The sequence below is a fragment of the Rhabdothermincola salaria genome, from assembly GCF_021246445.1.
GTDB lineage: Bacteria > Actinomycetota > Acidimicrobiia > Acidimicrobiales > Acidimicrobilacustridaceae > Rhabdothermincola_A > Rhabdothermincola_A salaria.
In genome coordinates this window covers 341009-398679 of record NZ_JAJQXW010000003.1, presented here as the reverse complement: position 1 = coordinate 398679, position 57671 = coordinate 341009, and the positions used below count along the sequence as shown (strand labels likewise).

Annotated in this window: 49 protein-coding genes (2 of these 49 running past the window's edge); 30 read left to right on the top strand and 19 right to left on the bottom strand. The window is 72.5% G+C overall.

Annotation, left to right across the window (positions count from 1 at the left end; genetic code table 11):
• Both LUW87_RS15135 and LUW87_RS15130 read left to right on the top strand, forming a co-directional pair.
• On the top strand, positions 1-127 hold the end of the coding sequence (locus tag LUW87_RS15135) for an SCO6745 family protein (RefSeq protein ID WP_232672029.1). The gene continues 626 nt to the left of window position 1, outside the view; the window shows 127 of its 753 coding nt (coding positions 627-753); its start codon lies beyond the left edge, outside the window; it ends in the stop codon at positions 125-127.
• Position 128: 1 nt separating this feature from the next.
• Entirely contained in the window at positions 129-785 is a 657-nt protein-coding gene (locus tag LUW87_RS15130; protein WP_232672028.1) for a nitroreductase family protein, read from the top strand.
• A 233-nt stretch (positions 786-1018) separates the two neighbouring features.
• Here LUW87_RS15130 and LUW87_RS15125 read toward each other — a convergent pair whose 3' ends face one another.
• The gene (locus LUW87_RS15125; protein WP_232672027.1) at positions 1019-1408 is read right to left on the bottom strand and encodes a PIN domain-containing protein; all 390 of its coding nucleotides are present in this window, start codon (positions 1406-1408) and stop codon (positions 1019-1021) included.
• Positions 1405-1635 carry an AbrB/MazE/SpoVT family DNA-binding domain-containing protein gene (locus LUW87_RS15120; RefSeq protein ID WP_232672026.1) on the bottom strand — a complete coding sequence of 77 codons (231 nt, stop codon included), beginning with the start codon at positions 1633-1635 and terminating at the stop codon, positions 1405-1407. The genes LUW87_RS15125 and LUW87_RS15120 overlap by 4 nt, the downstream gene beginning before the upstream one ends.
• Before the next feature lie 472 nt (positions 1636-2107).
• On the opposite strand from LUW87_RS15120, the gene LUW87_RS15115 reads away from it, so the two are divergent.
• Both LUW87_RS15115 and LUW87_RS15110 read left to right on the top strand, forming a co-directional pair.
• On the top strand, positions 2108-2245 hold the full coding sequence (locus LUW87_RS15115; RefSeq protein WP_232672025.1) for a hypothetical protein: 138 nt from the start codon (positions 2108-2110) through the stop codon (positions 2243-2245).
• 113 nt (positions 2246-2358) lie between these two features.
• Positions 2359-2976 carry a TetR/AcrR family transcriptional regulator gene (locus LUW87_RS15110; RefSeq protein WP_232672024.1) on the top strand — a complete coding sequence of 206 codons (618 nt, stop codon included), beginning with the start codon at positions 2359-2361 and terminating at the stop codon, positions 2974-2976.
• Between the two features lie 47 nt (positions 2977-3023).
• Here the strand turns inward: LUW87_RS15110 and LUW87_RS15105 are convergent, their stop codons facing one another.
• The 3 genes from LUW87_RS15105 to LUW87_RS15095 form a co-directional block, all read right to left on the bottom strand.
• Entirely contained in the window at positions 3024-3623 is a 600-nt protein-coding gene (locus LUW87_RS15105; RefSeq protein WP_232672023.1) for a hypothetical protein, read from the bottom strand.
• A gap of 316 nt (positions 3624-3939) precedes the next feature.
• A complete protein-coding gene (locus tag LUW87_RS15100) occupies positions 3940-4467 on the bottom strand; it encodes a hypothetical protein (RefSeq protein ID WP_232672022.1) in 528 nt (175 codons plus the stop codon).
• A gap of 2 nt (positions 4468-4469) precedes the next feature.
• Positions 4470-5657: a cytochrome P450 gene (locus tag LUW87_RS15095; protein WP_232672021.1), complete on the bottom strand. Its 1188-nt coding sequence runs from the start codon at positions 5655-5657 to the stop codon at positions 4470-4472.
• A gap of 163 nt (positions 5658-5820) precedes the next feature.
• Here LUW87_RS15095 and LUW87_RS15090 point away from each other — a divergent pair, with 163 nt between their 5' ends.
• The 3 genes from LUW87_RS15090 (at position 5821) to LUW87_RS15080 (ending at position 9397) form a co-directional block, all read left to right on the top strand.
• Positions 5821-7539 carry an MFS transporter gene (locus LUW87_RS15090; RefSeq protein WP_232672020.1) on the top strand — a complete coding sequence of 573 codons (1719 nt, stop codon included), beginning with the start codon at positions 5821-5823 and terminating at the stop codon, positions 7537-7539.
• Positions 7536-8132 (top strand): TetR/AcrR family transcriptional regulator, encoded by a 597-nt coding sequence (locus LUW87_RS15085; protein ID WP_232672019.1) that lies wholly within the window; start codon positions 7536-7538, stop codon positions 8130-8132. The genes LUW87_RS15090 and LUW87_RS15085 overlap by 4 nt, the downstream gene beginning before the upstream one ends.
• Before the next feature lie 506 nt (positions 8133-8638).
• Entirely contained in the window at positions 8639-9397 is a 759-nt protein-coding gene (locus tag LUW87_RS15080) for an enoyl-CoA hydratase-related protein (RefSeq protein WP_232672018.1), read from the top strand.
• Positions 9398-9544: 147 nt separating this feature from the next.
• Here the strand turns inward: LUW87_RS15080 and LUW87_RS15075 are convergent, their stop codons facing one another.
• The 5 genes from LUW87_RS15075 to LUW87_RS15055 form a co-directional block, all read right to left on the bottom strand.
• Positions 9545-11515, bottom strand: coding sequence for an acetoacetate--CoA ligase (locus LUW87_RS15075; RefSeq protein WP_232672017.1), 1971 nt, complete (start codon positions 11513-11515; stop codon positions 9545-9547).
• Between the two features lie 87 nt (positions 11516-11602).
• A complete protein-coding gene (locus tag LUW87_RS15070; protein WP_232672016.1) occupies positions 11603-13252 on the bottom strand; it encodes an AMP-binding protein in 1650 nt (549 codons plus the stop codon).
• Positions 13252-15300 (bottom strand): acetyl/propionyl/methylcrotonyl-CoA carboxylase subunit alpha, encoded by a 2049-nt coding sequence (locus LUW87_RS15065; RefSeq protein WP_232672015.1) that lies wholly within the window; start codon positions 15298-15300, stop codon positions 13252-13254. The genes LUW87_RS15070 and LUW87_RS15065 overlap by 1 nt, the downstream gene beginning before the upstream one ends.
• Positions 15301-15305: 5 nt before the next feature.
• Positions 15306-16931, bottom strand: coding sequence for a carboxyl transferase domain-containing protein (locus LUW87_RS15060; protein WP_430300540.1), 1626 nt, complete (start codon positions 16929-16931; stop codon positions 15306-15308).
• Positions 16932-16935: 4 nt separating this feature from the next.
• On the bottom strand, positions 16936-17703 hold the full coding sequence (locus LUW87_RS15055) for an SDR family NAD(P)-dependent oxidoreductase (protein ID WP_232672014.1): 768 nt from the start codon (positions 17701-17703) through the stop codon (positions 16936-16938).
• A 182-nt stretch (positions 17704-17885) separates the two neighbouring features.
• Between LUW87_RS15055 and LUW87_RS15050 the strand changes: the two genes are divergently transcribed.
• The 5 genes from LUW87_RS15050 to LUW87_RS15030 are packed head-to-tail and all read left to right on the top strand — an operon-like array spanning position 17886 to position 23368.
• Entirely contained in the window at positions 17886-18191 is a 306-nt protein-coding gene (locus LUW87_RS15050; protein WP_232672013.1) for a hypothetical protein, read from the top strand.
• Between the two features lie 13 nt (positions 18192-18204).
• Positions 18205-19692, top strand: a complete 1488-nt coding sequence (locus LUW87_RS15045) for a class I adenylate-forming enzyme family protein (protein WP_232672012.1) — start codon at positions 18205-18207, stop codon at positions 19690-19692.
• The gene (locus LUW87_RS19350) at positions 19664-20821 is read left to right on the top strand and encodes a CoA transferase (RefSeq protein WP_232672011.1); all 1158 of its coding nucleotides are present in this window, start codon (positions 19664-19666) and stop codon (positions 20819-20821) included. The genes LUW87_RS15045 and LUW87_RS19350 overlap by 29 nt, the downstream gene beginning before the upstream one ends.
• Positions 20818-22269: an amidohydrolase family protein gene (locus tag LUW87_RS15035; protein WP_232672010.1), complete on the top strand. Its 1452-nt coding sequence runs from the start codon at positions 20818-20820 to the stop codon at positions 22267-22269. Before LUW87_RS19350 ends, LUW87_RS15035 begins: the two co-directional genes overlap by 4 nt.
• Positions 22262-23368: an enoyl-CoA hydratase/isomerase family protein gene (locus LUW87_RS15030; protein ID WP_232672009.1), complete on the top strand. Its 1107-nt coding sequence runs from the start codon at positions 22262-22264 to the stop codon at positions 23366-23368. The genes LUW87_RS15035 and LUW87_RS15030 overlap by 8 nt, the downstream gene beginning before the upstream one ends.
• Here the strand turns inward: LUW87_RS15030 and LUW87_RS15025 are convergent.
• Entirely contained in the window at positions 23332-23844 is a 513-nt protein-coding gene (locus LUW87_RS15025; RefSeq protein WP_346742576.1) for a class I SAM-dependent methyltransferase, read from the bottom strand. The two genes, LUW87_RS15030 and LUW87_RS15025, sit on opposite strands and share 37 nt — an antisense overlap.
• Before the next feature lie 179 nt (positions 23845-24023).
• Between LUW87_RS15025 and LUW87_RS15020 the strand changes: the two genes are divergently transcribed.
• Entirely contained in the window at positions 24024-24890 is an 867-nt protein-coding gene (locus LUW87_RS15020; RefSeq protein ID WP_232672007.1) for a PaaX family transcriptional regulator, read from the top strand.
• Here the strand turns inward: LUW87_RS15020 and LUW87_RS15015 are convergent.
• Both LUW87_RS15015 and LUW87_RS15010 read right to left on the bottom strand, forming a co-directional pair.
• Entirely contained in the window at positions 24854-25546 is a 693-nt protein-coding gene (locus LUW87_RS15015; protein WP_232672006.1) for an alpha-ketoglutarate-dependent dioxygenase AlkB, read from the bottom strand. The genes LUW87_RS15020 and LUW87_RS15015 overlap by 37 nt on opposite strands.
• 112 nt (positions 25547-25658) lie before the next feature.
• Positions 25659-25961, bottom strand: a complete 303-nt coding sequence (locus LUW87_RS15010; RefSeq protein WP_232672005.1) for a hypothetical protein — start codon at positions 25959-25961, stop codon at positions 25659-25661.
• A gap of 121 nt (positions 25962-26082) precedes the next feature.
• On the opposite strand from LUW87_RS15010, the gene LUW87_RS15005 reads away from it, so the two are divergent.
• Positions 26083-27726, top strand: a complete 1644-nt coding sequence (locus LUW87_RS15005) for an AMP-binding protein (RefSeq protein WP_232672004.1) — start codon at positions 26083-26085, stop codon at positions 27724-27726.
• Between the two features lie 13 nt (positions 27727-27739).
• On the opposite strand, the gene LUW87_RS15000 is transcribed toward LUW87_RS15005, so the two are convergent.
• From LUW87_RS15000 to LUW87_RS14990, 3 genes are all read right to left on the bottom strand, one after another.
• Positions 27740-29407 carry a class I adenylate-forming enzyme family protein gene (locus LUW87_RS15000; protein ID WP_232672072.1) on the bottom strand — a complete coding sequence of 556 codons (1668 nt, stop codon included), beginning with the start codon at positions 29405-29407 and terminating at the stop codon, positions 27740-27742.
• A 65-nt stretch (positions 29408-29472) separates the two neighbouring features.
• Entirely contained in the window at positions 29473-30369 is an 897-nt protein-coding gene (locus LUW87_RS14995; RefSeq protein WP_232672003.1) for a hotdog domain-containing protein, read from the bottom strand.
• Positions 30366-31196, bottom strand: a complete 831-nt coding sequence (locus LUW87_RS14990; RefSeq protein ID WP_232672002.1) for a PaaI family thioesterase — start codon at positions 31194-31196, stop codon at positions 30366-30368. The genes LUW87_RS14995 and LUW87_RS14990 overlap by 4 nt, the downstream gene beginning before the upstream one ends.
• A 99-nt stretch (positions 31197-31295) precedes the next feature.
• Between LUW87_RS14990 and LUW87_RS14985 the strand changes: the two genes are divergently transcribed.
• The 7 genes from LUW87_RS14985 (at position 31296) to LUW87_RS14955 (ending at position 40127) form a co-directional block, all read left to right on the top strand.
• Positions 31296-33014 (top strand): N-acyl-D-amino-acid deacylase family protein, encoded by a 1719-nt coding sequence (locus tag LUW87_RS14985; RefSeq protein ID WP_232672001.1) that lies wholly within the window; start codon positions 31296-31298, stop codon positions 33012-33014.
• 228 nt (positions 33015-33242) lie between these two features.
• Positions 33243-34229, top strand: a complete 987-nt coding sequence (locus LUW87_RS14980; RefSeq protein ID WP_232672000.1) for an ABC transporter ATP-binding protein — start codon at positions 33243-33245, stop codon at positions 34227-34229.
• Positions 34226-34921: an ABC transporter permease gene (locus tag LUW87_RS14975; RefSeq protein WP_232671999.1), complete on the top strand. Its 696-nt coding sequence runs from the start codon at positions 34226-34228 to the stop codon at positions 34919-34921. The genes LUW87_RS14980 and LUW87_RS14975 overlap by 4 nt, the downstream gene beginning before the upstream one ends.
• A 5-nt stretch (positions 34922-34926) precedes the next feature.
• Positions 34927-35673 carry an ABC transporter permease gene (locus LUW87_RS14970; RefSeq protein ID WP_232671998.1) on the top strand — a complete coding sequence of 249 codons (747 nt, stop codon included), beginning with the start codon at positions 34927-34929 and terminating at the stop codon, positions 35671-35673.
• Positions 35674-35723: 50 nt separating this feature from the next.
• Positions 35724-36671, top strand: coding sequence for a glycine betaine ABC transporter substrate-binding protein (locus LUW87_RS14965; protein WP_232671997.1), 948 nt, complete (start codon positions 35724-35726; stop codon positions 36669-36671).
• A gap of 304 nt (positions 36672-36975) precedes the next feature.
• Complete coding sequence (locus LUW87_RS14960; RefSeq protein WP_232671996.1) at positions 36976-38457, top strand: ABC transporter substrate-binding protein; 1482 nt, start codon at positions 36976-36978, stop codon at positions 38455-38457.
• A gap of 275 nt (positions 38458-38732) precedes the next feature.
• Entirely contained in the window at positions 38733-40127 is a 1395-nt protein-coding gene (locus tag LUW87_RS14955) for an ABC transporter substrate-binding protein (protein ID WP_232671995.1), read from the top strand.
• A 160-nt stretch (positions 40128-40287) separates the two neighbouring features.
• On the opposite strand, the gene menC is transcribed toward LUW87_RS14955, so the two are convergent.
• Positions 40288-41460 carry an o-succinylbenzoate synthase gene (menC, locus tag LUW87_RS14950; RefSeq protein ID WP_232671994.1) on the bottom strand — a complete coding sequence of 391 codons (1173 nt, stop codon included), beginning with the start codon at positions 41458-41460 and terminating at the stop codon, positions 40288-40290.
• An 88-nt stretch (positions 41461-41548) separates the two neighbouring features.
• On the opposite strand from menC, the gene msrA reads away from it, so the two are divergent.
• From msrA to LUW87_RS14920, 6 genes are all read left to right on the top strand, one after another.
• Positions 41549-42202, top strand: coding sequence for a peptide-methionine (S)-S-oxide reductase MsrA (gene msrA, locus LUW87_RS14945; protein WP_232671993.1), 654 nt, complete (start codon positions 41549-41551; stop codon positions 42200-42202).
• Entirely contained in the window at positions 42199-43227 is a 1029-nt protein-coding gene (locus LUW87_RS14940; RefSeq protein WP_232671992.1) for an NAD(P)/FAD-dependent oxidoreductase, read from the top strand. The genes msrA and LUW87_RS14940 overlap by 4 nt, the downstream gene beginning before the upstream one ends.
• A gap of 290 nt (positions 43228-43517) precedes the next feature.
• Positions 43518-44252 (top strand): transglycosylase family protein, encoded by a 735-nt coding sequence (locus tag LUW87_RS18905; RefSeq protein ID WP_283251148.1) that lies wholly within the window; start codon positions 43518-43520, stop codon positions 44250-44252.
• 170 nt (positions 44253-44422) lie between these two features.
• A complete protein-coding gene (locus LUW87_RS14930; RefSeq protein ID WP_232671991.1) occupies positions 44423-45004 on the top strand; it encodes a superoxide dismutase in 582 nt (193 codons plus the stop codon).
• An 85-nt stretch (positions 45005-45089) separates the two neighbouring features.
• Positions 45090-46409: a mechanosensitive ion channel domain-containing protein gene (locus LUW87_RS14925; protein WP_232671990.1), complete on the top strand. Its 1320-nt coding sequence runs from the start codon at positions 45090-45092 to the stop codon at positions 46407-46409.
• Positions 46410-46500: 91 nt separating this feature from the next.
• Positions 46501-47982 (top strand): fused MFS/spermidine synthase, encoded by a 1482-nt coding sequence (locus tag LUW87_RS14920; RefSeq protein WP_232671989.1) that lies wholly within the window; start codon positions 46501-46503, stop codon positions 47980-47982.
• 10 nt (positions 47983-47992) lie between these two features.
• On the opposite strand, the gene LUW87_RS14915 is transcribed toward LUW87_RS14920, so the two are convergent.
• Positions 47993-49588 (bottom strand): APC family permease, encoded by a 1596-nt coding sequence (locus tag LUW87_RS14915; RefSeq protein ID WP_232671988.1) that lies wholly within the window; start codon positions 49586-49588, stop codon positions 47993-47995.
• Positions 49589-49854: 266 nt separating this feature from the next.
• A complete protein-coding gene (gene valS / locus LUW87_RS14910) occupies positions 49855-52482 on the bottom strand; it encodes a valine--tRNA ligase (RefSeq protein ID WP_232671987.1) in 2628 nt (875 codons plus the stop codon).
• Positions 52483-52565: 83 nt separating this feature from the next.
• On the opposite strand from valS, the gene cysS reads away from it, so the two are divergent.
• The 3 genes from cysS to LUW87_RS14895 form a co-directional block, all read left to right on the top strand.
• The gene (cysS, locus tag LUW87_RS14905; RefSeq protein ID WP_232671986.1) at positions 52566-53936 is read left to right on the top strand and encodes a cysteine--tRNA ligase; all 1371 of its coding nucleotides are present in this window, start codon (positions 52566-52568) and stop codon (positions 53934-53936) included.
• 132 nt (positions 53937-54068) lie between these two features.
• Complete coding sequence (locus tag LUW87_RS14900; protein WP_232671985.1) at positions 54069-55286, top strand: acyl-CoA dehydrogenase family protein; 1218 nt, start codon at positions 54069-54071, stop codon at positions 55284-55286.
• Positions 55287-55507: 221 nt separating this feature from the next.
• Positions 55508-57671 carry the 5' portion of an EAL domain-containing protein gene (locus LUW87_RS14895; protein WP_232671984.1) on the top strand. 560 nt of this gene lie beyond the right edge of the window, so 2164 of the gene's 2724 nt are visible here — the first part of the coding sequence; its start codon is at positions 55508-55510; its stop codon lies beyond the right edge, outside the window.

The following is a 57671-nucleotide window of genomic DNA, read 5'->3' as shown; positions in this document are numbered from 1 at the left end:
GGCCGAGACGGGCACCGACGTGGCCATGGGCCGCGTGCTGTCGGTCCTCGACGACACCGAGCGGGCCGAGCTGGTCGAGCTGGTCACCGGCCTGCACAGCGCCTGGCTGAAGAGCAAGGAGGGCTGAGGTGGACGTCTACGAGGCCCTGTACACCACCCGGGCCATGCGCCGGGTGCGTCCCGACCCCATCCCGACGGAGGTGCAGGAGAAGATCCTCGACGCCGCCATCCGGGCCCCCAGCGGCGGCAACACCCAGAACTGGCGGTTCCTCCTCGTCGACGACGCCGACGTGAAGGCGAAGCTGGGGCCCATCTACCGCCAGGCCATGAGCTGGCTGTGGTCCAACTTCTACGCCGATCGCGTCGCCGCCGCCCACGCCGACCCCGACCTCGACGAGTCCAAGTCGTTCCTGGCCGTGCAGCGCTCGGCGCAGTGGCTGGCCGACCACTTCGAGGACGTGCCGCTCTACCTGTTCGCCTTCGCCCAGGGCGACCCGAGCGGCAGCTCGCTGTACCCCGCGGTGTGGAGCGCCCAGCTGGCGGCCCGCGCCGAGGGGGTGGGCACGTCGCTCACCCAGGCGTTGGCGTTCCACGATGCCGAGACCAAGGAGATCCTCGGCGTGCCGGCCGAGGAGGGCTGGCACATGGGCTGTTGTGTGTCCTTCGGCTACCCCACCGGGAGGTGGGGCGTGGCCGCCCGCCAACCGGCCCACGAGGTGTCGTTCCGCAACCAGTGGGGCCAACCGGTCGGCTTCGAGGTCCCCGAACCCCTCTGGGAGGGGTGAGCTCCTACTCTGCGCCCGTCCAGACGTGGTGTCGGCGGTCGCCAGCGCTGATCAGCGACCAAGAGTCGTGGCGCGCCGGCGGTCGAGAGACGCGCTCTGCCGACCCGTGGGCAGGGGCGGCTGCGAGGTCGTGGCCTCAGACCGACGGGGCGGAGTCTGCGGTGAGGCGCAGCTCCGATCCGGCTTCGCTCCGCCGAGTGAGGCGTCTCCGATCGCCGGCTCGGCGGCGACACCTACGTCGTTCGCAGGTCTCGCCACCGCCATGCGCAGTCCTTCACGAGAAGCTCTGGATCGCCGGTCCAGAGCTCGGCGTCGAGAGCCACGGCCTGGGCTGCCGCGAAGGCATCGGCGTAGGACATCGCAACCTCAGACTTGATGCGAGCGGCGTCGAGTACGAGGCGCTCGTCGGGTAGGCGCGCCTCCACTGCGTCACGCACGTCACGGACCGTGCTTCGAGCGGCATCGTCGCCGTGGAGCCGACGAAGCACGTAGAACACCTCGCCGAGGTTGATCCACGAGATCACGGGCCGGTCACGTTCCAGGAGCTCCTCGACCGTTCGAGCAGCTGGTCCGTCGTCCTCGAGCAGCCTCAGCACCGCCCACGAGTCCAGGACGACGCTCACCGGACGGCCTCACGATCCCGATCGGCACGACGTTCTCGTTCCAACTCGTTGGTCAGTTCCGAGGCGAGGAAGCGACCCCGCAGGTTCGCCGGACGACCCGCGCGGCGGAGGGCGACGTGGTCATCGTGGCGCCAGAAGCTCACCTCGTCGCCAGGTTCGATCCCCATCTCGTCACGCAGCTCCTTGGGAATCACGACTTGGCCTTTGGGGCCCACCCGGTGAGTCATACCAATTAGTATAACCACCGACCGGGACTGTCGAGGGTGCCCCGCAACGCCGGGAGTGCGGCGGTCTGAGGACTACCGCACTTGTTCGCCAGCCGCGCGCTGGCCGGCATCGTCGACCGTGTGGACGTCAGCACCGAGGGCGACGAGCTCTTCGCTGGACAGCTCGCAGCTCTGAAGTTCGGGCGTTCCGTCGCCGAGGGGCATCGCGACCATCACTGGACGAGGCCCCTCCTCGGCGGTGGTGGCGGTCAGGCCCGCTCCGATGGCCCACCCCTGCGATGGGAGTGGGGCGCCCCGTGCCTAGTTCGGTCCCGATGGCGCCTATGACCCAGGAGCCCCCGGTCCATGGCGAGCCGCGACGGCCGTCGAGGAAGGTGTCACGCCGCATTCCGATGAGTTCGTCGATGCGCTCACCGACGTCGCCCAGTACGTCTACGACACGTACGGCAGGTTCCCGAACACGTTCACGACGATGGTGCTGTCGGGCTTCGTGCAGGCGGTTCACCTCGACACAGGCTTCTACGACACCCACTACCAGCCAGGGGCCTACCTCGAGACCCACGCAGACCACATGGCACGCTGGCACGCCGACGACCCGGCAGCGAGCTGACCTCTCTCGCTCGATCGAGACGACGGCGCGGCGCGGTTCGGCCCGGCGCTATCGTCCGATCATCGCAATAATTACACTTGATGTGTAGTTGGTAGGCAGGGACTGATTCGGCAATGGGTCACATCGAGGAACCGCTCAACGTGCGCAGCCGTCGGACACGAGCCGCAGCACTCGATGCGACGTGGCGCCTGCTCGAGGAAGAAGGCCCCCGACGGGTGACCATGGCGGCGGTCGCTGAGCGGGCCGGCATCACCCGCCGCGCCCTGTACCTCCACTTCCCCACGCGGGGCGAGCTGCTCCTGGCCCTCCACCGCCACGTCGACGAGCAGCTGGATCTGGAGGGGTCCCTCGCCCCCGTCCTGGAGGCCCCGGACAGCGAGACGACGATCGCGGAGTTCAGCGCTCACCTGGCGCGGTACCACTTCAAGATCAGTCGTATCGACAGTGCCCTCCTCGGCGCGGCGGACTCAGATCCCGAGGTGGCGGCGCTCCTGGAGCACGCATCCCGGGTCTGGCACGAGGGATGCCGTGAGCTCGTGGGGCGTCTGGCGCGTGAAGACCGGTTGGCAGAGCCCTGGACGATCGAGACGGGGGCCGACCTGGTCTGGTCGTTCATGTTCCCCGAGACGCTCCAGCGCTTGACCGCTCAGCGAAACTGGAGCGTCGAGCAGTACCGCGAACTTCTCACCGTGCTCCTCAGCCGGACACTGCTCAACGGCGCTGGTGGATGAGCGGTCGGCCATCTGCGCGTCGCGCCGACCCGCAGATGGCCCGGGGCTCAGGTGACTCGTAGCTCGGCGTACATGCCTTGGGTGACGTGAGGCGGCCCCCCGTCGACCTGCGGCGGTCCGCCCTGGCTCTCGGCGGCAGCTGCCATGAACTCCGCAGGATCGGCTCCGACGGGGATGAAGCAGGTGATGAGGTAGCGGCCGGGCTCGATCAGTGTCCCGTCGCCGACGGCTGGGATCATCGGCGCACCGCCGGGCTCGGCCAGCAACACCGTCGCTGGTGCTCGGCCCGCGAGGAGCGCCGTCTGCTCGTCCTCTGGGAGCGCGAGCAACTCCTGTGCCGACCGCTCCTCGCCGTCGGGAAGGAGGATCGCCACCAGTTCGTGGACCTCGATGTCCGATGCGTTCACCACGGTCAGCTTGGTTCCGGCAGGGACCTCGTCGGGGAGGCCCTCGAAGCCGTAGTCGACCAGGGTGACTTCGACCGTGGTCGGACCGACGTCGGCGTTCGTCTCGTCGGCAGCGACTGGCTGAGCGGGCTCCGCCTCGTCGCTGCTGTCGCTGCTGCACCCGATCGGCACTGCCAGGGCCAGCGCGAAGGCTGCCGTCGCAGCTGTCCGTCCTTGCCACTTGTTCAGCGTGAGCTTCATCGATGTCTCCTTGCTCGTCGTGGACGGACTATAAACTACACATAATGTGTAGTTCATGGTGGGACGAGCGCGGAGATCCGACGGACCGCCTGGTCCGCCTCAGTGAACGAGGGTGGCGTGCCTCGTCGTCTCGATGCTGGCCACCGCGCCTGGTGCCGCGATCTCGGCTGCGGCAATGTCGCTTCGCGCAACTCGTCCGAGCCGCCTGACCGTCCCGCTCGGCCCCGTGGCCCCTGGGATGCGGGCCGAGCCGGAGCTCCGACAGGTGGGGCCCCGTTCTCGACGGCGACTCGTCAGATCGACGTCACGCCGAGCGTCACGCGTTCCAGTGGGTGCGCAGGTCGGCCAGCCAGTCGGGGAAGTCGATGGGGGGGTCGGGCAGGGGCGTGACGCCCTGCTCGGCCAGGGCGGCCTCGTAGACCTCGGGCTGGTCGCCCCAGGAGCGGGGGTCGCCCATCATCACCTCGAAGAGCTTGGCGCCGTCGTCGCCGGCGCGCACCGGGCCGAACGCGGCGCCGAACGGCAGCTCCACGTGGGTGCCGGCCGGGCACCACCGGTCGTCGAACCAGAGGCCTCCGTCGATGACGAAGACGATGTGGGGGCTGTAGTGGCCGTGGCGGCGCACCATCATCCCCGGGTCGTACTCGGCGTAGAGCGACAGGTACTGGGGATCGGGGCTGAACGAGAACCACTTCTCGCGGACGTAGGCCTCGGTGCCGTCGGCGTTGCGCTGGGCTCGCACCAGCTGCCACGGCACCTCGGGGTCGTCCATGTGGCGAAAGATCGGCTCCTTGCCCTCGATGGGCAGCTCGACGGTGGTGGGGTCCTGGACGGGCTCGGTCACGTTCAGCTCCTGAACTCGAACTCGACCTGGGCCGACTCGAGGCCGTGCACGAAGGCGTTGGGCATGTCGACGGGCGCCGTGCCCGGGGCCAGCTGCCAACCCGAGGTGCGGCGCAACAGCTCCTCGAAGAAGACCTTGATCTCGAGGCGGGCCAGCGAGGCCCCCATGCAGAAGTGGGTGCCGAACCCGAAGGCGATGTGGTTGTTCGGGTGCCGGGTGACGTCGAGGCGCTCCGGGTCGTCGAAGTGGTCCTCGTCGCGGTTGCCGGAGCTGTACATGAGCACGACCTGGTTGCCCTTGGGGATGGTGACCCCGTTGACCACGGTGTCCTCGGTGGCCACCCGGCACATGTTGTGCACCGGGGTGACGTAGCGGATGAACTCCTCGACGGCGATGGTGAGGTCGGCGCCGTCGCGGAGCTTGGCCAGCTCCTCGGGGTGCTCGATGAGGTTGAGGATGGTGCGGGCGATGACGGTGCGGGTGGTCTCGGCGCCGCCGTCGAGCAGCAGCAGCGAGTCGGCGATGGCGTCCTCGAGCGACATGGGGCAGCCGTCGATCTCGGCGGTGGTGTAGTGGCTGAGGACGTCGTCGGCCGGGCAGCTCTTCTTGGCCTCGTAGAGCTCGGCGGTGGCGCCGGCGAACTCCATGGCCGAGGTCATGCCGACCTCGGAGAAGTAGCGGGGTCCGCCGCCCATGGCGATGGTGGTCTCGGACCAGTGCTTGAGCTCGGGCCACTGCTCCTCGTCGAAGCCGAGGAGCTTGCCGATCATCATGGCCGGCAGCGGGGCGGCGAGCTCGTTGACGATCTCGGCGCTGCCCCCCTTGGCCTCGACGGCATCGAGGAGTCGGGTGACCTTGCCGCGGATGTCGTCCTCCCAGTTGGCGGCCGCCCGCGGGGTGAAGCGTCGCGAGACCAGGTTGCGGCGCTTGAGGTGCATCGGGTCGTCGAGGCCGATGATGGCGCCGTCGGCGGGGAGGTTCGGGCGGTAGCCGCCCTTCTCCTGGTCGGAGTTGATGAAGACGGCCTTGTTCCGCTCGATGGCCACGATGTCGTCGTAGCGGGCGATGCCCCACAGCTCGTTGACGTCGTCCCAGTAGACGGGTTCGTTGGCCCGCATCCACGCATAGGTCGGGTACGGGTCGCCGGCGTAGAGCTCCGGTGCCAGCAGGTCGATCTTCAGGCGTTCCACCACGTGTCTCCCCCAGGAGGCCGGCGCCGGCCGGGGGACCGGCGCGTGTGCGAGCCGATGGTAGTGGTCGTCGTCGGGTGTCGTCGGTCACAATTGGAAACAGAGGTGTTTCGGAACGATCGTCTTTCGCTAGGGTGCTGCGGTCAGCGAGACGGGAGTGGATGTGGACGTCGCAGAGATGCACGATCGGCGGTGGTGGGCCCTGGCCGTGCTCGCCGGCAGCCTGCTGGTGATCACGTTGGACAACACGATCCTCAACGTCGCCATCCCCAGCCTGGTGAGGGACCTCGATGCCTCGACCAGCGAGCTGCAGTGGATCATCGACGGCTACGTCATCGTGTTCGCCGGCCTGCTGCTCACCGCCGGCGCACTCGGCGACCGCTTCGGCCGCAAGGGCATGCTCCAGATCGGCCTGGCCATCTTCGGCGTCACGTCGCTGTGGGCGTCGATGGCCGATTCGCCCACCCAGCTGATCCTCGCCCGGGCGTTCATGGGCGTCGGCGGGGCGATGATCATGCCCTCCACGCTCTCGCTGCTCACCAACATCTTCCGCGACGCCAAGGAGCGGGGGCGAGCCATCGGGGTGTGGGCCGCGGTCGCCGGCGCCAGCGGCGCCCTCGGGCCCGTCCTGGGCGGCCTCCTGCTGCGATGGTTCGGGTGGGGTTCGGTGTTCCTCGTCAACGTCCCCATCATCATCACCATGCTCATCGCCGGGAAGTTCCTGCTGCCCACCTCCAAGGCGCCGAACAAGACCCGGCTCGACCCTGTGGGCGCGGTGCTCTCGATCGCCGCCCTGGTGGCCCTGCTCTTCGGCGTCATCGAGACGCCGGTCAAGGGCTGGGCCGACCCGTTGGTGGTGGCTGCGTTCGGCATCGGTCTGACCATGCTCGCCGCCTTCATCGCCTGGGAGCTCCACGTCGACGAGCCCATGCTCGACATGCGCTTCTTCGCCAACCCCCGCTTCACCGCCGCCAACATGGCCATCACCCTCGTGTTCTTCGCCATGTTCGGGCAGATGTTCGTGATGACGCAGTACCTCCAGATCGTGCTCGGGTACGAGGCGTTGGAGGCCGGTCTGCGCATGCTGCCCATGTCGGTCGTGATGCTGTGCACGGCGCCCCTCGCCCCTCGGCTCGTCGAGAAGATCGGCACCAAGCTCGTCGTCGGCGGCGGACTCTGCCTCGTGGCCGTGGGCGTGTTCACGCTGTCCACCATCCCCGTCACCGACGGCTACCCCCGGGTCATCACCGGCATGATCATCCTCGCCTTCGGCATGGCGCTCACCATGGCCCCGGCCACGGAGTCGATCATGGGCTCGCTGCCTCCGGCCAAGGCCGGGATCGGCTCGGCCATGAACGACACCACCCGCCAGATGGGCGGGGCCCTGGGCGTCGCCGTGCTGGGCTCGATCCTGGCCGGCGTGTACCGCCCAGCCGTCGAGAGCGGTCTCACCGACATCGGTGTCGGCGAACCGGCCCTCGGCACCGCCGTCGACTCGGTCGGCGGTGCGCTCACCCAGGTCGCCCCCCAGCTCCCCGCCGACGTCGGTGCCCAGGTCGTGGACGTCGCCGCGGCCGCCTACGTCGACGGCGCCCACCTCGCCATGCGGGTCGGCGGTGTGGTCATCCTGGTGGCGGCCGCCGTGGTCTTCGCCTTCCTGCCGGCCCGGGCCCGGGACGCACGCGAGGACGAGGAGGGCCCGCTCGACGGGCTGGCCTCGCTCACCTGGGCCGAGGCGGAAGGGGTCCTCGAACACGACGCCGCCGTCGACCACGGCCTCATCGGGGCCGACGCCGACCCCCACTTCGACGACGGCGACCCCCCGCCGCCGTCGCCGCCGTCGCGAGGCCGAGCCGATTCCGGGGCAGACTCGGGACGATGAGCTCCAGCGTCGAGGTCAAGGCCCGCCCTGGGCGCCAGCGCAGCGTCGAGGCCGACCGGGCCATCCTGTCGGCGGCGATCGACGAGCTGGCCGAGTCGGGGTACGGGAGCTTCACGGTCGCCGCGGTCATCGCCCGGGCGGGCGTCTCGTCGGCCACGCTCTATCGGCGGTGGGCCACCAAGGAAGAGCTCGTCGCCGCCGCGCTGGCCTCGTTGCACCCCGAACCGGTCGACATCGACACCGGGTCGCTCGAGGGCGACGTCACCGCCCTGGTCGCCCGCATGGCCAAGTCCATGTCGGTGCGACGCGACGATCTCGCCGGGGCCCTGTCCACCGAGCTGCGCCACGACGACGACCTGCGGGCCGCCATCGAGGCCAAGTTCGCCACGCCCCGCCTGGCACTCATCGGCGACATCCTCGCCCGGGCACGCGACCGGGGCGAGCTGAGCGAGCCGCCCTCGGCCGAGGTGGCCTGGAGCCTCCTCGCCGGCCCCCTGCACCACCGGGCCTACCTACGCGACAAGCCGCTCACCCCCACCTTCGTGCGCACCACCACGGCGTTCGTCCTCGCCGGCCTGCGCGCGGTCTCATGACGTCTTGCTCCGGTCGGCAAGCCGTGATGCTTCGCTCAGCTCGGCAAGCCTCGCCGAGCCGGCTTCGCCGAAACGCGTGGCCTGGCTGAGCCTCCTTGCTGCGCGGCGTCGGCTGTTGCGTGCCGCGACATCTTGCTCCGGTCGGCAAGCCTCCCTCCGCCGCCTTCGGCGAAGCGCGTACGCGTGCTGAGCCTTCGTCGCTGGCGCTCCTTCGGCTCTTGCGAGTCGGCTGAGAAGCTCAGTCCGGTGGGCGATGGGAGCGCCAGCGACCCGCCCACACCGCGTCCCGACGAGCTCGCGAGGAGGGCGCCATGACGTCTTGCTCCGGTCGGCAAGCCTCCCTCCGCCGCCTTCGGCGAAGCGCGTGGCCGGTCTGAGCCTCCTTGCTGCGCGGTGTCGGCTGTCGGGAGTTGGCTGATCCTTTCCGTCAGGTGGGCGACGGGAGCGCAGCGACCCGCCCACACCGCGTCCCGACGAGCTCGCGAGGAGGGCGCCATACTCGCGGCATGGCTCTGCTCAGGCTGGAGGTGGCCGACCGGGTCGCGCTCCTCACGCTCAACGACCCCGACCGGCGCAACGTGGTCTCCCACGCCCTCAACGCGGAGCTGGCCGCGGCCATGGACGACCTGGAGGCGCGTGACGACGTGGGGGCGCTGGTGGTCACGGGGGCCGGCAAGGCGTTCTGCGCGGGGGCGGACCTCGACGACCTGTCCGGCGCGTCGAGCCCGGAGGAGCTCGAGGCCATCTACGCGGGGTTCCTCCGCGTGGCCGACTCGCCGCTGCCCACGGTGGCCGCCGTCAACGGCCCGGCGGTGGGGGCGGGCATGAACATGGCGCTGGCCTGCGACGTCATCGTGGCCGGCGCCTCGGCCCGCTTCGACACCCGCTTCATGCAGATCGGCATCCACCCCGGCGGGGGGCACACCTGGCGCCTCCGTCGCATCACCGACCACCAGACGGCCATGGCCCTGGTGGTGTTCGGTCAGGTCGTCGACGGCGCTCGGGCCGCCGAGATCGGTCTGGCCTGGTCGTGCGTCGCCGACGGCGAGCTGCTCGACGCCGCCCGAGCCGTGGCGGCCGGAGCCGCCGCCGCGCCACCCGACCTGGTGCGGCGCACCAAGGCCACCATCGCCTCGTTGGGGGCCGTCGACTCGGGTGCCGAAGCGGTGGCGGTCGAGCTCGAGCCCCAGTTCGAGTCGATGGGCCAGCCCGCCTTCACCGAGCTCCTGGCCCGGCTCAAGGCCAAGATCTCCTCGAAGGGCTGAGCGGAGAGGCCCGGAGCCCGGAGCCCGGAGCCCGGAGCCCGGAGCTCTGAGCCCCGGCCCTGAGCGACGGAACGAGGGAACGAGGGAACGAGGTGACCGAACGCGGCGACACGTTGCGCGACGGGCACCAGTCGCCAGGGCCCGGGGTCAGCGGCGCAGCTCGGGGAGGGCGACGATGGCGTCGATGGCCTCGGGGTTGGCCAGCGCCTCGGTGTTGCGCACCGGGCGGCCGTTGACGGCGTCGGCGACGGCCAGCTCCACCAGCTTGTCGGAGCGGGTGCGGGGCAGGTCGTCGACCTGGGCCACGACCGCCGGCACGTGGCGCGGGGTGCAGGCCCGGCGGATGCGAGCCCGCAGATCCGTCCGCAGGTCGTCGTCGAGGACCAGGCCCGGGTGCAGCCGCACCAGCAGCACGATGCGCATGTCGTCGCCGACCTGCTGGCCGAACACCAAGGCCTCCACCACCCCCTCGGCCCCCTCGACCGCCCGGTAGATCTCGGCGGTGCCGATGCGCACCCCGCCGGGGTTCAAGGTGGCATCGCTGCGCCCGTGGATCACCATGCCGCCGTGCTCGGTCCACGAGGCGAAGTCCCCGTGGGTCCACACCCCGTCGAACCCCTCGAAGTAGGCGGCCCGGAAGCGGGGGCCCGGGGTGGCGGGGTCGGGTGCCGCGTCGGTGCCGTCGGCCCAGAAGCCGAGCGGGACCGACGGGAAGGGCGCGGTGCACACCAGCTCGCCGGGCACCCCGGGCCGGTCGGCGAGCGATCTGCCGTGCTCGTCGTAGGCGTCGACCGCCATCCCGAGCGCGGGGCGTTGCAGCTCGCCGGCGTACACCGGGGAGGTGGGGTCGCCGGCCAGGAAGCAGCCCAGCAGGTCGGTGCCTCCGGCGATGGACGCCAGGTGCACGTCGGCCTTCACCGCGCCGTACACGTGGGCGAACCCCTCGGGCGAGAGCGGAGACCCGGTGGAGCACACCGTGCGCAGGCTCGACAGCCCGTGGGTGTCGGCCGGTCGCACGCCCTGCGTGCGCAGGGCATCGATGTACTTGGCCGACACGCCGAGCAGGGTCACGCCTTCCGCATCGACGAGGTCGAACAGCGCCGTGGGCGACGGATGGAACGGCGAGCCGTCGAAGCACACTGGCGTGACGCCGGAGGCCAGGCTGCCGACCTGCCAGTTCCACATCATCCAGCCGGTCGTCGTGAAGTAGAGCAGGCGGTCGCCGGCGCGCAGGTCGCAGTGCAGCTGATGCTCCTTGACGTGCTGGAGCAGCACCCCGCCGGTGCGGTGCACGATGCACTTGGGCACCCCGGTCGTGCCCGAAGAGAACATGACGTACCAGGGGTGGTCGAAGGCGAAGCGCTCCGGTGCCACCGGCGCGTCGCCGGCACCCAGGTCACGCCAGCGGATCACGCCGGCCGGGAGGTCGTCGGCGTCGTCGCTCACCACCACGGTGGCCCGCAGGGTGGGGAGCCCGGCCCGGATGGCCTCCAGGCGTTCGAGGCAGTCGAAGGGCCTGCCCCCGTAGTGGTAGTGGTCGGCAGCCACCAGCACGACGGGCTCGATCTGGGCGAAGCGGTCGAGGACGCCGCCGACCCCGAAGTCCGGCGACGCCGACGCGAAGACCGCCCCGATCGACGCCGCTCCGAGCATGGTCTCGATGGCCTCGAGGCCGTTGGGCAACCACGCCACCACACGGTCGCCGGCCTCGACGCCGAGGGCGCGCAGACCGCCTGCCACCACGGCCGCGCGCGTCGCCAGCTCGTCCCAGCTCCTCTCGACCCGTCGGCCGGTCTCGTCGACCGCGACCACCGCGGCGTCCGCGCCTCGCCGGGCGAGCAGGTTCTCGACCACGCTCAGCCGGGCGTCGGGGAAGAAGCGGGTGGCCGGGAACGACGCTCCGGGCGCCACGACCCGTTCACCGCGCTCGCCCACCACCCCGCATCGATCCCACACCAGCGGCCAGAACTCCTCGGGGGCGGTGACCGACCAGCGGTGCAGCGACGGCTGGTCGGGCAGGGCCCGACCGGTGGCGGTCTCGGCGTCGACCCGGAAGGCCTCCATCCGGCTCCGGGCGATCCGATCGGGTGAGGGGGTCCACAGGGCGGCGTCGGACACGGTGCCTCCTGGTCGGGGTGCGCCCCATGGTGCCCCATGGCCCCGCAGTCGTCCGACAGCCCGCCCGGGGGCTCCGGCCAGCAGGCGTCAGCTCGTCGGGTGCTCGTCTCCGGCCTGGGCGCGGGCCCATGCGTAGTCGGCCTTGCCGGCCGGGCTCCGCTCGATGCGGTCGCGGAACACGATGTCCTTGGGCAGCTTGTAGCGGGCCAGGTGGGCGCCGGCGGCCTCGCGCAGCTCCTCGACGGTGGCGGCGGCGCCGGGACGGAGGGCGACGACGGCCACGACCTCGCTGCCCCAGCGGGTGGACGGGCGCCCGCAGACCACGGCGTCGTGGACCGCCGGGTGGCCGAGCAGGGCCTGCTCGACCTCTTCGGCGAAGATCTTCTCGCCGCCGGAGTTGATGGTGACCGAGTCGCGCCCGAGCAGCTCCACCAGCCCGTCGGGGCGGAACCGGGCCCGGTCGCCGGCCACCGCATACCGGGTGCCGTCGGCCACGGGGAAGGTGCGGGCCGTGCGCTCGGGGTCGTCGAGGTAGCCGAGCGGGATCCGGCCGCTGCTGGCCAGCCACCCCACGGTGGGATCGGGGGCGCCGATCTCGCCGTCGAGGTCGGGCGCCAGGATGTGGCCGTTGGGTCCGAGGTCGAACACCGTCGTGGCTGCGGCGTCGCCCTCGGCCACGTTGCTGGCGATGGGGCCGGCTTCCGACGACCCCAGGCCGTCGGCGATCAACAACCCCGGACGGTGGGCGAGGAACCGGGCCTTGCTGTCGCGGCTGAGGATGGCCCCGCCGTTGGTGAGCACCCGCAGCGACGAGACGTCGTGCCGGGCCCGGTCGAGCTCGTCGAGCAGGGGGCGGGCGAAGGCGTCGCCGACGATCTGCAGCAGCGTGACGCCCTCGCGTTCCACAGTGCTCCACACGTCGACCGGGTCCAGCGACACCACGTTGGTGGGCACCACCAGGGTGCTGCCCTGGGCGAGCGTGGTGAGAGCCGTCCACTGGGCGGCCCCGTGCATGAACGGTGCCGTGGGCATGTTGCGCCGCCCACCGCGGGCCACGGCCTCCTCGGCGATCTCGTCGAGCGAGGTGAACTCGCGGCGGGTCCGGACGCTCGTGCCGCCGAGGGCAGCGGCGTAGATGTCGGCCTGGCGCCACAGGACGCCCTTGGGGGTGCCGGTGGTGCCGCCGGTGCAGAGCACGTAGAGGTCGTCGGGGCTGGTCTCGACCGGGGGCGGGACGGTGGGCTGGTCGGCGACGGCCTCGTGGTACCAGAGGGCCCCCTCGACGAGCCCGTGGCCGGAGCCGTCCGCCACCTGCAGCAGCAGGTCGAGGTCGGGGAGGCGGTGGCGGATGCGGTCGATCACCGGCGCGTAGGTCTCGTGGTAGGCGACCGCCCGGGCCCGCTGGTCGGCGAGCAACGGCACCAGCTCGTCGTCGACGTAGCGGTAGTTGACGTTGAACGGCGCCACCCGGGCGGCGTAGGCCCCCACGTTGACCTCGAGGAACTCGATGCTGTTGTGCAGGTAGAGGGCCAGGTGGTCCTGGCCCGACTCGTGGTTGGCCAGCCCGGCCCGGTCGTGGTGGCAGCCCAGGCCGTGGGCGTGGAGGAGGTTGGCGACCTGGTCGACCCGGGTCCGGAAGTGGCGGTAGGACGCGCGGCGGTCGCCGTGGACGATGCCGTCGCGGTCGGGGACGGCGTCGGCCACCGCCCGGATCACATCGGCCAGGTTGAACTCCACTAGCGCGGCCTCGGCTCGTCGCCGTCGGTGGCGTCGTCGTCCGCCTGGTCGTCGACGGTGACCACCGCGTCGCCGAGGGCGACGCGGTGGCCGGCCGAGGCGTGTACCGCACTGACGACCCCGTCGAACGGGGCGCGCAGGGTGAACTCCATCTTCATGGCCTCGACCACGGCCAGCGCCTCGCCGTGGTGCACCTGGTCACCCGCCGCTACCAGCACCTCGGTCACGGTGCCGGGCATGGGGGCGAGCACAGGTCCCTGGTGGCCGAGGTGGCGGTCGCCCGGGTGGGCCTCCCACGGCTCCTCGACCCGTGCCGCCCAGGTGCGACCGCCGTGGGCCAGCCACCAGGTGCCGTCGGGGGCCACGGCGCGACGCACGGTGCGGCGTCGACCGTCGACCACCACCGAGGCACCCTCGGGATCGTCGGCCGAGCGTGCGAGGGGTGAGAGGGAGACGGCCATGGACGGCCCGTCCCCGACGGCGACCGAACGGTCGGCGCCGGCCCCCGGCCCGACCGCCACCTCGTGGGTGGTGCCCCCGGTCTCGACGGTGATGGTGGTGGTGCGTCCGCCGGCCACGGTCCAGCCGTCGCGACGGTCCCAGGGGTGGTGGGGGTCGGTGCCGCCGGTGAGCCACCACAGGGCGACCAGCGCCACCACCCAGCTCGGTGCCTGGGTCGAGGAGTCCCCGTCGCCCTGCCCGGTGGCGAGACGGTCGACCAGCCCGGTGTCGAGGCGGCCGGCGACCACGTCGGGGTGGGCCAGCAGGTCTCGCAGGAACCCCACGTTGGTGGTGAGCCCCAGCACCGCGGTGTCGGCCAGGGCGGCGTCGAGGCGACGCCGGGCGTCGTCGCGGTCGGTGCCGTGGGCGACGACCTTGGCCACCATGGGGTCGTAGTCGGACCCCACGACGGTGCCCACGGCGAGCCCGGAGTCGACCCGGACGCCCGGGTGGTCGGTCGGTTCGTGCAGCGCCAGCACCGTGCCCCCGGTGGGCAGGAACCCGGCGGAGGGGTCCTCGGCGTAGACGCGTGCCTCGATGGCGTGGCCGCGTGGCACCAGCTCGCCCAGGCCCGGCGCGAGGGGCTCACCGGCGGCCACCCGCAGCTGCCACTCGACGAGGTCGAGGCCGAGCACGGCCTCGGTGACCGGGTGCTCGACCTGGAGGCGGGTGTTCATCTCCATGAAGAAGAACTCGTCGGGTCGGTCGGCCGACACGATGAACTCGACCGTCCCGGCGCCGGTGTAGCCGCAGGCCCTCGCTGCGGCCACCGCGGCCGCGCCCATGGCGGCCCGGGCACGGTCGTCGACGAGGGGGGAGGGGGCCTCCTCCACGATCTTCTGGTGGCGGCGTTGCAGGCTGCACTCGCGCTCGCCGAGGTGCACCACCTGGCCGTGGGTGTCGGCCAGCACCTGGATCTCGAGGTGGCGCGGGGTGGCGAGGAAGCGCTCGACCAGCAGCGTGTCGTCGCCGAACGCGGCCCGGGCCTCCCGACGGGCGGCGGCGATCTGGTCGGCCACCTCGTCGGCCCCGGCCACCACCCGCATCCCCTTGCCCCCGCCCCCGGCCGACGGCTTCACCAGCACCGGGAAGCCGATGCGGTGGGCCTCGGCGGCCAGGGCGTCGTCGTCGAGGTCGCGCTCGACGCTGCCGGGCACCACCGCCACCCCGGCCGCGGCCACCAGCGCCTTGGCCCGGACCTTGTCGCCCATGGCGGCGATGGCGGCGGCCGGCGGGCCCACGATGACCAACCCGGCGGCCACGCAGGCCTCGGCCAGGGCGGGGTTCTCCGACAAGAAGCCGTAGCCCGGGTGCACGGCCTCGGCGCCGCTGGCGAGGGCGGCGTCGATGATGCGGTCGACGGCGAGGTAGCTGTCGCGGGCCGGTGCCGGTCCGATGGGCACGGCCCGGTCGGCGACGCGCACGTGGAGGGCGCCGGCGTCGGCCTCGCTGTGCACGGCCACCGCCTCGATGCCCAGGCGGTGCAGCGTGCGGGTGATGCGCACCGCGATCTCGCCCCGGTTGGCGACGAGGACCCGCTCGAACACCGCCGTCACATCCGGAAGACGCCGTAGCCGACGTCGTCGAGGGGAGCGGCCCCGCAGGCGGCCAGAGCCAGCCCGACCGCCGTGCGGGTGTCGCCGGGCTCGAGGATCCCGTCGTCCCACAACCGGGCGGTGGAGTAGTAGGCGTCGCCCTGGGTCTCGTACTGGGACCGGATGGGCGCCTTGAACGCCTCCTCGTCGTCGGCCGACCAGGTCTCGCCGCGCCCCTCCATCTGGTCGCGCCGCACGGTGGCCAGCACGGCGGCGGCCTGTTCGCCGCCCATGACCGAGATGCGGGCGTTGGGCCACATCCAGAGGAACCGGGGCGAGTAGGCCCGACCGCACATGGAGTAGTTGCCGGCCCCGAACGATCCGCCCACGACCACGGTGAGCTTGGGCACCCGGGCGCACGCCACCGCGTTGACCATCTTGGCGCCGTGCTTGGCGATCCCCGAGGCCTCGTAGTCGCGACCCACCATGAACCCGGTGATGTTCTGCAGGAAGAGCAGCGGGATGCGGCGCTGGTCGCACAGCTCGATGAAGTGGGCTCCCTTCAGGGCCGACTCGCCGAAGAGCACGCCGTTGTTGGCCACGATGCCGATCGGGTGGCCCCAGACGTGGGCGAACCCGGTGACCAGCGTGGTGCCGTAGGCCGCCTTGAACTCGGCGAAGCGGGACCCGTCGACGAGGCGGGCGACGATCTCACGGGCGTCGTAGGGCTGGCGGGGGTCGGTGGGCACGAGGGCGTGGAGGTCGCCGGGGTCGACGGCGGGCTCCTCGGGGGGCTGCAACGCCCACGGCGGCGTCGAGGTGGGTGGGAGCGTGGCCACGATCTGGCGCACGAGGCGCAGCGCGTCGCGGTCGTTCTCGGCCAGGTGGTCGGCCACGCCGGACGTGGCCGCGTGCAGCTCCCCGCCCCCCAGCTCCTCGGCGCTCACCACCTCGCCGGTGGCCGCCTTCACGAGGGGTGGGCCACCGAGGAAGATCGTGCCCTGCTCGCGCACGATCACCGTCTCGTCGGCCATGGCCGGCACGTAGGCGCCACCGGCGGTGCACGAACCCATGACGGCGGCGATCTGGGCGATGCCCGCGGCCGACATGGTGGCCTGGTTGTAGAAGATCCGCCCGAAGTGGTCGCGGTCGGGGAAGACCTCGTCCTGGGCGGGCAGGAAGGCGCCCCCGGAGTCGACCAGGTAGAGGCACGGCAACCGGTTCTGGGCCGCCACCTCCTGGGCCCGGAGGTGCTTCTTCACCGTCATGGGGTAGTACGTGCCTCCCTTGACGGTGGCGTCGTTGGCCACCACCACGCAGAGGCGCCCCTCGACGCGCCCGACGCCGGTGATGATGCCCGCACCGGGTGCGTCGCCGTCGTAGAGGTCGTGGGCGGCCAGCGGCGACAGCTCGAGGAACGGCGTGCCGGGGTCGAGCAGCCCTTCGACCCGGTCGCGGGGGAGGAGCTTGCCCCGGTCGACGTGGCGGGCCCGGGCCGCGTCGGAACCACCGCGGCGGGCCGCGGCCGTGCGCTCGCGCAGCTGCTGCACGGCGGCGTCGAGCGCGGCCCGGTTGCGCGCCGCGCCCTCGGCGCCGGCGTCCACCGAGGTGGTGAGCCGTGGGGCCGCGGGCCGGGTGGTCACCGTGTCAGCCGGTGGTGATGCCGAGGTCGCTCGACAAGATGGCGCCGTGGATGTTGCGGCCCTCGTCGGAGGCCACCAGGGCGAAGAGCACGGCGATGTCGTCGGGGCTGCCCATGCCCCGAAAGCCCATGTAGCGCTGCACGAGGTCGAAGTCGACGTCGGGAGGCATCTCGTAGCCCTTGGTGAGGCTGGACTCGATGCCGCCCGGTGCGATGGCGTTGACCCGGACCTTGGTCTTGGCCAGCTCCATGGCCAGCGCCCGGGTGAGCTGCACCACCGCGCCCTTGGTCATGCAGTACACGACCGTGTAGGCGCCACCCATGAGCCCGGCGTTGGAGGCGATGTTGACGATGTTGCCGTCGGATTCGATCAGGTGGGGGATGGCGGCCTGGCTCATGAAGAACGGGCCGTCGGTGTTCACCCCGAACATCTTGCGGTAGCCCTCGACCGTCGTGTCGGTGACGTGCTCGCCCCGGGCGATGCCGGCCACGTTGCCGAGCACGTCGAGGCGGCCGAAGGTGTCGACTGCGGTCTGCACCGCGGAGCGGCAGGCGTCGGGGTCGCTCACGTCGGTGACGAGGGTCTCGATGGTGCCGCCCCCCTCGGCGCTCACCAGCTCGGCCGTGCCCACCAGGCCGGCCTCGCTGATGTCGAGGGCCAGCACCTTGGCCCCCTCGGCGGCGAGGCGGGCGGCGGTGGCTCGCCCGATGCCGGAGCCGGCGCCGGTGATCAGTGCCACCTTGTCCTCGAACCGCCGCAGACCGTCACCCATGTGGAAGAGCCCCCTCGTGCCTCTGGTCCCGGTGCTCACCGGGCTGCTGGATCGTAGGTCGGCCGGGCCCGGGCGCGTGCCCGACGACGATCGCCCGGACCGCGGTGCCGGCGGCGAGGGCAGAGAGGGGGGCGGGCCGACGGTACTGTGCACAGGGCCTCACGACGAAGGATCAGGAGAGCATGGAGATCAAGGCAGGACAGCGGTTGGCGTGCCCGACATGTGCGACCGAGCTCGTGGTGGTGCGTCCGCCGTCGGCTCCGGTCGAGGTGACCTGTGGTGGCGTGGCCGTGGGGGACCCGGGCGACGAGCGTCCCGGCGGCGGCCATGCCGATCCGGGCGGCGACCCCACGTTGGTCGGCAAGCGCTACAGCGACGAGGAGTCGGGGCTCGAGGTGCTGTGCTCCAAGGCCGGCGAAGGAGCCCTGGCGTGCGCCGGCCGCCCGATGCCGGTGAAGGGCGCCAAGCCGCTGCCGTCGTCGGACTGATCGGGGCCTCGCCGTGAACCTGGGGTTGTTGTTGGAGATGGCCGGTTCGACGTTGGTCGGCCGCGACGCGGTCGCCGACGGTGACGTGTCCCTGACCTTCGACGCGCTGGCCGACACCGCGACCCGCTTCGCCCGGCGGGTCGCCGCCGAGGGGGCCGACTCGGTGGTGTACTGCGGCACCAACGACGCATCGTTCCCGGTCGCCTTGTTCGGGGCGTCCCTGGCCGGCGTGCCGTTCATCCCGCTCAACTACCGGTTGGGGGCCGAACAGCTCGAGCCGCTGGTGCGGGCCCACCCGGGCGCGTTGCTGGTGGCCGAGGTGCTGCCCGTGGTCGGCGCCGACCCGGCGCGCACCATCGACCGGCGAGAGCTGGTGGCGGGCGCCGGTGGCGACGACCCCGATGCGCAGGTCGAGCTGCCCGGGTTCGTCGACCCCGAGGACGTGGCCGTCGTGCTCTACACCTCGGGCACGTCGGGTGCGCCCAAGGCCGCCCTGCTGCGGCACCGCCACCTCACCGCGTACGTCCTGGGCACGGTCGAGTTCGCCGCCGCCGAGGAGCACCAGGCCGCGCTGGTGTCGGTGCCGCCCTACCACATCGCCGGCTTGGCGAACCTGCTGTCGAACCTCTACGCCGGACGACGCATCGTCTACCTGGGGGCGTTCGACCCCCAGGTGTGGCTCGACACCGTGCGCGACCAGGGCATCACCCAGGCCATGGTCGTGCCCACCATGTTGGCCCGGGTGGTGCACCACCTCGAGGGCGCCCCGGCCGACGTGCCCTCGCTGGCCACGTTGTCCTACGGCGGCAGCCGCATGCCGCTGCCGGTGCTCGAACAGGCCCTCGAGGCGTTCGAGGGCACCGGGTTCGTCAACGCCTACGGGCTCACCGAGACCTCCTCCACCATCGCCCTGCTGGGCCCCGACGACCACGCCGCGGCGCGTGCCGGTGACCCCGTCGCCCGCACCCGGCTGGGCTCGGTCGGCAAGCTGCTGCCCGGCATCGAGGTCGAGGTCCGCGACGAGCTCGGCCAGGTGCTGCCCGCCGGCGAAGCCGGCCTGGTGTTCCTGCGCGGCGAGCAGGTCTCGGGCGAGTACGCCGGGGGCAGCGTGCTCGACGACGAAGGGTGGTTCCCCACCAAGGACCGCGGGTGGGTCGACCCGGACGGCTTCCTGTTCATCGAGGGACGGGCGGACGACACGATCATCCGGGGAGGCGAGAACATCGCCCCGGCCGAGATCGAGGACGTGCTCGCCGGCCACGACGCCATCGACGACGTCGTCGTGGTGGGCGTGCCCGACGACGAGTGGGGTCAGCGCATCGCCGCGGTCGTCGTGGTCCGCTCCGGTGCCAGCCTCGACGTCGACGCCGTGCAGGCCTACGCCCGGGTGCACCTGCGGGGCTCCAAGACCCCCGAGCTCGTCGTCTTCCGCGACGAGCTCCCGCGCACCCCCACCGGGAAGCTGCTGCGCCGTGAGGTTCTCGCCGACCTCACCTCCTGACGGCTGGCCCGGCCTTGCCCCGGCCGAGGCCGTCGCCCGCCGGGCGCTGGCCGAGCTGGCCGCCACCGCTCGCCGGCTCGGTCGGGCGGCGCCGTTCGACCCGGACCAGGCGGGGGCCGTGCTGCTCGAACGGGCCACCCTGCTCGGGCACCGGCCGGCCGGTCCGGTGTCGCCCGGCGGATCGTGCCGGATCATGGCCACGGCCGACGGTTGGGTGGCGGCCAACCTGGCGCGCCACGACGACGTCCACCTGCTGCCGGCCTGGCTGGGGATCGACCCCGACGGACCGGTCCGCTCACCGGCGCTCTGGCGAGCCGTGGGGGAGGCCGTACGCCGGCGACCGACCCTCGACGTCGTCGAGCAGGGCCAGCTGGTCGGCCTGGCCGTGGCCGCCGTCCCCGACGACGACGCCGGTCGGCACGTGGGCGATGCCCAGCTGGTCGACCGGGGGATGCTCGACCCCAGCCGCACCCACGTGGCCACCCGTGTCGGTCCGGGGGCGGACCGCAGCCGGGGGGAGGCGACCCCGGCGCGGGTGGTCGACCTGTCGTCGCTGTGGGCCGGACCGTTGTGCGGGCGGCTGCTGGCCGCGCTCGGGATGGAGGTGGTGAAGGTGGAGTCCACCACCCGTCCGGACGGCGCCCGCCGCGGCTCGCCCGCGTTCTTCGATCACCTCAACGGGGACAAGCGCCACCTCGCCCTGCCGCTGGCGAGCACCGAGGGGCGCCGGGCGCTGGCCGACCTGCTGACCGCCGCCGACGTGGTCATCGAGGGCTCGCGTCCCCGAGCCCTCGAGCAGATGGGCATCGAGCCCGCGGCGGTCGTGGCGGGCGGGCCGGGGCGGGTGTGGGTGTCGATCACGGCCTACGGCCGCACCGGACCCTGGCGCAACCGGGTGGGCTTCGGCGACGACGCGGCGGCGGCCGGTGGGCTGGTGCGGCGCGACGCCGATGGGGTGCCGACCTTCGTCGGCGACGCGGTGGCCGACCCCCTCGCCGGGCTGGTGGCCGCCGCCGCCGCGGCGTCGTCGTGGGCCGCGGGCGGGGGAGCGGTCGTCGACGTGGCCCTGCGCGAGGTCGCCCGCGCCGCGGCATCGACGCCCGGACGCGATCGCGAGGACGCCGGATGACCACACCGCTGGTGGTCGTCGGCGCCGAGGTCGAGGGGAGGCCGGGCTGGTCGCTGCGCACGGAAGCCGGTCGGATCGTGGCCATCGGACCCGACGCCGACATCGACCGGGCCGGTGCCGAGGTGCTCGACGCCGCCGGCGGTGCGGTGCTCCCCGGGCTGCACGACCACCACCTCCACCTGCTGGCCCTCGCCGCCCGCATGGCCTCGGTCGACCTCGACCACGCCGCCACCCCCGACGAGGCCGACGCCGCCCTGGCCGCAGCCGCAGCCGCAGCCGCAGCCGCCGCGGCCGCCGGCGCCGGTGCTTCCTCCTCGCCGGGGTGGGTGCGCGCCGGCGGGTACGACGAGCACCGCCACGGACCGCTCGACCGGGCGCGACTCGATGCGGTGGCGCCCGGCGCCAGAGTGCGGGTGCAGCACCGCAGCGGGCTGTCGTGGGTGCTGTCGACGCCCGGGCTGCGGGCCGTGGGCCTCGATCCCGAGGGACTGGCCGGCACCGACCCGACACCGGGGGTGGAGCGGGCCGCGGACCGGGCGGCCACGGGGTGGCTGCACCGCCTCGACGACTGGCTGGGTCGGCGGGTGGGGCGAATCCCGCCGGACCTGGGCCCGGTCGGGTCCCGGCTGGCCGCCCTCGGCGTCACCGGGGTCACCGACACCACCCCGGTGCTCGACGACGCGGCCGTCGGCGTGCTCCGCGAGGCCGTCGCGACCGGCTGCCTCCCCCAACGGGTGGTGCTGCTGGGCCGCGCGGACGGGCGCGGGCTCGACCCCTGGGCTCGCCTCGGGCCGGTCAAGCTGGTCGCCGACGAGCACGCCGGCCTCGACCCCGACGCCATGGTCGAGGCGATCGCCGCCGCCCACCGCCAGCACCGCCGGGTGGCCGTCCACTGCGTCACCCGGGCCGAGTGCGTGGTGACCGTGTCGGCCCTGCTCGCCGCCGGCGCCCTCCCCGGCGATCGCCTCGAGCACGCCTCGGTGCTCCCGCCGGAGCTCGACCCCGCGCTGTCCGCCCACCGCGTGGTGGTGGTCACCCAACCGGCGTTCGTCCACGAGCGAGGCGACCACTATCTCGCCGAGGTGGACCCCGCCGACCGCTCGGCGCTGTACCGCCACGCCTCGTTGCGGGCGGCCGGGGTCGTCGTCGCCCTCGGCAGCGACGCCCCGGTGGCGTCGGTCGACCCCTGGGCCGCCCTGCGGGCGGCTCGTGACCGGCGTACCCGGACCGGGGCCCCGCTCGGATCGGCCGAGGCGGTCGCCCCCGTCGTCGCCCTCGACGGCTTCCTGCGCGACCCCCTCGCGCCCGACGGCCCCATCCGTCGGCTGGAGGTCGGCGCCCCCGCCGACCTCTGCGTGCTCGGCGTCCCCCGACGGGAGGTGGACGGCGGCCCGACCGAGGGGTTGGTGAGAGCCACCGTCATCGATGGGAACATCGTGCATGGCTGATCGCACCGCACTGCTCGACGCGACCGAGGCCGCCGCCCTGCTGGCCCCCGGCCTGGGCGAGACGCTGGGCGTGCCGTTCGGACGGCCGATGGTGGCGGTGGCGGCCACGGACGACGACGCCACCCACGCCGCCGCCATGGCGGTGATCGGCGCCCCGGCCGTGGTGGTCGGGGTGGTCGAAGGGGCCTCCCCGCCGGCGCACATCCTCGACCGCTTCGACGTGGTCGTGGCCCGGGCGGACTTCGACCCCCCGGGGGGCGTCCCTCGCTCGGCGGTGCTGGCCGACGACCCGAGGGCCGAGGTCGACGCTCTCGCCGCCGGCGTGGCCGCCTCGCCGGCGGCCGCGGTGGCGCTGGTGCAGCTGCTGCGAGCGGGCATCCACCTGTCCGTGGCCGAGGCCGTGGTGGCCGAGTCGTGGGTCTACTCGATGCTGCAGGCCGGGCCCGACCACCAGGGCTGGCTCCGGTCGCGTCCTGCTCCCGGTGGCGGCGCCGCCGCCGAGGCGTCGGTGCAGGTGGCTCGGTCCGGCCGCCGTCTCGACGTGCACCTCGACCGGGCCGCACGTCGCAACGCAGTGAGCGCCGGGCTCCGCGACGGTGTGCACGAGGCCCTGGCCGTCGCCCTGACCGACCCCACCGTCGCCGAGGTGCACCTGTGGGGTCGAGGCCCCTCGTTCTGCGCCGGCGGCGACCTCGACGAGTTCGGATCGGCGCCCGACCCGGTCACCGCCCACCTCGTTCGCACCACCCGATCCCCGGCGCTCGACCTGACCCGGTGCGGCGAACGGCTGGTGGTCCACGTGCACGGCGCAGCCGTGGGGGCGGGCTGCGAGTGGGCGGCGTTCGCCCGTCGGGTGGTGGCCCGCGACGACGCCACCTTCCGCCTCCCCGAGGTGTCCATGGGCCTGGTCCCGGGCGCCGGCGGCACGGCCAGCATCCCCCGCCGCATCGGCCGCCAGCGCACCGCTCACCTGGCCCTCACCGGGCAGACGATCGGCGCCGAGGTGGCCCGGGCGTGGGAGTTGGTCGACGCCGTGGTGGACCGCGAGGAGTTCGCCGCCGCTCAGTCCGATGCCCTGCGGTGGACCGACACGGCGTAGTCGGGTGCCGGGCCGAGCGGCTGTCGATCCCACGTGGCGTAACGGGCCTCGAGGGCGAGGCCCGCCGCGGCACACCAGCGGTCGTACTCGTCGAGGGTCGGCCAGCCCGCCCGCAGCTGGAACCCGGCGACGAGGCGGCCGCCTGGTTCGAGGTGGGCGGCGCAGGCGGCCACCGCGGCAGGGCGGTGCTCGGCGACGACGAAGCCCACCACGTTGCCGGCGGCCACCACCACGTCGAAGCGGCGGCCGAGGTCGAGCTCGGCCAGGTCGGCGTGGGCCCAGAGCAGGTCCGGGGCCTTGGCCCGAGCCCGCGCCAGCAGGTCGGGGTCGAGGTCCACCCCGGCGGCGTCGACGCCTCGCCGGGCCAGCTCCACGGCCACCCGCCCGGTGCCGCAGCCGGCGTCGAGGGCGCTCGACGGTTCGAAGCCCATGACGAGATCGGCTTCGCCGTGGGGGTTCTGGCCCGCCGCGGCCATGCGCTGCCAGCGGGCGTCGTAGTCGTCGAGGTCGACCCGGCGACGCCACTGGGACCACTCCGCCGAGCGAGGGCGACCACCGTCGCCGGCGGTGCGGTCGGGGGTGTCGTCGTCGGCCATGGCCCCAGTCTCGCCGACCGGGATCGCTCCCCGGGCGGCGGGCTCTACGATCACGAGCCATGAGTGGGTCCGGGTCCGGCGTCGTGGTCACCGCCACCCGCCGTCGTTCCGACGGCGGGCCCAGCGCCCGCGCGCTGTTGGTGGGCATCCTGGGCCAGTACATGGTGCCCCGCGACGAGCCGGTGTGGACGTCCACCCTCGTGCGTGGCCTGGAGGCGCTGGGGGTGGAGGAGCGAGCCGCCCGCCAGGCCGTGAACCGCACTGCCAGCGACGGGTGGCTGGTGGGCGAGTCCGTCGGCCGCTACACGCGCTGGTCGCTGTCGCCGGCCGGCCGCCGCCTCCTCGAGTCGGCCTGGTCCCGCCTCAGCCGCTCCCTGGTGGCCGACCGGTCCTGGGATGGCCACTTCCTCCTGGCCAGCCTCACCGGCGCCCCACCCGATCGGCGTTCCCGTGAGCGTCTGGCCGCCGGCCTCGACTTCGAGGGCTTCGGGTCGCTCGGCCCGGGCCTGTGGGTGGCGGCCGACCAGCGGGCCGAGGCGGGTGCCCGCGTCGTGCTCGGGGAGCTCGACCTCGAGGACCAGGCCGTGTTCTTCACCGCGGTGCCCACCGAGACCTCCGAGAGCCCCTCCGAGGTGGTGGCCCGGGCATGGGACCTCGAGGGGGCGGCCGCCGCCCACGAGCGCTTCCTCGCCGAGTTCGCCGACGCCGAGCCGACCGACGAGCGCGAGGCGTTCGCCCTGCGGACCCGCCTCGCCCACGAGTGGCGCCACCTGCTCAGCATCGATCCGGCCCTGCCGCCGGAGCTGCTGCCGCCCGACTGGGCGGGGGCCCGGGCCCAGGCCCGCTTCCAGGAGCTCCAGTCCCGGTGGACGGCGGCGGCCGACGCCTACTACGTGGTGCTGTCCCAGGAGGCGGTGGCCTCGTGACCCGCTCCTGAGCCGGGGCGGGAGGAGCCGCGTCGGCGAGGGGTGGCCGGTGGGGCCGGGGACGGTCCGGACCAACGCCACGAGGCCGAGATGCGGGCGCCGGCCCGGGCCACCTTGGGCACGCCGTGCTCCCAGTCGAGCTGGCACCGGCCGCCCATCACGAGCAGGTCGCCCGACGAGGGGGCCAGGTCGAGGGAGCGCCCCCCGCCTCGAGGACGTACGAGGAAGGAGCGTCGAGCGCCGAGCGTGAGCACCGCCACCAAGGCGTCGTCGACCCGGCGCAGCTCGCGGTCGCGGTGGAAGGCGACGCTGTCGCGCCCGTCGCGGTAGAAGTTGAGTCCCGGGCGTCCGAGGGATCGGCCGTAGCGGACACCGAGCGCCTGGCCGACCTCGTCGAGCACGTCGGGCACGGCGTCCCCGGCCGGGTACCAGTGCGACAGCCGAGGATCGTCGACCTCGCGGTCGTACATGCGGCGCCGTCCCTGTTTCCAGCCCACGGTGGCGACCAGCTCGGCGCAGAGGTCGTCGGCACCGTGCAGGTACCCGCGGGTGACGTCGATCCACGAGTGGTCGTCGAGCGCGATCCGCTCGGTGGCGGCCGCGGGGTCGAGCTCGACCGGCCCGACGGCGAAGAGCGAGGACTGCCACTGCACCACGGCCTCAGGGTACCGGCAGACCGAACGCACGTTCCATCTCCGGGTGGGTCCGTGCTCTCGGCGAGGGGGCGGCTCGGTGCGCGGCCGCACCCGACCGGCCTCGACGGGAGGCTCAGCAGCCGGGGTCGATCGCCCCGGCCGCCCCGATGCCGTCGCCGTCGACCGTGGTGACGGTGACCTCGGGTGCCCCGCCGGCGGCGGAGATGTCGTCGGGGTCCTCGGCCGGACCGCCCTCGGCCCCGGGGATGCCCGGGTTGTCGCCGTCGACCAGCGGTTCGTTGCCGGCGTCCTCGACGAACGGGGGGCAGGTGGTGTCGGTGCCGCCGCTGCCGTCGTCGTCCCCGCAGGCGGCCACCCCCAACACCAGCGCGAAGGAGAAGGCTGTGGCAGTGATGGCGCGACGCATGGTGGGCATGTTCCCGTTGTCGGCCCGGCGGAGAACCGGGTGCGATCGTTCGGCGCCGTTCGCGGTGGGGCTCGGCTCCCGGTGGCCGTCCGGTCCCGTCGATCTTGGATATTGTCTACGATCGTCGCCGATGACCTCCTGGAACTTCGCCGACGTGTGGGAGACGGTGGCCGCCACCCTCCCCGACGCCCCCGCCCAGATCCACGGCGACGAGCGCTCCACGTGGGCCGAATTCGAGCGGCGGGCCGACGCGCTGGCCGCCTGGCTCCTCGCCGAGGGCGTGGAGGAGGGCGAGACCTTCGCCCAGTACCTCTACTCGGCGCCGCCCTACCTCGAAGCGGTGTTCGCCGCCTTCAAGTTGGGCCTGCCCCCGATCAACACCAACTACCGCTACGGGCCGGCCGAGCTGGCCTACCTGTGGGACAACGCCGACGTGGGCACGGTGGTCTTCCACGGCGAGTTCACCGACACCATCGCCTCGATGCTCGACCGGGTGCCCGGCGTGCGGCGTTGGATCTGGGTGGACGACGGCCACGGCCCCTGTCCCGAATGGGCCACCGACCACGCCGACATCGTGGGTGCGGTGGCCGTCGAGCCGGACGCCCCGCCACCGACCCCCACACGGCCCCCCTGGGGTCGGAGCCCGGACCAGCTCTACCTCGTCTACACCGGGGGCACCACCGGCCTGCCCAAGGGCGTCATGTGGCGCCAGGACGACCTGTTCGCCGTGCTCAACCAGGCCGCCGCGGTGCGCCACCCGGCCGACGGGGGGCTCGAGGGGGTGGCCGCGTCGCTGATGAAGCCCGGGCCCACCCACCTCACCGCGGCGCCGCTCATGCACGGCACGGGGGCCTTCAGCTCCTTCATGGCCCTGTCGAGCGGCGGGTGCGTGGTCACCCTCGTGGGGCGGCGCTTCGACGTCGTCGAGGTGCTCGACACCATCGAGCGCGAGCAGGTCAAGAGCGTGGCCATCGTCGGCGACGCCTTCGCCAAGCCGCTCCTCGCCGCCCTCGACGCCGAACCGGGGCGTTGGGACATCTCCTCGCTGCGGGTCATGACCTCGTCCGGCGTCATGTGGTCGGCGCCGGTTAAGCAGGGCCTGCTGCGCCACGCCCCCAAGCTGCTGTGCGTCGACACGCTCGGCTCGTCCGAGGCGGTCGGCATGGCCCTCTCGGTCACCTCGGCCGAGGGCGAGCGCGGGGGTGGCTCCTCCGGCGGGACCGCCTCGTTCTCCCTCGGTGAGAACACCAAGGTCATCACCGACGACGGGCGCGAGGTGCTGCCCGGTAGCGGCGACGTGGGCATGGTGGCCATCCGCGGGCGCGTCCCTCTCGGCTACTACAAGGACCCGGAGAAGTCGAAGGCGACCTTCCGCGAGATCCAGGGGTCGCGCTGGTCGATCCCCGGCGACTACGCCACCGTCGAGGCCGACGGCAGCCTCAAGCTGCTGGGTCGGGGATCGGTCTGCATCAACACCGGCGGTGAGAAGGTGTACCCCGAGGAGGTCGAGGAGGCGGTCAAGGGCCATCCCGACGTCGTCGACGCCGTCTGCGTGGGTGTGCCCGACGAGCGCTTCGGCGAGGCCGTGGTGGCGCTGGTCGAGCTGCGGCCCGGGGCCGAGCTCGACGAGGGGGCGGTCATCGCCACCGTGAAGCAGCAGCTGGCCTCCTACAAGGCCCCCAAGCGGGTGCACCCCCTCGGGTCGTTGGCCCGCGCCGCCAACGGCAAGGCCGACTACAAAGCCCTCAAGCAGCTGGCGTCAGACCTCTCCTGAGGGGGGGGTCGCCTCATCCCGCGGCCAGGACGTTGTCCTTGATCTCCCGCTTGAGGATCTTGCCGGTCGCGCCCCGGGGGAGCGGCTCGTCGCTGACGAACCACTGCGTGGGCACCATGAACCGGGCGATGCGCTCGGCGAGGAAGTCGCTCAGCTCGTCGGTGTCGATCGCCATCCCGACCTTGGGCTGCAGGGCGCAGGCCACCTCTTCGCCGAGGCGCTCGTGGGGCAGGCCGAACACGGCGGCCTCGTGCACCGCGGGATGCTCGTAGATCGCCGCCTCCACCTCGGCGCAGTACACGTTCTCCCCTGCTCGCAGGACCATGTCCTTGGCCCTGTCGACGAGGAACACGAACCCCTCGTCGTCGAGGTACCCGAGGTCGCCGGTGTGCAGCCACCCGTCGGTGATGGACTCGGCCGTCGCCTCGGGTCGGTTCCAGTAGCCGCGGATGAGGTTGGCCCCCCGGAAGCAGACCTCACCGACCTCCCCGACCGGGAGGTCCTCGCCCGCGGTACCGACCACCTTCACGTCCATGATCGGCACCAGTCGCCCGGTGCTGGCCGGCTTGCGCACGTAGTCGTCGCCCGTGTTGCTCGGCCCGTAGGCGTTGGTCTCGGTCATCCCGTAGCCCAGCTGGGGTCGTGCCGTACCGAAGGAGTCCTCGATGCGCTTCACCAGCCCTGGGGCCATGGGTGCGCCGCCGCCCCCGACGTTGGAGAGCGACGAGGTGTCGCGGGTGGCGAAGTCGGGGCAGGCCAGCAGGTCGGCGGCCATGGTGGGCACGCCGATGAAGTTGGTGACCCGTTCGCGTTCGATGAGCTCGAGGGCGCGAGCCGGGTCCCACTTGTGCATCATCACCAGCTTGTGGCCGGCGAGCGCCGAGCCCAGCATGACCGGCACGCAGCCCGTCACGTGGAAGAGGGGCACCACCAGGACGAAGGTGGTGGGGAAGGGGTGCGGCTCGTCGCGGTCGGTGCGCAGCATCTCGACCACGCTGCGACAGGCGAACCCCATGAGGCCGGTCAGCACCGCTCGGTTGGTGGACACCGCGCCCTTGGGCCGCCCGGTCGTGCCCGACGTGTAGAGGATGGTGGCGTCGTCGTCGGGACCGATGTCGACCTGGGGGAGCGGGGCGCCGGTGACGAGCACGTCCTCGAGGCGGTCGACGCCGGCCGGCACCTCGCCCTCGGCCCGCACCGCCAGCCCGGCGACCCCGAGATCGGCGAGACGATCGGCGACCCGGCCGATGCGCGGGAGATCGCCGACCACCACCTTGGCCCCCGAGTCGGTCAGGCCGTACTCGAGCTCGGGTCCGGTCCACCAGGCGTTGAGCGACACCGCGACCGCCCCGATCGAGGTGATGGCGGCGAAGGCGGTGATCCACTCCGGGTAGTTGCGCATGGCGATGGCGACCCGGTCGCCCTTGGTCACCCCGTAGCGATCGACGAGCAGCGCGCCGAGGGCGTCGATCTGGGCGACCACGTCGGCGAAGGACCACTGCTCGTCCTCGTACACCAGGTACGGGGCGTCGCCGCGGGCGCGCAGGGTGTCCCACAGGGCCCGCAGGGTCGGTGGGGTGGCGGCGAACACCTTCTGGGGTGTGCCGGCCACGTCGGCGTCGACGATCTCCAGCGGTCCACCGGGACCGGTCACGTAGGCGACCGCTTCCTCGAAGGTCATGGCCACGGCTGTCTCCCCCTGTGGTGGCTTCCCGGGAGGTTAGCGACGCACCGGTGACGGGGGCGTCAGCGGGTGCCCACGGTGGCCACGGCCAGGACCAACGGGCGGTCGTCGGCCCCCCGGTCGGCCACGGTCACCCGCACGAGGTGGTCGCCGCGGCGCGAGCCGACGAGCTCCCCGCCCGCCACGATCGGGCCGACCCGCCCCGGGCTGAGGTAGTGCACGACCAGGTCTGACACCACGAGCCGTTCGGGTGAGGTGTCGGTGCCGGTGGGATGGGCCACGGCCGCCCGGGCGGCGGCGTCGACCGCCACGGCCAGGGCCCCGCCGTGGACGATGCCCCACGGGTTGCGCAGTCGGGGAGGGGCGTCGATGCGCACCTCCCCGGGGTGCTCGCCCCCTTCGAGCGCGAAGAACGCGCTCGGGGCGCTGCGGTACAAGGGGTGGTCGACGGTGGGCGGGCGATGGGGGCGCAGGGGTCGAGGCACCGGCGGCGGGCCCCCGTCGGGCACGAGGATGCTGCTGGTCATCCAGGCCGTGGCCACCGACCGTCCCTCGCGGTCGTCGACGTGGATGCGGGCCACGACCGACGTGCGGCCCCGACGCATCAGGCGGGCCGTCACCGCCAGGGGGCCGCGGGTCGCCCCGGACGCCGGGGCCCGGCGCAGCGAGAGGTTGGTGGTGACCACCCAGTCGGGCAGGGCGGCCAGCCCGCTGACCATGCCCCCGACGTTGTCGACGAGGGTGGCGAGGACCCCTGAGCTCAGGTGCCCGCCCTCGAGGAGGTGGTCGGGCAGCGCGCACTCGGCGGTGACGACGGGCGGGCCGTCGGGCGCGTCCGGATCCGGGGTCTCGCTCATCGGGGTGGGCAGGTAGATCGACATCGCCGCCCCCATGGCCTCGAGCTGGGCGGTCGTCGGCGGTCCGTCGCCCAGCGTGGACCACCCCGTCGCGAAGCTCACGGCGCCACCGCCACGGCGGTGGCGCGGGTGAGGACCTCGTCGTCGGCGCCACCGTCGAGGACCGTGATCTCGAAGGCCGCCCGGCGGTCGTGCCCCGCGGTGGCGCGGTCGCCGACGAGCTCGGCGACGGACCGGACCGGCCCCACCCGTCCGAGCTCCAGGAAGGCCACCTGCAGGTCGACCGTCTCGGCCGGCCGGCCCATGATCTCGGTGGCGGCCCCGGCCACGGCGGCGTCGATGGTGGAGGTGAGGAAGCCGCCGTTCAGGGCCCCGAGGCTGTTCTGCACGGCGGGCACCACGTCGATCTCCACGACGCCGGGGGTGGCGGACCGCAGGCCGAGGGCCCGGTGGAAGGGGCGGCCCCCGACGCCGGAGGGCTCGACGGCCGGACGCCGTCCGAGGTCGATGGCCGGCAGCACCGGGGCGCCGGGTGGTTGGGGGAGCACGGCGAAGGTGAGCGTGGCCAACCCGGCGGGCTGGCGGCGGTCCCCGAACAGTTCGACCTCCACCACCAGGGTGCGCCGGCCTCGCCGCCGGATGTGCATGGTGCCGTCGAGCCGGTCGGTGCCCCCCGTGGGGAGCAGGTGCAGGCTCATGTCGGCGGTGGCCACCCGATCCGGGGTGCAGGCCCGGATCGACGCCATGCCCCCCATCATGTCGACCATCGTGGCCACCACCCCGAGGAGCGGTTCGCCCGACGGTGCCCGCACCGCGTCGGTGACCGGGAGGTGGCCGATGAGGGTGCCGTCGTCACGCTGGTCGACCTCCAGGCCCAGCTCCCGCAGGACGTGGTCGGACGGCGGGCGGTCGAGGACGGGGCGGCTCACGGACGGCGATCCTACGGTTCGCGTGGTGGAGCGCCCACCGGGGTGGTGCCAGGATGGCCGGGACCCGCGAGGGGTCGAGACGTCCCGGGGGTACACGTCATGCTCGATCTGATCATCCGTGGTGGCACCGTCGTCGACGGCACCGGCGCACCGGCGGTGCGCGCCGACGTCGGCGTCCGCGACGGCCGCATCGTCGTGGTGGGGGAGGTCACCGAGGACGCGGCCCGCGAGGTCGACGCCACCGGTCGCGTGGTGGCGCCGGGGTTCATCGACCTCCACACCCACTACGACCCGCAGGTCATGTGGGACCCGGCCGCCACACCGTCCTCGCTGCACGGGATCACCACCGTCATCGGCGGCAACTGCGGGTTCTCCATCGCCCCGTCCACGCCGGAGGCGGCCGAGTACCTGGTGCCCATGCTCGCTCGCGTCGAGGGCATGCCGGTCGAGACGCTCGAGGCCGGGCTCGACCTGGAGTGGGACGGCTTCGGGTCGTGGCTCGAGCGCCTCGACGGTCGCCTGGCCGTCAACGCCGGGTTCCTCGTCGGCCACAGCGCGCTGCGGCGGGTGGTCATGGGTGCCGATGCCGTCGGCCACGAGGCCTCCCCGGCCCAGCTCGAGGCCATGGTGGCGCTGCTCCACGAGAGCCTGGCCGCCGGTGGCCTCGGCTTCTCGAGCACCTCCTCGCCCACCCACAGCGACCACGAGGGCCGTCCGGTCCCGTCGCGCTTCGCCACCGACGACGAGTTCGTCGCCCTGGCCGGCGCGGTCGGCGACCACGAGGGCACCACCCTGGAGTTCATCCCCGGCGCCGGGGCCCGCTTCACCGACGCCGAGATCGAGCGCATGACCGCCATGTCGGTCGCGGCCGGCCGGCCGCTCAACTGGAACGTCATGGTCGTGTCGGCCGGCGAGGAGTCCAAGGCCTCGCGTGAGGCCAAGCTGGCCGCCTCGGACCACGCCGCCGCTCGCGGCGGCCGCGTGGTCGGGCTGTGCCTGCCCGAGGCGATGCGCATGCGGCTGTCCTTCGCCACCGGCTTCGTCCTCGACATCGTGCCCGGCTGGGCCGAGGTGTTGCACCTGCCCCACGACCAGCGCCGGGCCGCGCTCGGCGACCCGGAGACGCGCCGTCGCCTGGCCGAGTCGGCAGCCACGGCCGGGCCGAACCACAGCATCGCCGACTACGCCGCCTACACGATCGTCGACGCCGTCTCACCCGACCTGCACGACGTCGTGGGCCGCACCGTGGCCGACATCGCCGTCGAGCGGGGGGTCGAGCCCATCGACGCCCTCCTCGACATCGTGGTCGCCGACGACCTCATGACGGGCCTCGAGCCGGTCAGCATCGGCACCGACGACGGCTCGTGGGCCGAGCGCGTCCGTCTGCTCGACACCGACCCCCGGGTGATCGCCGGGGGGTCCGACGCCGGCGCCCACCTCGACATGATGAAGACCTTCGCCTGCCACACGAGCTTCCTGGCCGAGGCCGTGCGGGCCCGGGGGCTGATGTCGCTCGAGCGGGCGGTGCAGCTCTTCACCGAGGCGCCGGCCCGCCTCTACGGCCTCACCGGCCGGGGTCGGGTGGCCGAGGGGTGGTGTGCCGACCTCGTCGTCTTCGACCCGGCCACCGTGGGACCCGGCACGGTGGCGCCCCGCCAGGACCTCCCGGGCGGCGGTTGGCGTCTCTTCAGCGAGGCCACGGGGATCGACTGCACCATCGTCAACGGGGTCGAGATCGTGCGCGACGGCCGAGTCACCGGCGACACCCCCGGCACCACCCTGCGATCGGGCCGCGACACCGAGACCGTCGCCGTCTGAGCCGACCGGCCCGCCGGCGGGCCGGTCGGAGGTCGGGAACCCGGATCTCCAGGGCAGGGCGAGTGCCTCCGTCGATCTCGGGGGCCGTGGTGGCGCCCGCGAGCACGTTCTCGCCGGACCGGGGTTCGGCGCGTCGGCGGCGGTAACGTGTCCGGCGAAGACCCACAGGGATGGCGAACGCCATCTCCCGTCACGACGGATCCGGGGCCGCACACGCGGGGAGGACACGTGAGCCGAGTCGAGGGCGGAGCCGTACCCGTGCCCGCCATCCGGCTGGAGCAGGTCACCAAGCACTACGAGGGCTCCGCGGCGCCGGCCGTGGCCGCCCTCGACCTCGACGTCCCCACCGGTGAGCTGGTGGCCCTCGTGGGACCTTCGGGCTGCGGCAAGACCACCATCCTCAAGATGGTCAACCGGCTCATCGAGCCGACCAGCGGTCGGATCCTCCTGCACGGCCGTGATGCCACCGCCATGCCGGTCCACGAGCTGCGCCGGGGCATCGGCTACGTCATCCAGCAGGTCGGGCTCTTCCCCCACCGCACGGTCGGGGCCAACATCGCCACCGTGCCCACCCTGCTCGGCTGGGACAAGGCGCGCACCCAGTCCCGGGTGGCCGAGCTCACCGGGCTGGTGGGGCTCGATCCCGAGGTCCTCGGCCGCTATCCCGGCGCGCTCTCCGGTGGCCAGCAGCAGCGCGTCGGCGTCGCCCGGGCCCTGGCCGCCGACCCGCCGGTGCTGTTGATGGACGAGCCCTACTCCGCCGTCGACCCGGTGGTCAGGGGCCGTCTCCAGGACGATCTCCTCGAGCTGCAACGCAACCTGCACAAGACGATCCTGTTGGTCACCCACGACATCGACGAGGCCATCAAGCTCGCCGATCGGGTGGTGCTGCTGAACGTCGGCGGGGTGATCGAGCAGTACGGCACCCCTGACGCGCTGCTGCGGGCCCCGGCCACACCGTTCGTCGAGAGCTTCCTCGGTAACGACCGCGCCCTCAAGCGGCTGTCGTTGCTCACCGTCGCCGACATCGACCCCGGCGCGTTGCTCCCGATGTCGGCCAACGGCAACGGCGTGGTCATCGAGCCGGCCACCACCCTCAAGGACGCGCTCGACACCCTCCTCGGGGCTCCCGGCCACCGGGCTGCGGTGCTCGGTCACGACGGCGACCATGTGGGCGTCGTCACGGTCGAGGCCATCAGCGGGAGCCTCACGTGAGCGGTGGCATCCCCCAGGTCCTCGCCAACGACGCCAACTCGCTGATCTGGTGGGACTGGGTGGCGCGCAACAGCGACGACATCTGGGAGCGCACGATCCAGCACCTCGAGCTCACCGCGCTCACGATGCTCATCGGCATCGTGATCTCGGCGCTGCTCTCGGCGGTGGCGGTGAAGCTGCGGGTCACGGCCACGCCCATCTTGTGGGGCACCGGCCTGCTCTACACGATCCCGAGCATCGCCCTCTTCGGCTTCCTGGTGCCTCGCCTCGGGTTGGGCACGAGCACGGCTCTGGTGGCGTTGGTGCTCTACACGCTGGTCGTGCTGGTGCGGAACATGATCGCCGGCATGGAGGGCGTGCCGGCCACGGTGCGCGAGGCGGCGACGGGCATGGGCCTTCGCCCCTGGCGGCGCTTCTGGAGCGTGGAGCTGCCGCTGGCCCTGCCCACCATCATGGCCGGCATCCGCATCGCCACCGTGGGCACGGTCGGGCTGGTGACGATCTCGGCGCTGGTCGGCGAGGGCGGCTACGGGGCGCTCATCAACATGGGGCTCTCCCGTGACAACTTCCCCACGCCGATCGTGATCGGGGCGGGCCTGTCGATCGTGATGGCCCTGCTGCTCGATCTGGCCCTGTGGGGCGTGCAGCGGCAGCTGACCCCGTGGAGCCGAGCTGCGGCGGTGGGGACGTGACATCCGTGGTGCTGTCGTTGTGGGAGACCATCGAGTGGAGCGGGCCCCGCGGGCTCCCCGAGCGCACCGTCGCCCACCTCCAGCTGTCCCTGCTGGCCATGGCCGTCGCCATGGTCGTGGCCATACCGCTGGCCGTGGTCGTGGGCCACACCGGCCGAGGGGGACCGGTGGCCAACGCCGCGGTCACCGCCGGTCGGGCGGTCCCCACCTACGCGGTGATCGCCTTGTTGTTCCCCATCGCCATCCTGTGGGGCCTGGGGCTCGGCTTCTGGCCCTCGGTGGTCGCGCTGGTGCTGTTGGCCGTGCCGCCGCTGTTCACCAACACCCTGACCGGCATCCGCGGGGTCGACGCCACCCTGGTCGAGGCGGCTCGCGGCATGGGCATGTCCGGGCGCCAGGTCCTCTTCTCGGTCCAGCTCCCCGTCGCTCTCCCGCTGGTGCTGGCCGGCATCCGCACCGCCACGGTGCAGGTCATGTCGACCGCCACGCTCGCCTCGATCTTCGGCTACCAGGCCCTCGGGTCCTACCTCACCGAGGGTCTGGCCCAGCGCGACGACGCCAAGCTGGTCGTCGGCACCCTGGCGGTGGGGGCGCTCTGGCTGCTCGCCGAGATCGTCCTCGGTGCCCTCCAGTGGGCGCTCACACCGTGGACGCGGACGGCTGGTGGTTCCGGCGGCCGCTGGCGCCGACGCCGAACCGTCGACCCCGCCGACCCCGGCGCCGCAGTCGCCGGCGCGCTCCCGGTGCGCTGAAGCCCACCTCCACCCGATCTCATACCGTTCCCCACGAAAGGAAACCCACCATGACCAGCACCCGTTCGCAGCGGCGCCGTCCGCTGCTCGCCCTCTTCGCCCTCCTGGCGGTGATGGGCCTCACGGCGGCCGCCTGCGGCAGTGACGACTCCGGTGGTGACGACGCCGCCGACGTCCCCGACGGTCCCGCCATCGTCATCGGGGCCCAGGACTTCCCCGAGAGCGTCGTGCTCTCCGAGCTCTACGCCCAGGGCCTCGCCGAGTCCGGCTACCAGACCTCGGTCCAGGACCTGGGCGGCTACCGGGACCTGCTCTACGGGGCCTTCGAGAACGGCGACGTGAACTTCGCGCTCGAGTACGCCGGGTCGATGCTGAACTTCCTGGCCGATCCCGATGCCCCGGCGGGCAACGACGTCGGCGAGAACGCCGACCAGGCGGCGAGCCTGCTCGAGGAGCAGGGCATCGTGGTGGCCGAGCCGAGCGAGGCGGTCAACACCAACGCCTTCGTGATGCTGCGGGAGACGGCTGAGGACCTGGGCATCGAGACCCTCTCGGACCTGGCCGAGAACGGGGCGGACCTCCGGCTCGGGGCACCGTCGGACTGCGAGACGAACCCGTTCTGCATCCCCGGTCTGGAGGAGACCTACGGCCTCGACATGTCGGGGAACCTGGTGGCGCTCGACGACGGTCGCATCGATGCCCTCCGAGGTGGCGAGTTCGACGTGGCGGTGGCCTTCTCCACCGATCCCCCCTTGATCGACGACGACCTCGTCGTGCTGGAGGACGATCAGGGCATGCTGCCGGCCGAGAACATCGTCCCGGTGATGGCCCAGGCCCTCGTCGACGCCTACGGCCAGGACCTGGTGGATCGGATCGACGAGATCTCGGCGGCGCTGACCACCGAGAACGTCACCGAGATGAACCGGGCCTACGTGGTCGACCGCGAGGACGCCTCGGCCATCGTCGCCGCCTTCCTGAGCGACAACGGCCTGACCTGAGGCGCCGATCGGCGCCGAGGTGGTTGACGCCCTCGTCAGCAAGGCCTACGGTCTGTGACAGAAGTCACGGCCAACCGTCCGATCCGCGGCGGCGCCAGGCGCGGGCGGCACCACCCATCGACCGAGGGCACCGGGTCCACGACTCCGTGCCCCGGCGCAAGACCCCCAGGGACACGGGCCCCGGCCACCAGGCCGGGGCCCGTGCTCGTGTCGGGAGCCGGGCGTACGGGCAACTCCTTGACCGAGTCATCTGACGGAGTCAGTTTGTTCGCTCAAGTGAACGCCCGTTAGGTTCCGTCGTCCGGTGGGCACCCGGCCCACCCACGACGTCGGCGTCGCCGAGGTCGGAGAACTCCGACGACGGGGGATCACTGTGGTACGTGCATCGCGCCTGCGATGGCTGGGCGGGCTCCTGGCCCTGCTCCTGGTGGCTTCGGCCTGTGGTGGCGCACGAGACGAGGCCGCCACGCCTGCCGACGAGGGTGACTCCACCCCGACGACGGCGTCGCCCGCCGACGGGCCCACCGAGTTCGGTGACCTTCCCTCGCCGTGCGGCGAGGCTCCCGACGGCACTCCCGGTGCCGTCCCCGCCGGCGAGCAGGGCGTCGCCGACGAGAGCATCCTGATCGGCTACGGCGACGACGCCGGCTTCCAGGGCTCGCCGGGCCTGAACCAGCAGATGTCCGACGCCGTCGTCGCCATGATCGACTGGTGCAACGAGCAGGGTGGCATCAACGGGCGCACCATCGAAGGCAACTACTACGACGCCAAGATCCTCGAGGTCGGCAACGCCATGACCGAGGCCTGCGAGCAGGTCTTCATGCTGGTGGGCACCGGTTGGGCGCTCGACGGCGGTGGGGAGCAGACCCGTGTCGGGTGCGATCTGCCGTTGGTCGCGTCCTACATCACCTCGCCCACCGTCTCGATGGGTCCGGCCGCCTTCGCGCCGTTGCCCCAGCCGGTCGACAAGATGAACTCGGCCACCATGGCCGCCCTGGCCGACGCCTACCCGGACAAGGTCGTGAGGGCCTCGTCGGTCTTCGCCGACTTCCCGGCCACCATCGAGTCGAAGGACCGCTTCGTCGCCGCGGCCGAGCAGCAGGGGTGGGAGTTCCTCGAGTGCCCCCAGCAGTACGCCATCTCCGGCGAGAGCGGTTGGGCCGCCCTCGTGCAGCGCCTCAAGTCCTGTGAGGCCGAGGCCGTGTACTTCACCGGTGCGGCCGATCCGAACCTGAAGAACCTCCTCGATGCGGCCGCCCAGGCCGACTACGAGCCCATCTGGGTGGTGCTGGGCAACCTCTACGAGGAGTCCTTCTCGGCCTGGAACCAGAACGGCAACGCCGACAACGTCTACCTGGCCACCTCGGTGATCCCCTTCGAGCAGGCCGACAACAACCCGGCCACCGCCCAGTACGTGGACCTGATCGAGGCCAGTGGGGGCGACATCAGCGTCCTCGGGGCCCAGGCCGCGTCGGCCTTCCTGCTCTGGGCCACGGCCGTGCAGTCCTGTGGTGACGACGTGAGCCGCGCGTGCGTGGTCGGCGCGCTGGAGGAGACCACGGCCTGGACCGGCGGCGGTCTGCACGCCGAGACGAACCCCGGTGGCAACCTCCCGGCCGAATGCGGGATGACGCTGCTGTTGCAGGGCACGGAGTTCGTGCAGTGGAGCCCGGAGGAGGAGACCACCTTCGACTGCTCCCCCGACTACCTCAGCACCGTCGAGATCCCCGCGGCCGCCGAGGCCGAGGTGGGCCCGGACCGCAAGTCCCGCAAGTACACCGGCTGATCCCGGGGCCGCTGCGCCGGCCTCGCCATGGACACGATGGTGCCCCGCCTTCGCGGCGGGGCACCGTCGCGTTCGGGCCGGGAGCATCGCAACTCGTTTTCATGGCCGCCATTGACTCGGATGGGCGGGTCCACCTACGCTCCGCCACCGGTTTAGTGACCTTCGTCATTGACCGATGTCATCATCTCGGAGGTCTCCGGGATGGTCCAACGCTGCTCGGGAGTGAGCACCGGAACTTGGGGGTAACCCACGACATGCGGACTACACGCTGGCGCTTGCTGGCCGTCTTGATGGCACTCGGTCTGGTGGCCGCCGCTTGTGGGGGCGCGGATCGCAGCGACGACGCCTCGAACGGCGACGACAGCCCGACCACCTCCGCCGACGCCGGCGAGGGCGGTCCGGCCGACGGCTTCGGCGACCTGGCCTCGCCGTGCGGTCCGGCCGAGGACGGGGTCGAGCTCACCGACCAGGGTGAGTTCGTGACCGCCGACTCGATCACCATCGGCTACGGCGACGACGCCGGCTACCAGGCTGCGCCCGGCCTCAACTCGCAGATGTCCGACGCCGTCGTCGCCATGATCGACTGGTGCAACGAACAGGGTGGCATCAACGGGCGCACCGTCGTGGGCAACTACTACGACGCCAAGATCCTGGACTCCACCAACGTCATGCTCGAGGCCTGCGACCAGGTGTTCATGCTGGTCGGTCAGGGCTGGTCCCTCGACGGTGCCGCTGAGCAGACCCGCGTCGGCTGCGAGCTGCCCCAGGTGCCCGGCTACACGGTGAGCTCCACCGTCGCCCATGGCCCCTGGACCTTCAACGCCGTGCCCAACCCGGTCGACCTGACCCCGGTGGGCCAGGCCTACCTCCTGGCCGAGGAGTACCCGGAAGAGGTGACGAGCGCCGCCGCCGTGTTCGGCGACTACGCCGCCACCCGCGAGTCCACCGAGAAGGTGCTCGACACGTACCCCGAGGCGGGCTGGGAGTTCCTGGCCGACTGCCAGCAGACCTACCCGATCGCCGGCAACGTCCAGTGGCAGCCGATCGTCCAGTCGCTGAAGGACTGCGGAGCGCAGTTCGTGTACTTCGCCGGCTCGCCCCTGCCCAACTTCCAGAACTTCCTGCAGGCCGGCGACCAGCAGGACTACAACCCCCTGTGGATCACCGACGCCAACTTCTACGACGACAGCTTCGTGGCGGCCAACGCCAACGGCTACGCCGACAACGTGTTCGTGCGGTTGGCCTTCGTGCCGTTCGAGGCTGCCGACCAGAACGCGGCCACCCAGCAGTACCTCGACGTGGTCGAGGAGTCCGGCGGGGAGCCCGCATTGCTGGGCGCGCAATCCACCTCGGCCTTCCTGCTGTGGGCGACCGCCGCGGACGCCTGCGGGGCCGAGCTCACCCGTGACTGCATGATCGACCAGCTCGGTCAGATCACCAGCTGGACCGGTGGCGGCCTGCACGCCGAGACCAACCCGGCGGGCAACCAACCGCCCGAGTGCGTCATCGTGATGCGCATGCAGGGCACCGAGTACGTCCAGGCCATGCCCGAGGAGCTCGGCGAGTTCGCCTGCGACGAGTCCTACGTGGCCGCGGTGAGCCCGGACGTGCCCACGGTCGTCGAAGCCCAGCTGGGCGAGGACCGCATCTCCACCGCCTACACCCAGTGAGCGCCTGACCTTCCGGGTCCGGACCCGAGAACGAACGTGGGCCCCGGCGCGACGCCGGGGCCCACCCGCGTCCGGCGGTCCACGCCGCGCCGGAGGCGCGATCCCTGACGGGGCGGACCCGGCGCTCGGGCCTCACCGACCACCGGAGCAGGGGAGCCGCTCAGGCGAAGGACGCCACGATCTCGTGGTGGCGGGTGAGGCGCGCCAACGCCGCCGGATCGACCGACGCGCCGATCCCCGGTGCGGACGGCACCGAGAAGCGCAGGTGACCACCCCGAGTCCGGGCGAGGGGCTCGAGGAAGGGGGTCACGTCGTCGGTGAAGAAGCGGGCCGTGCCCGAGATGTCGCCCGTCACCGTGGCGGCGGGGTGGGCGGCCAGCGCCAGGTTGGCGGCCCGGCCGAGGCCACCGTCGAGCATGCCGCCCACCCAGGCGGGCACCCCGGCCGCCTCGCACCGGTCCAGGACCCGGGCCGCGGCCAACCAGCTCCCGTAGCGGGGGGCCTTCACGCACACGACCGAGCAGGCCCCGAGCTCGAGCGCGTCGCGGGTGGCCCGCTCCGTGGTGAGCGACTCGTCCAGGCAGATCGGGGTGTCCAGCTGCTGGGCCAGGGCGGCGTGGCCGAGCAGATCGTCGGCGGCCAGGGGTTGCTCCACGTGCCCGACGCCGTAGTCGGCCAGCCAGGTGAGGCCCCGGGCGTCGTCGACGTCGCCGGGTGCCCCGTCGAGGCGGTACGCACCGTTGGCGTCGACGACGAGCTCCAGGGCATCGTTCACCGCGTCGCGGACGGCCCGCACCCGCTCCTCGTCGCGCCCCGGGGCGATCTTCAGCTTCACGCGGCCGTAGCCCGCCCCGACGTGGGCGACGACCTCGTCGACCAGCGCCGCGGTGGTGTCGTGAAGCCCCACGGCGACACCACCGCTGACCTCCGGGCGAGCGAGGGTGCGGTCGGCCACGAGGCGGTCGACCAGGGCCCGGCCGTCGCGGCGCCCCTCGGCGTCGAGCACGGCGAGCTCCAGCGCCGCCTTGGCCATGGGGTGCCCGACCACGTCGGACAGGATGGCGTCGACGTCGCTGCCGGCGACTCCCCCGGAGCGAGCGGCGTCGAGCAGGCGTGGGGCGAGGTGGTCACGCAGGACAAGCACCGCCTGGTCGACGAACTCGTCGGTGTAGGTGGGCCTCGGGAGAGCCCCGCACTCGCCCCAGCCCTCCCCTTCCGGGCCCACCACCCTCACGAGCACGAGCGACCGCTCGCCGACGGTGCCGTGGGCGCTCTCGAAGGGGCTGGGCATCGGCAGGGCCACCACCCGCAGTTCCACCGTGTCGATGCGCACGCACCGCAGCGTAGGCACGACGGTCCTCCGGGCACCGACCCGCGGCCCGGCCCGTTGCTCGACGGGTCGTCCCGGTAGCGTTGTTCCCATGTTCTTCGGGTTGAAGCGTCCAGAGATGCCGACCGCCGAGACGGCTCTGCCAGGACGGGACACGCCGATGGCGGTCCCGGAGCGCCATGCCGTGCTGGGGACACCGCTCGCACCGCCGTTCCCCGATGGCCTCGAGCAGGTGCAGTTCGGGTTGGGGTGCTTCTGGGGGGCCGAACGGCTCTTCTGGGAGCTCGACGGGGTGTACACCACCGCCGTCGGCTACGCCGGTGGCTTCACGCCCAACCCCACCTACGAAGAGGTGTGCTCGGGCGGCACCGGCCACACCGAGGCCGTGCTCGTCGTGTTCGACCCGGCCGTGGTGAGCTTCGACACGCTGCTCAAGGTGTTCTGGGAGGGCCACGACCCCACCCAGGGGTTCCGTCAGGGCAACGACGTGGGCACCCAGTACCGCTCAGCCGTCTACACCACCGGCGACGACCAGATGACGGCCGCCCTCGCCAGCCGTGAGCGCTTCGGCGCCGTGCTCGACGCCGCCCACTTCGACGGCATCACCACCGAGATCGCCGCGGCGGGGCCCTTCTACTATGCCGAGGACTACCACCAGCAGTACCTGCACAAGGTGCCCAACGGGTACTGCGGGCTCGGCGGCACGGGTCTGTCGTGCCCGGTGGGCGTGGCCTCCGCCGAGTGACCCCGGAGGCGTCCTCGGCCCACGCGGCGGGAGAGGCGCCGGCCGACGTCATCGTGGTCGGTGCGGGCATCGCCGGCGCGGTGGCCGCCCGCCGGCTCCACGACGCCGGCGCCCGGGTGCTCGTCCTCGACAAGGCGCGCGGCGTGGGTGGTCGCATGGCGACCCGTCGCCTGGGTGAGGCCACCCTCGACCACGGCGCGCAGTTCTTCACCGCGCCGGGCGAGCTCCTCACGGCCATGGTCGACGACTGGCAGCGCGCCGGCGTCGTCGTGCCCTGGTTCGAGGGCCGGCTCCTCCCGACGGGCGGACGAGCCGCCGACGGACACCCTCGCTGGCGAGGTCGCGACGGCATGACCTCGGTGGCCAAGCACCTCCTCGACCCGGTCGCGGTGCGCACCTCCGCCCGGGTCACGGCGCTGCGCGTGATCGAGGCGAACGGCATCCAGGCGTGGTCGGTCGAGACCGAGGACGGTCTCGCCGCTCGGGCCCGACAGGTGGTGCTCACGCCGCCGGTCCCTCAGACGCTGGCCGTGCTCCAGGCCGGCGGGGTGGTCCTGCATGCCGCTGATGCGGACGTCCTGGGAGAGGCGGCCTACCACCCCTGCCTGGCGCTGTTGGCGGTGCTCGACGGGCCTTCGGGCCTCCCCGCGCCGGGCATCCTGCGTCCGGCGGGCGAGCCCATCGAGGTCGTCACCGACAACCAGCTGAAGGGCATCTCCAGGGTCCCCGCCCTGACGGTCCACGCCGGACCCCACGCCAGCGCGGAGCTGTGGGACGCTCCCGACGACGTGGTGGTGTCCACCCTCCTCGGCGCCCTGCCCCGACTGATCGCCGAGCCCCGGCCCGAGGCGGTGCAGGTCCAGCGGTGGCGCTACGCCCGGCCCGTCGCCGTGGTCCCCGAACCGTTCCGGGTCCTGCGCGATCTGCCGCCGGCGGTGCTCGCCGGCGACATCTTCGACGGTCCTCTGGTGGGGGGCGCGGCCCGCTCCGGGTGGGTCGCCGCGGGAGTCCTCCTGGGGGACTGAGGCGGGGTTCGGCGGGTTGCCGGAGCCGACGCCGTAGTGCTCACCGAGCGCGCGAACCTCCCGGTGAGAGCTCCTCAGGTCGACCGCGGAGCGTGGGGTCAGCTCGTCGGGGCGGACGTCGGCCCGGGGGATGGGTCCGCGGGGGCGTCGGGCGCGGCTGTGGGCACGTGCCGGACGTCATGTCACGAATGTTGCGGTGAATGTTGCATTTCGGTGACAAAGCCAGCAGAGTACGCAGCTGTTTGTTGCATTGCGCCGACCGTCGGCGCTCAAAGGAGTTCCCCCCGCACATGACTTCCACCCTCCGCCGTCCCCGCAGGCTGGCCGCCGTGGGCGCCGTCGCCCTCACCGCCGCCGTCGCCTTGCCGGCCTTCGCCCTCGAGCGGACCGACGACACCGTCGACGCGGCCGCGACCGCTCCCGCCGACACCGTCGTCGCCGACCTCGTGACCGACACCGTCGTGGCCCAGCGCGACGTCGCCGTCGACGTCTACGTCTACGTCGCCGCCGAGGCCGCAGCGGCGGCCGAAGCCGCTGAGCTCGAGGCCAGCCTCACCGCCATCGCCGCCATGACCCCCGAGCAGCAGTTCGACCTGTCCTGGTACGCCATGGACGACCTGCAGCGCTACGTCACCGGCACCTACCTCGCCGAGGCCGAGGCCGCCGAGCAGCGGGCCGCGGCCGAGGCCGCCCGCCGCGCCGAGGAGGCCCGCCAGGCCGAGCAGGCCCGTCAGCAGGCGGCACGCCAGTCGTCGGCCGGCGCTCCGTCCGTGAGCGGCGGCAGCGTCTGGGACACCATCGCCCAGTGCGAGAGCTCGGGCAACTGGTCCATGAACTCGGGCAACGGCTTCTACGGTGGCCTGCAGTTCACCCAGCAGAGCTGGCAGTACGTCGGCGGCACCCAGTACGCCGCCATGCCCCACCAGGCCAGCCGTGCGCAGCAGATCGCCGCGGCCGAGCGCCTCCTCGCCCGCCAGGGCTGGGGTGCCTGGCCGGCGTGCTCGGCGCGCGCCGGGTTGCGCTGACCCAGTCGCCCACGGGGGGTCTCCCCCCTGCCTGACCACCACGAGGGACGAGCGCCAGCGCTCGTCCCTCGTCGCGTCCGGCCCGTCGCTGGCCGGGGTACGTGGTCACACAGGCGGGTAGGGTCCCCCCTGCACCGCCCGTCAACGAACACGAGGAAGGGACCCTCTCCATGGCCTTCGAGCTGCCCCCCCTGCCCTACGCCCAGGACGCACTGGCGCCCCACATCAGCGCCGAGACGCTCGAGTACCACTACGGCAAGCACCACAAGACCTACGTCGACAACCTCAACAAGGCTGTCGACGGCACCGCTGATGCCGACGCCTCGCTCGAGGACATCATCATGAAGGCCGACGGTGGGCTGTTCAACAACGCCGCGCAGACCTGGAACCACACCTTCTTCTGGAACAGCCTCTCGCCCAACGGCGGTGGCCAGCCCACCGGCGCGGTGGCCGACCGCATCGACAGCGACCTCGGGGGCTACGACAAGTTCCGTGAGGACATCACCCAGGCCGGGCTCACCCAGTTCGGTTCCGGCTGGGCGTGGCTGGTCGAGGACGGCGGCAAGCTCGCCATCATGAAGACCGCCAACGCGGACCTGCCCATGAAGCACGGCGCCAAGGCCCTCTGGACCATCGACGTCTGGGAGCACGCCTACTACATCGACTACCGCAACGCGCGGCCGAAGTTCATCGAGACCGTCCTCGACAACCTGATCAACTGGGACTTCGTCAACACCAACCTCGGGTCCTGACCCTCCCTGATCGTTCCTGGGGCCCCCGGCGACGGGGGCCCCAGTCGCGTCCGCCCCTGCCCGTCCACCAGATCGCCCCTTCGAGATGACCCTCACCTCGTCGCCACCTGCCTGGCTGGCCCAGGCGACCACCACCACCGAGGCCGAGAACCCGGCCGCAGGGGCTCTCGAGTCGCTGCGCGATCCGAGCCAGGCCTGCGGCGAGGACCCGTCGTGGGCCTGCCGGTGGATCTACGACTGGACCGGTTCCGATGCCTGGGCCGGGGTGGCCGACTGGATCCTGGCCAAGCCCATCGCCATCGTCATCATCCTGGCCCTGGCCTGGATCGCCGGACGGCTGTTGCGAACCGTCGTCGGTCGCATCGTGACCAAGATGGGCGCACCCGCCCACTCCCAACGGCTGGCCCGCCTGCGCGCCCGGGCCCCGGCCGGGCTGGTGAGCGACGACGAGCAGAACCTGCGAGCCCAGGCGCGGGCCAACACCCTGGCGGCGGTGGCCCGTTCGCTCACCACCGGGTTCGTGTGGTTCGTCGCGCTCGTGGCCATCCTCGACGTGATCGAGATCAACCTGGGCCCGTTGCTGGCCGGGGCGGGCATCGTGGGTGTGGCGCTCGGCTTCGGCGCCCAGCAGATGGTGCAGGACTACCTCAGCGGGTTCTTCCTGGTGATCGAGGACCAGTACGGGGTGGGGGACTGGGTGGACCTCGGACCCGAGGCCCAAGGGGTCGTCGAACGGGTCACCCTGCGGGCCACCCGCGTGCGGGGGGTCGACGGCACGGTGTGGCACGTGCCCAACGGTGAGGTGCGCCGGGTCGGCAACTACACCCAGGACTTCGCCTACGCCGTGCTCGACGTCCAGGTGTCCCTCGACGTCGACGTGACGGCCGTCGAGCGCATGATCACCGAGATCGCCGAGCGCCTGGCGGCCGACGAGTCGTGGCGGCCCGACATCACCGGCACCCCGGACCTGTGGGGGGTCAACGTGTTGACCCGTGAGGGCGCCACCGTGCGGCTCCTGCTCAAGACGGCGCCCGGTGCCCAGTGGCGCGTCCAGCGCGAGCTCAAGCGTCGGGTCAAGAACGCGTTCCATCGCGAGGGCCTCACCAGCTCCCTGGCCGGACAGCCGGCGCCCGTCACCGTCGGAAGCCCGGTCGCCGACCGCCCCCCGGGTGCGGACGCCGGCGCCTCGCACCCCATCGAGGACGACGAGCGCCCCCGCCCCGACCCGTCCACCTCCGGGGAGACGGCGGTGGCCCGTGACTCGATGGAGGTCGCCGCCGACCTCGAGCGGCAGGACGAGCAGGTCCGTCGCGGGCACGGCCGGCACGGCCCCGACCGAGAGCCAGAGGGCACCGGAACCGACACCCGGCGGCCGGATCCACCGGGCGACGCCGAGGGCGACTGAGCCCGGCCCGTCGCGGCGGTAGGCGGCCGGAACCCGACCGGCCGGCCGTCCTGATGGCGCGGTCCGGGGCCGGTGGTTGCATCCTGGTGGGATGCCTCCTTTCGTGGCCGGGTTCCTGGTCTTCACCACGTCGGCCGCCATCTTGATCCTCGAGATCCTGGCCGGCCGCCTCCTCGCTCCCTACGTGGGCGACACGCTCGAGACCTACAGCGGGGTCATCGGCACGGTGCTGGCCGGCATCGCCCTGGGGACCTGGGCCGGCGGGCGCCTGGCCGACCGGATCGATCCCCGCCGCCTCATCGGCCCGCTGCTCGTGGCCGGCGGGGTGCTCGCCATCGTCGCGGTCCCGGTGGTGCGCACGGTGGGCCAGGTCGGGGGCGGTCAGGTGGAGATGGTGCTGCTGCTCTCCGGACTCGGGTTCTTCCCCACCGCCGCCGTGCTGAGCGCAGTGTCGCCCGTGGTGGTCAAGCTCGAGCTGCACGACCTCGCCGTGACCGGCCAGATCGTGGGGCGGATCTCGGCGCTGGGCACCGCCGGCGCCATCATCGGCACCTTCCTCGCCGGCTTCGTGCTCATCGGCGCCGCCCCCACCTCGGTGACCATCGTGGTCATCGGGAGCTTGCTCATCGTCGGCGGGCTGGTGGCCTGGGTCCTGCTCGACCGCCTGCGCTGGGGGTCGGCGGGCGCGGTGGCCGTGGCCGTGCTGGCCGGGTTCGGGCTCGGCGCCGTCGTCGATGACCCCTGCGAGGTGGAGACCACCTACCACTGCGCCCGGGTGGCGCCCGACCCCGACCGCCCGACCGGGCAGGTGCTCTGGCTCGACACGCTGCGCCACAGCTACGTGGACGAAGCCGATCCCGCCCACCTGGAGTTCGCCTACACGCAGCTCTTCGCGGCGGCCACCGACGCCTTCTTCCCCACCGACTCCGCCCTCGACGCCCTGCACGTGGGCGGCGGCGCCTTCACCATGCCCCGCTGGTTGCAGGCCACTCGCCCCGACACGAGCTCGGTGGTGCTCGAGATCGACGACGGCCTGGTGGACCTCGTCGACGAGCAGCTCCCGCCGCCCACCGACGTCGACCTCGAGGTCCGCCTCGGCGACGGGCGTCGCCTGGTGCTCGAGGTGCCCGACGCCAGCCAGGACATCGTGTACGGCGACGCGTTCGGCGGCCTGGCGGCACCCTGGCACCTCACCACCGAGGAGTTCGTGACGGAGGTCCACCGGGTGCTGCGTCCCGGGGGGATCTACGTGGCCAACCTCATCGACCGCCCACCGTTGCGCTTCACCCGGTCCGAGGCCGCCACCTTCGCCGAGGTGTTCGCCCACGTGGCCGTGATCGCCCCGGCGGCCACCATCGAGGGCCGCAGCGGCTCCAACGTGGTGGTGCTGGCCAGCGACGACGAGATCCCGGTGGCGGCCCTCGAGGCCGCGGTGGCGGCGCGGGGCCTCGACGATGTCGTGCTCACCGGGGCCGACCTCGAGGCCTTCGTCGACGACGCCCCGGTGCTCACCGACGACTACGCGCCCATCGACCAGTGGCTGGCCTCGTCGGCCACCGGCACCGCCGGTTGAGCCCTCGGGATCACCGCGCCGTGGCCGTCGATGGGGGATCGTCGGGCGGCTGCTCGTCATCGTCCTCGGCGATGTAGCGCCGGGCCTCGTCGTCGGGCAGCCGGGCCCGCACCGCGAGGGGCAGCACGGCCAGGGAGAAGGCGGCCACCAGCACCACGTCCCATCCGAAGGGCACGAGCGCCCGGCCGCCGTCGAAGTTGCCGGCGTAGGAGATGGCCAGCAGGCCGCCGTAGTACGGCGCGAGCCACCAGGCCTGGGCCAGGTCGAGCTGCGACCGTTCGTCGGGGCGGCGCACCACCTGCCAGGCGTAGAGCACGGCGCCCACGGCGAGGGGCACCATGAGCTTCCAGAGCGTGTCCCAGCCGGTCCAGTACACGATGAGGCCCACCACCACGAAGGCCACCGACGCCACCAGGTTCACCGCCGGGAGGCGGAACGGACGTGGCCGGTCGGGGATCTGCCGGCGCAGGGCCAGCAAGGTGACCGGTCCGGCCGCGAAGGACAGCACGATGGCGCCGGCGTTGAAGGTCAGGATCTCCCGCCAGCCGTCCCGGAAGGCCACCAGGATCACGAAGCCGACCATGGTGTTGAGCACCAGGGCCCGCAGCGGCACGCCGTGGCGCGACATCGATCGGATGGCGCGCGGGAAGAGCCCGTTGCGACTGACGGCGACGCTGAGCCGGGCGGTGGAGGCGGAGGCCACCAGGCCGGCGCCGAGCGGCCCGGCGACGGCGTCGGCCAGCACCAGGTTCGCCACCACCGCCATCCCCAGACCCGCCAGCACGCCGGCCACCGGACCGTTGGCCCCTTCGATGTCGAGGTCGCCCCACCCGCCGGTGAGGTCCGAGGCGGACAACGCGCCGACGAAGCCGAGCTGGACGAGGACGAAGATGACGATGCAGATGGCCAACGACGCGGTGAGGGCGATGGGCACCGTCCGTTGCGGCCTCCGAGCCTCGCCGGCCATGTCGAGGGCGTGGCGGAAGCCGAGGAAGGCGAAGATCACCCCGCCCGAGGAGATGGCGGCCATGACGCCCCGGACGCCTTCGGGGGCGAAGCCCTGGCTCGTGAGGTTGTCGGCGTCGAAGCGCGTGAGCAGGGCGACGGCCGCCACCAGCGGCACGGCGATCTTGAACCAGGTCAGCGGGGTGTTGACCCGGGCGAAGAGGCGCACCCCGTAGGCGTTGACGACCGTGAAGGCGGCGAGGAGGCCCGCCGCCACCGCCAACCCCCCTGTGCTGAGCGGGTTCTGCCCGTCGGAGCCGTCGCCGGTGAACAGCCAGCCGAACGCGTCCTCGTTGCTCACGTACTCGAGGAGGGCCTGGGTCTCGATGGGTGCGGCGGTGACGTAGCCCACCCACGCGGTCCAGCCGATCATGGTGCCCACGGTGCGGCCGTGGCTGAACTGGGGGAGTCGGCCGAGGCCACCCATGACCGGCAACATGGCGGCGATCTCGGCGAAGGTGAGCGCCGCGATCATCACCATGAGGCCGCCGAACACCCAGGCCAGGATCGACGACGGCCCGGCGAACTGGGCGGCGAACAGCGGACCGAAGAGCCATCCCGAGCCGATCACGCCGCCGACGGCCACGAACGTGAGCCCCACCGGACCGACGGCCCGCCTCGGGGCGGGGTCGGTGCCGGCGGCGCCCGTGCCGGCCTCCGTTCCGGCCTCCGTTCCGGATGCCGGCGGGCCCTGGTCGCTCACGGACGAGGAGGTCGGGAGGGGCGGCTCACCTCACGACCGTGCCACACCCCATCTGCTTCTTGCATGAGATCGTCGCTGCCGGCAGCGACGATCTCATGCAAGAAGGGCGCGTTCGGGCGGGGCGCCCGGGCGCGCCGGGCCGGGGTGACGGAACGGGGCGCGGCTCAGGTGTCGTCGGGCTCCGACGCCAGGGTGACCTCGATCGAGGGCTCGGCGGTGACCTCGACCACGACCTCGGCGGCGTTGGCGGCCTCGCGCACGTCGTCGACCGCGGCGCGCAGGGCCCGCGCCCGGGGCTCGTGGTCGGTGACGACGACTCGGTCGACCGGCCACTTGAGGTTGCGCTTGGCCTCGGTCTTGGCCTTGCGCACGTCGCCCAGCACGGCGGCGGCCAGCTCGAACACCAGGGGATCGCCGTCGTCGGCGATGTCGCGCAGCGTGGAGGCATCGGGCCACGGCGCGGTGTGGACCGAGCCGTCCTGCCACCACGACCACACCTCTTCGGTGACGAAGGGGAGGAAGGGGGCGAAGAGGCGCAGCAGCGTGGACAGCGAGAGCTGCAGCGTGGCCTGCGCCGACCAGGCGGCCTCGTCGCCGCGGGCGCCGTAGGCCCGTCCCTTCACCAGCTCGAGGTAGTGGTCGCAGAAGGACCAGAAGAACGACTCGGTGCGCTCGAGGGCTCGGGCGTAGTCGTAGGCGTCGAAGGCGGCGGTGGCGTCGTCGACCAGCTCGGCGAGACGGGCCAGCTCGGCCCGGTCGAGCGGTTCGGTGACCACGGTGGTGTCGGTGGCCCGGGCGGCACCGTCGCCGCCACCGAGGCCGAGGGCGAAACGGCTGGCGTTGAGCAACTTGATGGCCAGGCGGCGCCCGACCTTCATCTGGCCCTCGTCGAAGGCGGTGTCGGTGCCGGGCCGGCCGCTGGCTGCCCAGTAGCGCACGGCGTCGGAGCCGTACTGCTCGAGCAGGCCCATGGGGGTGACCACGTTGCCCTTGGACTTGGACATCTTCTTGCGGTCGGGGTCGAGGACCCATCCGGAGATGCCCGCGTTGCGCCACGGCAGCGAGTCGTGCTCGAGGTGGGCGCGCACGGTCGTGGAGAACAGCCAGGTGCGGATGATCTCGTGGGCCTGGGGGCGCAGGTCCATGGGGAAGGTGCGGGCGAACAGGTCGTCGTCCTCGCCCCAGCCGGTGGCGATCTGGGGGGTGAGCGACGACGTGGCCCAGGTGTCCATGACGTCGGGGTCGCCCACGAAGCCGCCCGGCTGGCCCCGCTGGGCCTCGTCGTAGCCGGGAGGGACGTCGGTCGACGGGTCGACGGGCAGGGCGTCCTCGGGCGGGAGGACGGGGCGGCTGTGGTCGACGGTGCCGTCGTCGAGGACCGGGTACCACAGCGGGAACGGCACCCCGAAGAACCGTTGGCGGCTCACCAGCCAGTCGCCGTTGAGGCCGTTGACCCAGTTCTCGTAGCGCACCCGCATGTGGGGCGGGTGCCAGTGCAGCTCGTGGCCCCGCTGCAGCAGCGCGTCGCGCAGGTCGAGGTCGCGGCCGCCGTTGCGCAGGTACCACTGGCGGCTGGTGACGATCTCGAGGGGGCGGTCGCCCTTCTCGAAGAACTTCACCGGGTGGGTGATGGGCTTGGGCTCCCCGACCAGCTCACCGCTCTCGGTGAGCAGCTCCACGATGCGGGCCTGGGCCTGCTTGACGTTCTTGCCGGCCAGCTCGCCGTAGGCCGCCTCGGCCGGTGCCCCGGCGGCCGCGATCCACTCGGGGGCCTCGGCCAGCAGCCGACCGTTCTCGCCCACCACGGATCGGGTGGCCAGCTGCAGCTCGCGCCACCAGATCACGTCGGTGAGGTCGCCGAAGGTGCAGATCATGGCGATGCCGGACCCCTTCTCGGGATCGGCCAGCTCGTGGGCCACGACCTCGACCTCCACCCCGAACAGGGGGGTGCGCACCGTCGTGCCGAACAAGGGCTGGTAGCGCTCGTCGTCGGGGTGGGCGACGAGGGCCACGCAGGCGGGCAGCAGCTCGGGTCGGGTGGTCTCGATGAACACGTCGCCGTCGGGGCCGTGGAAGGGCAGGCGGTGGTAGGCACCGGCCTGCTCGCGGTCCTCGAGCTCGGCCTGGGCGACGGCGCACATGAAGTCGACGTCCCACAGCACCGGGGCCTCGGCCTGGTAGGCCTCGCCTCGCTGGAGGTTGCGCAGGAAGGCACGCTGGGCGACGCGCTGGCAGCGCTCGTCGATGGTGGCGTAGGTCATCGACCAGTCGACGGAGAGCCCGAGGTGGCGCCAGAGGTCCTCGAAGACCTTCTCGTCCTCGGCGGTGAGGTGGTTGCACAGGTCGATGAAGTTGCGCCGGCTGATGTGGACCTTGGGGGCCTTGCGCTCGGCCTTGGTGCGTGTCTCGACCGGGGTGGGGATCTCGAAGTGGGGGTCGTAGGGCAACGACGGGTCGCAGAGGACGTCGTAGTAGTTCTGCACCCGACGTTCGGTGGGCAGGCCGTTGTCGTCCCAGCCCATGGGGTAGAAGACGGCCTTGCCCCGCATGCGCTGGTAGCGGGCGATGGTGTCGGTGTGGGTGTAGCTGAACACGTGGCCCACGTGCAGCGACCCGCTCACCGTGGGCGGCGGCGTGTCGATGGAGTACACGTCGGGGCGCTCTGCGGTGCGATCGAAGCGGTAGGTGCCCTGCTGCTCCCAGACCTCGCCCCAGCGGTCCTCGAGGTCGTCGAGGGTGGGCTTCTCGGGAACGGTCCAGGTGTCGCGGGGGGTGGGGGCTGCCGGGCTCATAGGTGGCGCCGAGGCTACCGCCGACCCTCGCCGGTCCCCGAAGCCGTTCGGGCGGGGCGCGAGGGCGCCGGTAGCGTGTCGACGTGCTGCACCTCTTCGACACCGCCCAGGGACGGGTCGTCCCGTTCGAGCCCCGTGAGCCCGGCAAGGTGTCGATGTACGTGTGCGGACCGACCGTGTACGGGCCGCCGCACCTCGGTCACGGTCGCTTCTCGCTGGTGTTCGACGTGCTGCGCCGCTACCTCACCTGGTCGGGCCTCGACGTCACGTACGTGTCGAACATCACCGACATCGACGACAAGATCATGGCGCGCGCCGTCGAGAGCGGCCGCAGCACCGACGAGGTGGCGGCCGAGAACGAGGCCATCTGGTGGCAGGCCATGGAGGCCATCGGTGTCGCCCGCCCGGACCACGACCCCCACGCCACCGCCTACGTCGAGCGCATGGTCGAGCTCATCGTCGACCTGGTCGGGCGGGGCGACGCCTACGTCTCCGACGACGGCGTCTACTTCAGCCCGGCCGTCGTCGACGACTACGGGCTGCTGGCGCGCCAGTCGCTCGAGTCGTTGCAGGCCGGCGCCCGGGTCGAGGTGGCCGAGCACAAGCGCTCGCCGGTCGACTTCGCCCTCTGGAAGTTCTCCGGGCCCGGCGAGCCGTCGTGGCCGTCGCCGTGGGGCGAGGGCCGGCCCGGCTGGCACACCGAGTGCGTGGTGATGTCGCTCGACCTGTTGGGCGACGGCTTCGACATCCACGGTGGCGGCCAGGACCTGGCGTTCCCCCACCACGAGAACGAGCGCGCCCAGGCGGTCGCCACGGGGCGGACGTTCGCCCGGCACTGGGTGCACAACGGCTTCGTCGAGGTGGGCGGCGAGAAGATGTCCAAGAGCCTGGGCAACTTCACCACCCTGCTCGACCTCGTCGAGCGCACCGACCCCCGCGCCTACCGGTTGTTGGTGCTGCGGGCCCACTACCGCAGCCCGCTCGAGGTCACCCCGTCCACCACCGCCGATGCCTCGGCTGCGCTCGAACGCCTCGACGCGGTGGCCCGCCGGGCCAAGGGGGTCGGGCTGGCGCTCGACAGCTCCGAGGTGGAGCCCGACGCCGACGCCCTCGCCGAGTTCCGCCGGTCCATGGACGACGACCTCGACACCCCGGCGGCGGTGGCACTGCTGTTCGGCCTGGTCACCCGGGTCAACACCGCGCTCGATGCCGGCGACCGATGGACCGCCGCCCCTTTGGTGCGAGCCATCGGAGCGATCACCGAGGCGGTCGGCCTGGTGCTGGCGGCCGAGGCTCACGACGTGCCCGACGAGATCCGCGACCTGGCCCGCCGCCGCGACGAGGCCCGGGCGGCGAAGGACTTCGCCACCGCCGACGCCCTGCGGGCCGAGCTGTCGGGCGCCGGGTGGCTGGTGGAGGACACCGCCGAGGGCACCCAGGTCCGTCGGGCCTGAGCCCCGCCGACGGTGCTTCCACCCCGGCCCGAGAGCCTGATGGTGGTCACCGCGGTTACCGGCGGGTAACTTGGAGGGAGGCGGGTTCGACCCCCTCGGACCCCACGACGACTCACACCAGCGAGGTGCCCCATGGCCGATTTCAGCCTCGAGCTCAACGAGGACCAGCTCACCATCAAGGAGTGGGTCCACGACTTCGCCGCCTCGGTGGTGCGCCCCGCCGCCGAGGAGTGGGACGAGAAGGAAGAGTTCCCCTGGCCGATCGTGCAGGAAGCCGCCAACGTCGGCCTCTACGGCTGGGAGTTCATGGCCAACGCCATGGCCGACCCCCAGGGGCTCACCCTGCCGGTCGCCATCGAGGAGCTGTTCTGGGGTGACGCGGGCATCGGCCTGTCGATCTTCGGCTCGGGTCTCGCCGCCGCCGGCATCACCGGCAACGGCACCCAGGACCAGGTCATGGAATGGGTGCCCCAGTGCTACGGCACCGCCGACGACGTGAAGCTCGGTGCCTTCTGCGTGAGCGAGCCCGACGCGGGGTCCGACGTCTCGTCGCTGCGCACCCGAGCCGTCTACGACGAGGCCACCGACGAGTGGGTGCTCAACGGCACCAAGGCCTGGATCACCAACGGCGGCATCGCCGACGTGCACGTCGTGGTCGCCGCCGTCGACCCCGAGCTCAAGGGGCGGGGCCAGGCCAGCTTCGTCGTGCCGCCCGGCACCAAGGGCCTCTCCATGGGCCAGAAGTACAAGAAGCACGGCATCAAGGCGTCGCACACCTCCGAGGTGGTCCTCGACGACGTGCGGGTGCCCGGGCGGTGCCTCCTCGGCGGCAAGGAGAAGCTCGACGATCGCCTGGCTCGCGGCCGCGACAAGGGCCGGACCGGCGCCAAGCAGCCGGCGATGGCCACCTTCGAGGCCACTCGGCCGGCGGTGGGGGCCCAGGCCCTCGGCGTGGCCCGGGCCGCCTACGAGTACGCCCTCGACTACGCCAAGGAGCGCGAGGCGTTCGGCCGGCCGATCATCATGAACCAAGCCATCGCCTTCAAGCTGGCCGACATGAAGATGGAGATCGACGCGGCCCGCTTGCTCGTGCATCGCGCCGCGTGGATGGCGGCGACCGGCAAGGAGTTCGTGGCCGGCGAGGGCTCGATGTCCAAGCTGAAGGCGGGCGAGGTGGCGGTCTGGGCGACCGAGCAGGCCATCCAGATCCTCGGTGGGTACGGCTACACCCGCGAGTACCCGGTCGAGCGCTGGCACCGCGACGCCAAGATCTTCACCATCTTCGAGGGCACCAGCGAGATCCAGCGCCTCGTGATCAGCCGGGCCATCTCCGGCCTGCGCATCGAGTAGCGACCAGGGCCCACCGGAATCGTCGATCTCCCGCGAGCGCCGAGGACAATCGGAGCGACGCCGTTACCGTCGGGCTTCGACAGCTACGCGGGCGCCGATCGCGCCGGGCGGCTGGGAAGCGGTGACATGGATCGAGGACGTGAGCTGGGCAGCCGACACGGCCGCGACGGCTGTGTCGAGAGCGTCGCCTCGTCCTCGCCAGACCCTGGCGCGAGCCCGAGGTGAGCGTCCTGCTCGTCGACGACGAGGCGGGCATCCGGGCGCGCGTGCGGGCCCAGCTGCAGGACCAGGGGATCCACGTCACCGTCGCGGACACCGTCGCCGGCGCCGAGGCGGCGATCGCCCTCCGCTCGTTCGGTGTGGTGATCGTCGCGCTGGCATTGCCCGACGGGTCCGGTCTGGACGTCATCGACGGCCTCCGGGCGTCGGGCTCGACCGCCCACATCATCGTGCTGAGTGGAGCGACGGTCGAAGCCGACCGGGTGCGGGCGCTCGAGCGGGGGGCCGACGACCTCGTCGTGAAGCCCTTCTACCTCCGTGAGCTCACGGCCCGCGTCCTGGCGGTCCGACGACGTCGGGACCCGGCCGCTGACGCCGTGCTCCGGATCGGTCGATTCGACATCGATCTGGTGGCTCGGGAGGTGACCTCGGCGGGCGAGAGGGTCAAGTTGACGGCGAAGGAGTTCGACCTGCTGGCGTACCTGGCGGTGCGTCCGGGGCACGTCTTCGATCGCGAGCAGCTCCTGAACGCCGTGTGGCGATCGGCCTCGGAGTGGCAGCAGGCGGCCACGGTCACCGAGCACATACGGCGCCTCCGCCAGAAGCTCGAGGTCGATCCGGCGCGTCCGACGCTCCTCGCGACGGTGCGGGGAGCCGGCTACCGGTTGGATCTCCCGAACGCCGCCGTCGAAGGCGAGGCCGGGGTGGAAGAGGCTGCGCCACTGCTCGAGCCGGGCGAGATCGTCCACGTCGACGGCCTCATCGTGTTCTGCGACCAGGCCGCCGCCGACCTGGTCGGGGCCGCCGCTCCAGGAGCGGTCGTCGGCAGGCGGCTCGTCGACCTCGTGACCACCGCCTCCTCGGCCGCGGCGCGAGAGCGGCTCCTCGTGACGGCCACGGGGACGCCTCGACGCTCCCAGCTCATGGACTTCCGGCACGGCGATGCGGGCGAGGTCACCGCGGCGGTGGATTCGGCCCCCGTCTCCTGGCACGCCCGTCCGGCGCGGCGCGTGCGGCTCACCCCGGTGAGCGATGCCTCGGCCCGGCTGCGCCGGCTGGTCATCGGCGTGCTCGGCGACCTCACCGATGCGGTCATCATCACCGACCTGCACTTCCACATCCGCAGCTGGAACGCCGCCGCGGAGCGCCTCTACGGCTGGAGCGAGGTCGACGTGCGGGGGCGACACGTCCTCGACGTCCTCCGGTGGGTCGACGAACACGACCAGATCCCGGACATGTGGGAGCACCTGGAGCACACCGGGCGGTGGCACGGCGAGAGCATGCAGCTGGCGCGGGACGGCTCGACCGTCGAGATCCTGAGCTCGACCACGCTCGTCCGCGACGGCGTCGGTGAGCCCGTGGGCATCGTGTCGGTGAACCGCTCTGCCGTCGCCGCTCGGCGAGACCGCTCGCTCGAACAGGATGCGAGCTTCACCGCCCGGCTGGGCCAGGCCCTGGCCGACGACGAGTTCGACGTCCACTACCAACCCGTCGTCGACCTCGTCGATGGTCGGCTCATCGCCTTCGAAGCGCTGGTGCGCTGGGAGCACCCGGAGCGTGGCACGCTCCCGCCCGCCGAGTTCCTGGACACCGCCGAGCGGAGCGGCCTGATCGTGGGGCTCGGAGAACGGGTGCTCGAGAAGGCCTGCCGGCAGGCCGCCGAGTGGCGCCGAGCGGGGGCCGACATCTACTTGTCCGTCAACGTGTCGACCCGGCAGCTGGCCGATCCCGGGGTCGTCGAGCGCTTCACCGAGATCATGGGCGACGCCGGGTTCGACCCGGCCTGCCTGTGGTTGGAGGTGACCGAGACGGCGGTGGTCGAGGAGCTGGAGAAGGCGTGCCTGGTGCTGCGCCGCCTGGTCGACCTCGGCGTCGGCGTGTCGATCGACGACTTCGGGACGGGCTGGGCGAGCCTCACCTACCTGCGCAGCTTCCCGGTGCACACGCTCAAGATCGATCGCAGCTTCGTGGCGAGAGCCGGTGACACGGCGAACGACGCCGCCATCGTCCGCTCCATCATCTCGCTCGGCGCAGAGCTGGGCCTGTTCGTGGTGGCCGAGGGCATCGAGACCAAGGCGCAACACGAGGAGTTGCGACGCCTCGGATGCTCCTTCGGTCAGGGCTACCTGTTCGGACGCCCTGCGCCGGCCCGCGATGTGCTGATCG

Coding starts and splice junctions, on each gene's coding strand:
- LUW87_RS15110 (WP_232672024.1), top strand. CDS start 2,359: ATGGGTCACATCGAGGAACCGCTCAACGTGCGCAGCCGTCGGACACGA.
- LUW87_RS15080 (WP_232672018.1), top strand. CDS start 8,639: ATGGCTCTGCTCAGGCTGGAGGTGGCCGACCGGGTCGCGCTCCTCACG.
- LUW87_RS15010 (WP_232672005.1), bottom strand. CDS start 25,961: ATGCCCACCATGCGTCGCGCCATCACTGCCACAGCCTTCTCCTTCGCG.
- LUW87_RS15035 (WP_232672010.1), top strand. CDS start 20,818: ATGACCACACCGCTGGTGGTCGTCGGCGCCGAGGTCGAGGGGAGGCCG.
- LUW87_RS15115 (WP_232672025.1), top strand. CDS start 2,108: ATGGTGCTGTCGGGCTTCGTGCAGGCGGTTCACCTCGACACAGGCTTC.
- LUW87_RS15055 (WP_232672014.1), bottom strand. CDS start 17,703: ATGGGTGACGGTCTGCGGCGGTTCGAGGACAAGGTGGCACTGATCACC.
- LUW87_RS15120 (WP_232672026.1), bottom strand. CDS start 1,635: ATGACTCACCGGGTGGGCCCCAAAGGCCAAGTCGTGATTCCCAAGGAG.
- LUW87_RS14900 (WP_232671985.1), top strand. CDS start 54,069: ATGGCCGATTTCAGCCTCGAGCTCAACGAGGACCAGCTCACCATCAAG.
- LUW87_RS15050 (WP_232672013.1), top strand. CDS start 17,886: ATGGAGATCAAGGCAGGACAGCGGTTGGCGTGCCCGACATGTGCGACC.
- LUW87_RS14920 (WP_232671989.1), top strand. CDS start 46,501: ATGCCTCCTTTCGTGGCCGGGTTCCTGGTCTTCACCACGTCGGCCGCC.
- LUW87_RS15000 (WP_232672072.1), bottom strand. CDS start 29,407: ATGACCTTCGAGGAAGCGGTCGCCTACGTGACCGGTCCCGGTGGACCG.
- LUW87_RS15020 (WP_232672007.1), top strand. CDS start 24,024: ATGAGTGGGTCCGGGTCCGGCGTCGTGGTCACCGCCACCCGCCGTCGT.
- LUW87_RS15030 (WP_232672009.1), top strand. CDS start 22,262: ATGGCTGATCGCACCGCACTGCTCGACGCGACCGAGGCCGCCGCCCTG.
- LUW87_RS15105 (WP_232672023.1), bottom strand. CDS start 3,623: ATGAAGCTCACGCTGAACAAGTGGCAAGGACGGACAGCTGCGACGGCA.
- valS (WP_232671987.1), bottom strand. CDS start 52,482: ATGAGCCCGGCAGCCCCCACCCCCCGCGACACCTGGACCGTTCCCGAG.
- LUW87_RS14930 (WP_232671991.1), top strand. CDS start 44,423: ATGGCCTTCGAGCTGCCCCCCCTGCCCTACGCCCAGGACGCACTGGCG.
- LUW87_RS18905 (WP_283251148.1), top strand. CDS start 43,518: ATGACTTCCACCCTCCGCCGTCCCCGCAGGCTGGCCGCCGTGGGCGCC.
- LUW87_RS14965 (WP_232671997.1), top strand. CDS start 35,724: ATGACCAGCACCCGTTCGCAGCGGCGCCGTCCGCTGCTCGCCCTCTTC.
- LUW87_RS14925 (WP_232671990.1), top strand. CDS start 45,090: ATGACCCTCACCTCGTCGCCACCTGCCTGGCTGGCCCAGGCGACCACC.
- LUW87_RS15085 (WP_232672019.1), top strand. CDS start 7,536: ATGAGCTCCAGCGTCGAGGTCAAGGCCCGCCCTGGGCGCCAGCGCAGC.
- LUW87_RS15025 (WP_346742576.1), bottom strand. CDS start 23,844: ATGGCCGCGGCGGGCCAGAACCCCCACGGCGAAGCCGATCTCGTCATG.
- msrA (WP_232671993.1), top strand. CDS start 41,549: ATGTTCTTCGGGTTGAAGCGTCCAGAGATGCCGACCGCCGAGACGGCT.
- LUW87_RS14985 (WP_232672001.1), top strand. CDS start 31,296: ATGCTCGATCTGATCATCCGTGGTGGCACCGTCGTCGACGGCACCGGC.
- LUW87_RS15005 (WP_232672004.1), top strand. CDS start 26,083: ATGACCTCCTGGAACTTCGCCGACGTGTGGGAGACGGTGGCCGCCACC.